Source organism: Aliiroseovarius sp. M344, from assembly GCF_025140835.1.
GTDB lineage: Bacteria > Pseudomonadota > Alphaproteobacteria > Rhodobacterales > Rhodobacteraceae > Aliiroseovarius.
On record NZ_CP081153.1, the window covers coordinates 1,941,848 to 1,999,518 of the forward strand.

Below are 57,671 nucleotides of genomic sequence, written 5' to 3' on the forward strand. Positions count from 1 at the left end.
GCGCAAAGGCTCCAGCAGGTTCGCCAATGCCAGGTTCGAAAAGCGGTCGAACAACAGAAAGCCGACCTTGCGTGTCCTCGTGCTTGATTTTGACCAATTCTGCATAGTTTTGTCTAAAACTGCACATCACGCTGGTCAATCCCGCACATGATAAACGGGTGAAATTGCGCATCTCAGGGAGGAACCGATGCCCCTTACCATGAACAACGAGGTCTTCATCACCTGTGCGGTTACTGGCTCGGGATCGACGCAGGATCGCTCCCCCCATGTGCCGCGCAGCCCAAAACAGATCGCCGACAGCGCGATTGCTGCTGCCAAAGCGGGAGCAGCCGTTGTGCATTGCCATGTGCGCGACCCGGAAACCGGCACCCCGTCGCGCGACCTGAAATATTACCGCGAAGTGACCGAGCGTATTCGCGACGCCGATGTGGACGTGGTTCTGAACCTGACCGCGGGCATGGGTGGCGACATCACCTTCGGCCCGACCGAAGCGCCCTTCCCGGTGAACGCCGCGGGCACGGATATGGTCGGTGCCGCCGAACGCGTGGCTCATATCGCCGACTGTCTGCCCGAAATCTGTACGCTGGATTGCGGCACGATGAACTTCGCCGAAGCCGATTACGTGATGACCAACACCCCAGGCATGTTGCGCGCCATGGGGCAAATGATGACGGATTTGGGCGTGAAGCCCGAGATCGAAGCCTTTGATACCGGCCACCTTTGGTTCGCCAAGGAACTGGTCAAGGAAGGCGTTCTGGAAGGCCCCGCCCTTGTGCAACTGTGCATGGGTGTGCCGTGGGGCGCGCCGGATGACCTGAACACGTTCATGGCGATGGTTAACAATGTGCCGGACGATTGGACCTTCTCGGCATTCGGATTGGGCCGCAATCAGATGGCCTATGTCGCTGCCGCCATTTTGGCGGGCGGCAACGTGCGCGTGGGGCTGGAGGACAACCTGTGGCTTGGCAAAGGTGAGTTGGCCACCAACGAACAACTTGTGACACGGGCCCGTGGCATTATCGAAGCGATGGGCGCGCGGGTCATCGGCCCGGACGCTGTGCGCAAGAAGCTCGGCCTGACCAAACGAGCCCCTGCATGAACAGTCTTGCGGGCAAACGCGTCCTGATCACGGCAGGTGGCAGCGGCATTGGGGCCTGTTTTGCCCGTCGGTTTCACGCCGAAGGCGCGAAGGTCGCAATCTGCGACATCGATTCAGACGCGCTGACCGCCACGGCAAGCACCCTGCCCAGTGTCATCGCCGTCGCCGCCAATGTGACCCAACCTGATGAAATGCAGGTCCTGTTTGACCGGTTGGACCGCGACTGGGGCGGCGTCGACATGCTCTGCGCTAATGCGGGCACAGGCGGCCCGGCTGGCGCGATCGAGGATTTGTCACTTGATGATTGGCGCGCCTGCATCTCGGCCAACTTAGACGGCGCGTTTCTGGCCTGCGGCTGGGCTGCGCGCCACATGAAGGCACAAGGCAGCGGCAGCATGCTGTTGACCTCCTCCACCGCGGGGCTTTGGGGCTATCCGATGCGTTCGCCCTATGCGACCGCGAAATGGGGCGTGATCGGGCTCATGAAAACGCTGGCGTCTGAACTGGGGCCCTACGGTGTCCGCGTGAATGCGCTTTGCCCCGGTGCGGTCGAAGGGCCACGCATGGAGCGCGTGATCGAGCGGGAGGCAAAGGCGCATGGGCTGGATCCCGAAGAGATGCGCCAGCGCTATGTCAAAGGCATCGCGATGAAAACATGGGTCACGGCGGATGATCTGGCCGACACGGCGCTGTTTCTGGCATCTGATGCCAGTCGCAAAATCTCGGGTCAGGCTTTGGCCGTGGATGGACATACTGAAAGCTTGGTTGGGTAGACGAAAATGACGATGAAAGCAGCAATCATTGGCGGTGGCGTAATCGGCGGCGGATGGGCCGCGCGCTTCCTTCTGAACGGATGGGACGTGGCGGTTTTCGACCCCGACCCCGAGGCCGAGCGCAAGATCAGCGAAGTGCTGGCCAATGCTCGCCGCGCGCTTCCCGGGCTTTACGAAACCGCGCTGCCGCCTGAGGGCAAATTGATCTATCACACTGATCTCGCCGAGGCTGTCGCAGGTGCAAATTGGGTGCAGGAAAGCGTGCCTGAGCAGTTGGAGTTAAAACACAAAGTGTTTGCCGACCTCATGGTGTTTGCACCGGAAAACGCCATCATCGGCTCGTCAACATCGGGCTTCAAGCCTTCGGAACTAAACGAAAAAGGTGCAAACGCTATTGTCGCGCATCCGTTCAATCCGGTCTACCTTCTGCCGCTGATCGAACTGGTCGGCGACGCAGATACTTGCGCGCGCGCAGCCGACATCCTCAGCGGCATCGGCATGTTCCCTTTGAAGGTCCGCAAGGAAATCGACGCCCATATCGCTGACCGTTTCCTTGAAGCCGTTTGGCGCGAAGCGCTGTGGTTGGTCAAAGACGGCATCGCTACCACAGAAGAGATCGACGAGGCCATCCGCATGGGCTTCGGCCTTCGCTGGGCGCAAATGGGCCTGTTTGAAACCTACCGCGTGGCTGGCGGCGAAGCGGGTATGAAACACTTCATGGCCCAGTTTGGCCCCTGCTTGTCATGGCCTTGGACCAAGCTCATGGACGTTCCGGAGTTCACCGACGAGCTGGTGGATTTGATTGCTGGACAATCCGATGCGCAATCCGGCCATATGTCGATCCGAGAGCTGGAACGCCTACGCGACGACAACCTCGTGTCAATGCTGCGCGCGCTGAAAGCACGCGGTGACGGGTCTGGCGCAGGTCGGGTGATCCGCGACCATGAAACCGGTCTCTGGCCTGCCATGACGGATCAGACCCCGATGCGCACCGTCGCGCGTGACGTGCCCATCGACTGGACCGACTATAACGGCCACATGAACGAAGGGCGCTATGGGCAAGTCTTCTCGGACGCCGCCGACCGCATCATGATCCATGTGGGCGCTGACCCAGACTATATCGCTTCGGGACTCAGTTATTTCACGGCCGAAACCAACATCAAATACATTGATGAATGCCACGCGGGAGAAGCGGTTTATGTGGAGACGACCGTCACGCTCGGCGAGGGCAAGAAGCTGCGCCTGTGGCACGAGATGAAACGCACATCGGATGATGGGCTTCTGGCTACCTGCGACCAGTTCCTGCTGCACGTGGACTTAAAAACCCGGAAGTCCTGCCCGCCCCGTGCGAACGTGGAAGCGAAAGTCGAGGCGCTGGCCGCCCTGCATGCCAAAGGAGACGCCTGATGCATTTCGGCCTGTCTGAAGAACAAGAAATGATCGTCTCTACGGTGCGCAGCTTTGTCGAGAACGAGATTCACCCCCACGAAGACATGGTCGAGCGGACCGGGCAAGTTCCCCATGAACTGGGACAGCAGATCAAACAAAAATGCGTCGATCTGGGCTTCTACGCCTGTAACTTCCCAGAAGAAGTTGGCGGTGCAGGCCTGTCCCACCTCGATTTTACACTGGTCGAACGTGAACTGGGGCGCGGCTCCATGGCGCTGACGCATTTCTTCGGACGGCCCCAGAACATCCTGATGGCCTGTGACGCAGATCAACGCGAGCGTTACCTTCTGCCCGCGGTTCGCGGTGAGCGGATGGATGCGCTTGCGATGACCGAACCAGATGCCGGCTCGGACGTACGGGGCATGAAATGTTCGGCGGTGCGTGACGGTGGCGATTGGGTCGTTAACGGCTCAAAACACTTCATCTCTGGCGCGGAACACGCTGACTTCTTTATCGTTTTTGTCGCAACAGGTGTCGATGATACGCCCAAGGGGCCAAAAAAGAGGATCACCTGCTTCCTTGTCGATCGCGGCACACCGGGCTTTGAGGTGCGCGAGGGGTATGCCTCGGTCAGCCACAAAGGCTACAAGAACTACGTGCTCGATTTCGACAACTGTCGCCTGCCCGACGCGCAAGTTCTGGGCGAAGTTGATGGCGGTTTTGCCGTGATGAACGAATGGCTCTATGCCACCCGCCTGACCGTCGCCGCCTTTTGCGTTGGCCGTGCACGGCGCTGTTTTGACATGGCGCTGGACTACGCGGCTGAGCGCAAACAATTTGGCCAGCCCATCGCCAAGTTCCAGGGCGTCAGTTTTCAGGTCGCCGACATGATCACCGAAATCGACGCCGCCGACTGGCTCACCCTTTCTGGCGCGTGGCGGCTGGATCAGGATCTGCCCGCAAACCGCGAGATCGCGTCTGCCAAGCTCTACGCCTCTGAAATGCTCGCCCGCGTCACCGACACGACGCTGCAGATCTTTGGTGGCATGGGTTTGATGAACGACTTTCCGATCGAACGGTTCTGGCGCGATGCCCGTGTTGAACGCATCTGGGATGGTACATCAGAGATTCAACGCCACATCATCAGTCGCGATCTGTTCCGCCCCTTGGGAGCATAGAGACTTCATGCCTTCGGCGAGGATATTTTGGGCCAGAAGAAACGCAGGAGGATCGTCTCGACCCTCCTGCGTGTTGAAACACCTGATCGTGCTTCTTCTGGCGCGGCCATCGGCGTCCCCGCCTGTTCCGCCCCTAAGTTCTGATCGAATTTGGTTAACAAATCGTTGCTTCTTCTGGCCAGAAATATCCCGGGGTGAATTGGCCATCGGCCAAGAGGGGCAGCGCCCCTTTTTTCAGACTCCCATTCTTGGCACCTTGTACCCGGGGGTCTGGTCCCATGCCGCGTGACCTCGCCCGCCTGCTCCAGCCACGATCACTCGCTATCATAGGTGGTGGCGCGTGGTGCACAAACGTGATCGATCAGTGCCGCAAAATCGGCTTTCAGGGGGATATCTGGCCCGTTCATCCCACACGGGGCAATGTGAACGGACTGCCCGCGTTTGCGTCGATTGATACCCTGCCCGACGCGCCAGATGCCTGTTTTATTGGCGTAAACCGTCATACGACACTGGAAGTGGTTGCGGCCCTGTCTGCCCGTGGCGCTGGCGGTGCGATCTGTTTTGCATCCGGTTTTGCCGAAGCAACCGCCGAAAGCGCGGACGGCAGCAGCCTGGAGGCGGCGTTGCTTCGAGCGGCCGCTGATATGCCGATCATTGGTCCAAACTGTTATGGGTTTTTAAACTATCTCGACGGTGCGGCTTTGTGGCCTGACCAACACGGTGGCGTGCCGCGTCAGACCGGCGTCGCGCTGATTACCCAAAGTTCCAATATTGCGATCAATCTGACGATGCAAAAGCGCGGGTTGCCAATCGCTTACGTGGTCACAGCGGGCAATCAGGCGCAGACCGGGTTGGCAGAGATCGGAATTGCCCTTTTGGACGACCCTCGGGTAAGCGCGTTGGGGCTTCATATCGAGGGCATCGGCAACATCCGCGCTCTGGAAGCACTGGCCGCGCGAGCACGGGCGCTAGGAAAGCCGATTGTCGCGTTGAAAGTCGGCAAGTCCGACCACGCGCAAACCGCCACGATCTCTCACACAGCGTCGCTCGCAGGCAGCGACGCAGGGGCACGCGCCTTGCTGTCTCGGCTTGGCATCGGACAAGTTGACTCGCTTCCTGCGCTGCTAGAAAGTCTGAAGCTGCTTCATGTTGCCGGCCCGCTGGCCTCGGACCGGATCGCGTCAATGTCTTGTTCCGGTGGGGAGGCAAGCCTTGTTGCCGATACGGCGCATGGGAAGGGCGTAACACTCCCAGCGCTTGACCCCACGCAGCGGACGTCACTACGTAAGGCGCTTGGCCCGATGGTCGCCCTCGCCAACCCATTGGATTATCATACTTATATCTGGGGCGATCGGCAGGCGATGACCGAGACGTTCACAGCGATGATGTGCGCGGATCTGGGGTTTGGATTTGTCGTTCTGGACTTCCCCCGCCCAGATCGCTGCACCGCCGAAGCCTGGGATCTTGTGATCGACGCGGTTGAAAGCGCCCGTGATACCAGCGGCGTTCCGATGGGGATCCTTGCCTCTCTGCCAGAAACCATGCCGGAAGAGGTCGCGGAGCGCCTTGTTGGAATGGGCATTGTGCCGTTTTCCGGTTTAGATCATGCCCTGGACGCGATCGAAGTGGCTGCTTTGCTCGGCCAGAACCAGCCAGTCCCGGAGCCCCTGTTTCAGGCCGAACCGATCGGCGCAGGCACGCTGAGCGAAGCTGAGGCAAAGGAAGCATTGGCCCACCACGGCGTCCGCATTCCACAAGCGCACCGGGCGCAAACCCCGGCGGAGGCAGCGCGCCGGGCATTGGAAATCGGCTTTCCAGTTGTGCTGAAAGGTGAAGGCATCGCCCATAAAAGCGAGGCTGGGGCGGTCAAACTGAATCTCACCAGTGAGGATGCGGTTCTTAAGGCCGCGCAGACCATGGGTAGCGACAGTTTTCTGGTCGAAGAAATGGTGACAGGCGGCATCGCGGAGTTGCTGATTGGCGTGACCCATGACCCGGCACATGGTTATGTGCTGACGGTCGCTGCAGGCGGCATCCTGACGGAACTCATGAGTGACAGCCAATCGCTATTGGTGCCTGCTCAACGCACAGATATTCATGCAGCCCTGATGCGCCTGAAGATCGCGCCGCTTTTGACGGGGTATCGCGGTGCCCCTGCTTGCAACATGGATGCAGTGCTTGACACCGTGATGGCGGTGCAGGCCCATGTGATGGATGCACCCGCTGCAGAGATCGAAATAAACCCCCTTATCGTCACGCCTGACGGTGCCGTGGCCGCAGATGCCCTGATCCGGATTGGAGATATTTAAATGACTGACAGCCCTATCAAAACCCAGCGTGACGGACATGTATTGGAGGTCACTTTGGATCGCCCGAAGGCGAACGCAATTGATTTGGCCACCAGCCGCATCATGGGCGAGGTGTTTACGGGATTTCGCGACGACCCGGATTTACGGGTGGCGATCATCACTGGCGCTGGTGACAAGTTTTTTTGCCCCGGTTGGGATTTGAAGGCCGCAGCAGAGGGGGACGCCGTCGATGGCGACTACGGACTGGGCGGATTCGGTGGGCTGCAGGAACTGCGCGGGCTGAACAAGCCGGTTATCGCCGCCGTGAACGGCATTTGCTGTGGTGGCGGGTTGGAACTGGCCTTGTCCGCCGACATTATCCTTGCAGCGGATCACGCCAGTTTTGCCTTGCCGGAAATCCGGTCTGGCACTGTCGCCGATGCGGCGTCGGTCAAACTGCCCAAGCGCATCCCCTATCACATCGCGATGGAGATGCTGTTTACTGGGCGTTGGCTTGATGTTGACGAAGCCGCGCGCTGGGGCATGGTGAACCAAGTTCATCCAGCTGCAGATCTGATGTCTGAGGCACGCAAGATGGCGGCTTTGCTCGCTTTTGGTCCGCCTCTGGTCTATGCTGCGATCAAAGAGATCGTGCGCGAAGCTGAGGATATGAAGTTTCAGGACGCGATGAACCGGATCACCAAAAGCCAGTTTGAAACGGTTGAAACGCTCTATCGCTCCGATGACCAGCTGGAAGGAGCGCGCGCGTTTGCCGAAAAACGCGACCCGGTTTGGAAGGGCAAATAGCGGGCGCTTAGAAGACGATGTTCAGCATCACAAGCGATACCACAAGGAAGATCACGGTCATGATCCCCCCGCTTTTGACGAAGTCTTTCACTTTGTATCCCGCGGGACCCATGATCAGCGCATTGACCTGATGGGTCGGGATGATAAAGGAATTTGAGGTCGAGATCGCGACGGTCAGCGCAAACAGCGCCGGATCGCCACCTGCGGCCACCGCGATCGACACGGCCAATGGCACAAGCAGCACGGTCGCCCCCACATTTGACATGACCAACGAAAAGGCGGTCGACAGAATGGCAATGCCGGTCTGCAACGCCCAAAGCGGCCAACCATCCAGAAGCGTCAGGATTTGCTGGGCAATCCACTCGGCCGTGCCCGTGTTCTGCACTGCTTGACCCAAGGGGATCAGGCTGGCTAACAGAAAGACCGTGTTCCAGCCCACCGCCTGATACGCCTCGTCGATCGAGATGACGCGGGCCAGAAGCATACCAACAGCGCCAGTTAGCAGGCACAGCGACAGGCGGATGTCTGTAAACAGGATCATCGAGATCGAAATGGCAAAGAACAGAAGCGCCCAGCCCACTTTATGCGGGCGCAGTTCTTCTTGGGGGAAATCCGAAGTGATGATGACGAAATCACGATTGTCTTTCAGCTGGGTCAGGTTGTCCCAGCGGGTGTGTGCGACCAGCATGTCACCAACCTGAAACTCGACCAAACCAATCGCTGTGGGCTTGTGTTCTTCAGTCTCCACATGGCTCAGGGTTTCTTCGCCCCGGTGAATGGCCAGAAGGGACAGGCCATAGTTCTTCCGCAAAACAAGCTCTCGTGGCGTTTTGCCAATCAGGCTGCTTTCCGGCGGGATGACGATTTCGGCGATGCCTGCGTTGGTCGCGGCGAATTCTTCAACGAAGACTTCAAGCTCGGGGAAGATCGACAACCCGTACTTCTTCGCAAATGCCTCGACCACCGTCTTTTTGCCAATGATGGCCAGCCGACACGGCGCCGCAATTTCAGCGGTCAACACCTGCACCATCGACGTCTTGCCGCGATAGAAGGTTGAGATGATGTAAAGGTTGTTCTCAAGGTTCACATCGGCAAGGATTTGCCCCACAAGCGGGCTGTTCGCGGGCACGTCTATCTCGTAGACATTGGCCCTGATGCCATAGACCCGTTTCAGGTAGGCGGACATGCCCTGCCCGACCGAGGCGCTGCTTGCAGAGCCACCTTCGGGAAGCACCCAGCGCCCCAACAACAAGAAGTACAGAATCCCGCTCAGGATCAGAACGGCCCCGATGGGCGTTACTGCGAACAGACCAAACGCCTCCATTCGCTGAGCATCCGGCAAACTGTTATTTGCCGTGTCGATCAGGTCATTCAGCAAAATCAGCGGTGAAGAGCCAACCATTGTCATCGTGCCGCCCAAGATCGCGCAGAACCCCATCGGCATCGCCAAACGGTTCAGCGGAATACCGGACCGTGTTGATATCCGGCTGATCACGGGCAAAAACAGCGCAGCCGCCCCGACGTTTTGCATGAAGCTTGAAATCACGCCGACCGTGCCCGCCACGATCGGTTGGATGCGGGCTTCGGTTGCGCCGCCGCGTTTCATGATCGTTGCGGCCACCTTGTTCATTAGCCCGGTCTTATCCAATCCGGCGCCAACGATCATCACCGCGATGATCGAAATCACCGCGTTCGAGGCAAACCCGTCAAATAGATGGTTCACCTCGGCCAGATTGGACATGGCGGGGATGTAGCTCAGGATACCAAGAATGACGAGGATCAGGATCGCGGCAAGGTCTATTCGGACAATCTCGGATACGAACAGAAACACAGTGAAGGCCAGCATCGCGCAAACGACACCCATCTCCAGTGAAAAGACAATTGGATCCATCCCGTCCCTCCCAGTCTGGCGAGTTGCGATCTTCGTGTCGCACGCTTCGACCATGGCTCAGCTTAGAGTGAACATCTGTAGGAAATCAATTTTTTAAGAGTTTCCACGCGTTGTGACGTTATCAAAACGCCTCGTGCAGGTGTTTAGCGCGCCGGGATCAGGTCATCGGAATTTTTGGGGCGCGCGGAAGTTTTTACGGCTCGATGCGGTTTTGGTCGGCGCGTCTGGACATTAAAAAGAAAAAGCCCGGCAGCTAGGGGTCAGCTGCCGGGCGCCTCTGATAAGCCAATTGGCTTATTTCGGCATGATGACTGCGTCGATCACGTGGATCACACCGTTCGAGGCCTCGATGTCTGCCTGAACGACGTTTGCACCGTCGATTTTCACGCCGTCAGTGGCATCAACCATGGCCATCGCGCCATTGACGGTGCCGACTTCCATGCTCTTGCCTGCAATGTCAGCCGACATCACTTTGCCTGGCATAACATGGTAGGTCAGGATCGCTGTCAGTTGATCCTTGTTTTCGGGCATCAGAAGGGTTTCGACCGTGCCTTCTGGCAGGGCTGCAAACGCTTCATCTGTCGGCGCGAAAACGGTAAACGGACCTTCGCCTTTCAGCGTGTCAACAAGACCAGCGGCCCCAACTGCGGCCACGAGTGTCGAGAAGCTGCCCGCTTCAACAGCGGTGTCGACGATGTCTTTTGAGTGGTTGTCAGCAAACGCTGGCGTTGCCAAAAGTGCGGCTGTGGTGATCGAAATGAAGGTTCTGCGAAGCATGGTGTATCCTTTTCTGAGTACCAACATGATGTTGTAGTAGGGATACGGGGGCGGTCGAAAAGTGGATCACTTTGGTGGAAAAATATTTTCGAAAACGTGCGAAATCTTGCCGATAAGCCGGTATTGTTTCTGTTTTCTTAAGAAAATTACCCTGCGGCCAGCGCGCCGTCAGGTTCGTTAAGAAGCGTGGCAAGGTCTGTGGTCACCAACAGGTCGTGATCCAACAGGATCAGATCCTCGGCCAAACGCCCGTCCAGACGTCCAATGTCAGGATGCCCAATGCACTCAGCGGGGACCGATGTGGCCATCCGCAGCGCTTCGGTCAACGATGTGCCGGTGCGATCAACCAGCCGCTTCACGCCTTCAGCTTGCGTGACATGCGCCCCCGCCAGACTGCCTTCTGCATTGATCAGGCGGCCGTCTTTCAACGTGATGTCTTGACCGTAAAGGTTAAAATGGGCCGGGCCACCGACGGTCGCCATCGCGTCAGAGACCAAAAACATCCGGTCCGGCACGGGGCGCGCGCGAATGGCCAGCCCGACCATCTCGTCCGCCACGTGATGTCCGTCGCAGATAATGCCGCTATAGCAGGTCGAATTGATCACGGCGCCGACAGCGCCGGGTTCGCGCCCCACCATCGGGGACATGGCGTTGAACAGATGGGTGGCACAGTTCGCGCCCGCCTTGAAGGCTGCAACCATCATCTCTGCCGTGGCATCTGTATGACCTAGCGAAACCACAGCGCCCAGTTTTACCAGTTGTTCAATCTGGTCCAGTGACGCGGCCTCTGGGGCCAGTGTCGTCATGACTGATACACCCGCTTCGCGCAGACGCGCCACGGTGTTCATGGTGCGCGCATCCAGTGGACGCACAAGGTCTGGCGAATGCGTGCCACGTCGCGCCATCGCGATATGTGGCCCTTCGATATGCAGCCCGATAATGCCCCGCTGCCCTTTTGCAGCAATTGCGGCATCAGCGGCGCGGTCGGTCACATCCGGCAGGTCGGTGATCACCGTGGGCAGGACCGCCACGGTGCCAAAACGTCGATGCGCATCCGCAATGGTCTGCATCCCGTCCACCGTCGGGGTCGAGTTCAATTGCACCCCGCCCCCGCCATTGACCTGCAAATCAACAAAACCGGGGGTGAGCAGCCCAGAGACCGCAATGGCATCCTTCGGCGCATCCGCCATGTCGACAACGCGGCCGTCGCTGATCCGCAACGCCTTGCCGGTATACAAATCGCGGCCATCAAACAGGCGGTCGGGGGTGATCCATTGGTCCATCATGCCGCCTCATCAAAGAAATAAGGGTCGAGCGCAAGTTGTATTTGCGCGTCTATTAGTCGCTGCACCTGATCGCCAGACAGCACCTCGGCTCGGGCAAGCACGTCTTCGCTGAACACTTTTTGCAGGTCAGCGTCCGGGATCGGGCGGTGAAACCCGTCCCGCACCGCGGCAACTGCGGCCTGCGCTTTCGGGTTGGGCCAGTAATACCGGATCCGATCTGCGAGCCCAAAATGTCGCTGGTGGCGAAGCGCCACGTCGTCGCCGTGATAATGCCCCTTCCAGTTGGCGGGGTTCGCGGTCATCACCTGTTCCATCACCGCCTGCAGCGCACCGGGTGTGGCGCTGATCTGGTCCAGCGCATAGAGCGCCTGTCGATAGGCGAAGGTCAGCGCGGGTCCGATTTTCTGAAAGGCAAACCCCAGTTCCGCCAGACGCGGGAAAACGGCGGGGTGCTGATAGTCTGTCGAATGCGCCTCAAGGCAGACACCGGGCCAGCCGTCCAGCGCGGTCAGCAGCCCGGGGTCCCGGTCCAGCGGCATTTGTTGCACGTCGGTGGGGCTGAACTCCACACCCGGTTGCACGACCAGACCACCGATCATCAGGGACATATCGCCAAAGCTGTCGCCATGCGCAGCCAGCGTAGCCTTGGCCGCAGCCGGGTCGGTTGGTGGGATATCCTCATCCTCGTCCGCGCGTGCGCCACCCGGCGGCGGCACTTCAGTGCCAACGACAAAAAGCAACCCAGCGGTATCCCCCTCGCAGGCGTCAACACAAACGCGTGCCAGATCAGCGGACCGTGCAGCTGTTTGCCCATCATCCAGTTGCGCAGGCTCACCCGCGCACCCTTCTGAGCAATCCAGATGGATCTTGCGAAACCCGGCTTTGACATAGTCGCGCACCAGCACGCGGGCCTTGTCCATCGCGGCGTCTGCGGGCATTGACCGCCATGCCTGCGGACCAAGGTGATCACCGCCAAAGATAATGCGGTCCCGATCCACGCTGGCCGCATCCGCTATGCCATGGACATAGCCGATGAACCCATCCGGCGTGATACCGGTATAGCCGCCATCCTGGTTGACCTGATTGCTGGTCGCCTCGACCACCAAGGGGCGATCAAGGGTCTGCGCCTGCATCAGAGACGCCCGCAACACATCCGGTTGCGCCGAGCACACAGACGGGATCGCGGCCCGAGCGCCTGCCCGGTTGCGGGCGATGATATGGCGAAGCGTATCATCCATGTTGCGCGCCTTGGGTCTGCCACGCGGCATAGGCCGCGCCGCGCGCACCGCTGCTGTCGCCGCCTTCCGCCAAAACCAGTTTCGCGGATCCAAAATCGCCAATCTGAACCCGCAGCGCAGCGGCAGTCAGGTCTTCAACCACGCCGTCAATCTGGCTAAGACCGCCACCCAGAATGATCAGATTGGGATCAACGGTCATAGTGATCGTGTGCAACAGCTCGGCCGTCATCTCGCACCAGACCGACCAGACCTGCGCCATATCGCCGGTGCGACGGGCCGCAATCTGGGGCGGATCGATATCCTCACCGGTCAGTGCTTTGGCCAGACGGCACATCCCCGGCCCCGCAATATAAGTCTCGACACAGCCCTGCCGACCGCAACCGCAAGTGACGACCGGTAGATCGTATTTGGCAACCAGATGCGCAGGGGCGGCGGTGTGGCCGAACTCGCCCCCGGTCATGGTCGGGCCTTGCAGGATAGAGCCATCCACGGCGATCCCGCCACCAATGCCAGTGCCAAGGATCAGGGCAACAACCGTGCGCTGCCCCTGCCCGACGCCAAAGATCGCCTCGGACAAGGCCATGGCGCGACAATCGTTCACATAGGTGATCGGACGCCCGATCGCAGCCTCGATATCGCGCTGAAACGGTTTGCCGGACGCCGGAAGATTTGCCGTCAGAGCAAGCCCCGTCGCCGGGTTCAGAAGCCCGGCGGCACCGACGCCCACGGGAACGGCCCCGCCTGCTAGGTCATCGGCCCAGCGAATTTGGTCGGCTATGGCTCTAACAAGCGGTTCATATTCGGTCGGCGTCGACACGCGATGGCGATGCGCGACGCTCCAGTCGTCGCCAAACAATTGCACCTCGATCTTGGTGCCGCCAAGGTCAATGCCGGTTGCAATCATGACGCCACCGGATAGAGCTTCACCCCGGACACAACGCGGCTGAGCGTGCCCTGCCCCGAAAACGGATCATCCACATTCAGCCCAAGCGCATTGGCCCATTCAACCCCCGTCACCTGCGCCAGCGCGACGCAAAGCGGCGCGGCCCAAGTGGCGCCAAAAGGCATCGGGACGTCAACATCGCCGCCCGGCCCGACCGAGGTGACACGCGCATTCGGAAACTGCGCCCGAAGCTCGGCCACAAGGTCAGCGTCATAGTTTTTTGTTGGCGCATCAGGACTGGTGAACACCGTGATCGCTGTGCCATCGGTGACGAAAGATTTCGGACCATGGCGAAACCCCAATGTGCTGTCCCAAAGGGCCGGGATCTGGCCGGCGGACAATTCCATCACCTTCAGCGCCGCCTCGCGCGCCGCAAAGGCCAAGGGACCCGCGCCAACATAGACCGCGCGTTCGGGACGCGGCATGCCCCGCAACTGAGGCAACAGAGTTGACATCTGACCCGCCAGAACATCCATCCGCGCAGCCACATCGCACGGCGCATCAAACAGCGCCAACGCGGTCAAAAGCATGGTCGAAAAACTGCTGGTCATCGCAAATCCCGCATCATGCGTGGCGTCCGGCAATACAATTACTTTTTGCGGGCCTTGAGACGGCCGCGTCGCCAAAGCCCCATCCTTGTTGCAGGTAATATGCAACCGCGGCGCGTTGGGCGCCAGCGCATCCAGCGCGTCCAATGTGCCGATGCTTTCGGTGCTGTTGCCGGATCGACCGAAGCTGACCACTAACGGCTTTACACCCGTTAAAAACGACTTTGGCGTTGCCACCAGATCCGTGCTGGGCACCGCACGCACCCCCGGCACACCCGCCGCGATGATGTCACCGATATAGGCCGAGGTGCCCGCCCCGCAAAACCAAACCTCGTCATGGTTCAGACTGCCCAACCAACCCCGCAATCCATCGACGTCCAGTGCTTTGCCCCACGCGGTCCAGATCTCGGGCTGACGGTGGATTTCAGCCCAGGTCGCCCAGTTTTCCAGTGCAGTGCTCATGTTGTCTGTGTCACTTTCGTAAGGGTTTCAGGGGCGTCCGGGTCCAGACCCAGCGCAAGGGCTGTGTTCAGGATAATCGGGTACATCACGCCCAGCAAAACCGCTGCCGCGGCCGCCGGGATCAGGTCAGACACGCCAATATCAGCAGGCGAGATACGATGCACGTCGCACCCGACGCTTTTGAACCGGGCTTCGGCCTGATCAAGACTGTCCTGAATATGATCGGATCCGGTGTCGAGGATCAGCACCATCAACGGGTTGGTCGCCAATTGCAACGGGCCATGCAGCACTTCGGAGGCCGAATAGGCCTCGGCATGCAAGGCACAGCATTCCTTCAACTTCAATGCCACCTCGATCGCCGCACCGTGACCGGTATCGCGTCCGATCACATAGACATTGCGCGCCCGCAACAGGGCCGCTTGCAGCGCTTTGGCGCGCGGATGGGTGGTCGATGTGTCTTTCAACCCGGCCACAGATGCTGCAGTTCTGGCGGCATAATCGGGCACGATACCACCCAGCAGCGCCATGCCAGCGGCGACCGACCCAATAACAGTTTTTGTCGCGGGAACCGCCAGTTCTGGCCCTGCCCCGATGGGCACGGTGATTTCCGACACGGCTTCGACCGCGCTGTCGGGCTGGTTGGTGATCGCAACCACGCTGGCCCCATTGGCGCGCGCACCTTTGGCGGCCCGAACCAGGTCATCACTGGCCCCCGACTGGCTGATTACAAGCGCGCCGAAGCCGTCCATACTGACACCCTTACCCAGCGAAAACACCGAAGGCGGAAGCGACGTCACCGGCACCGACAACTCGCGCATCATTTCATAGGACAGGATGTTGGCCGCCGCGTCCGACGATCCGCGCGCAATGGTGAAGATCACCTTGGCCTTGGCCAAGCCGCCGGCGTCAACTTCTTGCGTGGCGGCGCGGCAAAACACATCCAACGCCTCGGCGCTTTCAGATGCCATCAGATGCCCGTGGGTTTTTGTCTCAATGCTCATGTACGTAGTCCAAAACTGTCAAATTCTTCCCAGGTGCTGCGCAGATCGACCACGCCACCGCTCATCCGTGCCTCGTCCAGCGCCATTGCAGCCAGACCGGCTTCAAGCGCATCGACGACACCGACAGGCAGGCTGTCCGTCTCGCCGCGCAGGAAGGCGACGATATCGGCCACCATCATGTGATCTGCCCCGTAATGCGCCGAGGCATGTTTTTGGTCCATCTTGGTATAGTCGTGATCCGCGATGATGGTCCCGTCGCGCGCCGTCGCTTTCAGATAGCCGCGCACAAAATCGCCCTCGGCCATCCCGAGGGCCCCAAACACGCAAAACCGCCGGTGGTCATCGGGCGCGTTCAGGTTGGTGTGGAACGACATCGACGCCCCGCTTTCATAATTCAGGATCGCCGTCTGGAAATCGATGATATCGCCGTCCGAATTGTAGGGGTCGGGCGCGCTTTCCCAAACGCTGGTCTTACGCTGCGAAATTTCGGTTTCCACATTGGAGGTCGGCGCGAACTCTGGGACAAAAGACTTCTTGCCGCCAAAGCTCGCCACCTGCATGGGCCGTGAGTGGGTTACCATGTTATAGATATCCAGATCGTGGCAGCATTTTTCCAACATGAAGCCACCGGACAACACGCTTTTGCGCCGCCAGTCGCGCATGAAAAACGCACCATGATAGGGTGGGATATGTTCGTTTGCTTCCAGTGATGTGATGGGACCAAGCTGGTCCAGCACGGCGCGCAGATCGACCATGTGTTGCGAATAGCGCAACACCAACCCGACCATCACCTGATCGGTGCCGTATTTGGCCAGAAGGCGCGCCAGCTCGAACGTGTCCGCGCGCGTGGTTACCACCGGTTTTTCGGTGAATATCCGCACGCCCGCTTCCAGCCCCAGCTTGATATGCTCAAGGTGAAAGCAATTGGGCGAGCCGACGAAGAACAAGTCAGGCTTGGTGTCGGCGAGCATTCCCGCGACGTCGTCAAACCGGGGGATATCAGCGCCAATCATGTCCAGATGGGACGGTTGCGGGTCAAAATAACCGACAAACTCGACCTCTGGCATGGTCTCTTTCAGAATGGAAAGGACGTGGCCTGCGCGCAGGCCCACGCCAGCGGTGACAACTTTCATGCAACCATCTCCGGTGCGGCCTGACGGCGCAACACGTCGCCATTGGCATCAAAGACATGGCAGTTTTCCGGGGCCACGCTCAGGGTCAGGTTACGGCCTTCCTCAATTGCTGCGTCACCGGGAAGGGCTGCGCAAAACCGCGTGCCATTTCCAATGGTGCCATAGGTGATCGAGGTGCCGCCCAGACGCTCCAGCACGTTGACCGAGATGTCCAGACCGCTGTCGCCCATATTGACATGTTCCGGGCGAATGCCGACTTCGACCTTGTCGCCTTTGCTGACGGTGGACGAGGCCACTGGCAGCGCCATGCGGTGGCCACCATCCAGTTCAACCATGACACCTTTGCCATCCACATCGGCAACGCTGGCCGGGATCAGGTTCATATTGGGCTGGCCGATGAACGAGGCCACAAATTTTGTGGCGGGGTGGTGGTAGAGTTCCATCGGCGTGCCAAACTGTTCCACCCGACCGCCGTTCAGCACGACGATACGGTCGGCCATGGTCATCGCCTCGACCTGATCGTGGGTAACATAGACCATGGTCGCGTCCAGATCGCGGTGCAACTGGCTCAGCTCGACCCGCATGTCACCGCGCAGGGCGGCGTCGAGGTTCGACAAGGGTTCGTCGAACAGGAATACTTTCGGATTGCGCACAATCGAACGACCTATGGCCACGCGCTGGCGCTGTCCGCCTGACAACTGCCCCGGCTTCAACTGCAACTTATCAGTCAGCTGCAGGATCGCGGCGGCTTTTTGAACCCGGCTGTCCAACTCTGCCGCATCCATCTTCTGAACCCGCAGCGGGAAGGCAATGTTTTCATAAACACTAAGGTGCGGATAGAGCGCATAGGACTGGAACACCATCGAGATACCGCGGTCGACCGGATGGGCATCACTTACATCTTGCCCACCAATGATGATCTGGCCGGACGAGGCCTCCTCCAACCCGGCGATGATGCGCAGAAGGGTGGATTTACCGCAGCCCGACGGGCCTACAAACACAACAAATTCCTTGTCCTCGATCGCAAGACTGATGTCGTGCAGCACTTTGGCGGAACCAAAGGATTTGCTGATCGCATTCAGGTCAAGTGTCGCCATGGTCTGGGCATCCTTATGTTGAAACTTATAGGGCGGTCTGGGCAACGACAGGCGCTGCCCAAACCAGGGAGGATTGGCTTAAAGCGCTTCGTCCAGCTCTTCACCTGCGATGGTCACCAGATTGTCCACGGTGTCATCTTTCAGGATGATGCCTTGAACCATGTTGGTGAACACGGATTGCAGCGACTTGAAGTCTTCGACCAGCGGCTCTGGGCCACCGGTCGAGATTGAGGCCGTAAATGTCGGCCAGATACCGCTTTCGTAATACAGATCCGATTTGCCCAGAGCCGCATAATCAAGAATCGGTGTCAGTCCCCAGCTGCTGTCCAGATCATACTGGCTGTCGCCCGAGGTAATCATTTGCGCCAGCTCATGGGCCAGCTCTTCGTGACCTGTGCCTTTGAACACCACAATGCTGTCGGTGATCAGGATCGTGCCGCTTACGCCCGATGGGCCTGCAGGCACCGGGGCCACCAGTTGGTTGATGTCTTCGTTATGCTGGCCATAGCCCCACGGGCCTTGGATATACATGGCGATCTTGGCGTCGTTGAACAGGTCTTTCAGCTGGTCGCGTTCCCATGCCGTCGGGCCTTCTTGTGCGACGTCCACAAGCTTGCCGTAAAACTCCAGCGTTTCGCGGGTCTGCTGGCTATCCAGCTTGTTTTCGCCCGTCGCTGAGTCGATCACGACGCCGCCGTTCGAATACAGATAGTTCAGGAACTGGTGCATCGTGTTGTCGAAGTCTTTACCGGCAAGGCCAACGCCAGCAGCATCGGTATTGTCGACCACACCTTTGGCCAAGGTATACATCTCGTCCCATGTTTTGGGTGCGACGCATTCCTGACCTGACGCTTCGACGAGGTCACAGTTGATATACAGCGCTTTGGTCGAGAACGCGTGCGGATAGCCCCAAGCCTGCCCTTCGATGGTGACGGTGTTCAGAACACCCGTTTGATAGGGCGTATCGGCCGAGATATTGGCCGGAACGATCAGGTCATTGTTGGCCATCTGGCGCAGGGTGCGCGAGCCCATATATGCGATCGAGGGCGGATCACCCGCCGCGGCCAGCGTCAGCGACTTGTCCTGACATGTGCCCCACGGCACAGCTTCCAGATTGACGGTGACGCCTTCGTGCTTGGCGACAAATTCGTCCACGGTATTTTGATCCGCTTCGCGCACTTCGCCGCCGCACATGATAAAGTGCAGTTCAGCCGTATCAGCCGAGGCGCTCATCGCCGAGCCTGACAGCAGCAGTGCTGCCAATGACAGTTTGGTTACATTCATTTTGGACTCTCCCTTGGTTGGATTATTCCTTGACCGCACCGGCCGTCAGGCCTGCGACAAGGTATTTTTGCAAGAACAGGAAGATGACCATGACGGGCAACACGCCCACCAAGGCAGCGGCCATCATCTCGTTCCAGGTCACCGACTGATAGCCGATGAATTCGTAAAGACCTGCGGGCAGCGGTTGCAGCTCGCGAGTCTGGTTGAAGGTGATTGCGAACAGGAATTGCTGTGCGTAAGCACCGATAAACACGGCCACGCCGACCACGATCAGCCCCGGTGTTGCCAGCGGCAACACCACGCGGCGAAGGGTATAAAGGCGCGAGGCACCATCCACGAACGCGGCTTCCTCAAGCTCACGCGGGATCTTTTCCAGATAAGAGCGCAGCAGCCAGATACCGGTCGGGATCAAAAACGCCACGCCCGGTACGATCATCGCCCAATAGGTATTCAAGAGCCCCATCGTCCGCAAAACACGATAAAGCGGGATCAAAAGCACCGCGCCGGTGAACATGTTGACGCCCAGAAAGATGCCCAGCGACAGGTTTTTGAACGGAAACTCCAACCGGGCATAGGCATAGGCAGCCGGCACAACGAAGATCATCGTCAGCCCCGTCACCATGAACGAGATATAGATCGAGTTGAAAATATAGCGGCCCAAAAGCGGCACCGTGACCCACATCTGGCTGTAGGCGTCGAAGCTGAAGTCGTCCGACCAGAACTGATATGGGCTGCGAAACAGATGCTCCAGCGGGCGCAGCGACGCCATGAACATCTCGAAGAACGGCAACAAGATGAAGGTCAGGAAAACAGCGAGGCACGCATAGATCCCGACGATCTGCAATTTGGTGTAGCGGTCCATCATCTTACTTCGCTCCGTATTTCTTGTTCACCTTGTTCAGGAAGAACAGATAGGCGAGTGAGAACAGGCCAAGCAGCAGCACGATGATCACCGCACGGGCGGAGCCTTCACCGAATTTGTAATTGCCGATGGCGGTTTTATAGGTGTCCACAATCAGGGTGGTTGTCGCGCCGCGCGGGCCACCTTCGGTCAGGATCCAGATGATCTCGAAACTGTTGAAGGTGAAAATGGCGGACAGAAGCGACATCGACACGATCACCGGCATGATTTGCGGGATCGTGATGCGGCGGAACCGATACCAGCGCCCTGCCCCGTCGACCCAAGCGGCTTCGTACAGATCGCGGCTGACACCTTGCATCGCGGCCAGAAAGAACAATGTGACCATCGGCACGCCGACCCAGACATCGGTGGCAATCGCGGAATAGAAGGCCGATTGTTTTTGGGCGAGGAATTCAAACGGCGCATCGGTGATGCCAAGACGCATCAACGTGCCAGACAAGACGCCGAAATACCCGTTGTAAAGCCACAGCCACCCGATACAGCCGATCGCGATCGGGATCACCCAAGGCGGCATGACCAGAACGCGAAACAACGCACGACCCGGCACGGCGGCGTTTAGTAGCGTCGCGCCGATCAGACCCAGCACCAATTTCAGCGCGACGGACAGAAACATCCAATAGAAGGTGCGCACGATGGTTTGATGGAACTTTCGGCTGCCCGCAAGGTCTTCGTAGTTGGCCATGCCGACAAATTTCTCGCCGCCAAGCCCGGCCTCCATAAAGGACAGCCGAATGGTTTCAGCCAGCGGCCAGGCCACGATAACAGCGATGAACATCATCGCCGGTCCTACAAGAAGCCACGCGAAAAGGCTTTCGGATATGGCTTTGCGGCCATTGGCTTCGACCGCCCGTCCAACTGCTTGCGTCACGTCTGTCACTGATTTTCCCCCACAGATACCCCGAGCGAATCGAGGCGCATACCAATTGATACCAAAACACAGCAACTTTGCCTACCATTATAATACCACTTTGATCGAGACTCTGGTTTCGATTATTATTTTCTTATTTACCAATTGTTTATTTGGTCTAAAAGTTGATCATGACAAAATGGGCATTGCAATTCAGATCACTTTGGTATTACTTTTGAATACCAAATAAATTGGACATGTTATGCCGACGCACCCAAATTGGTTAAACCCTGCCGCGTGGTTTCACCCCGGCCGTGGACCGCGGTACCTGCAATTGCACCGGCATATCCGGTCGGCCATCCAGTCGGGTGACCTCGCTCCGGATGATCAACTGCCCGCCGAGCGTGACTTGGCCGACGCCGCCGAGGTCAGCCGCGTTACCGTGCGCAAAGCCATCGCAGAGCTGGTCAGCGATGGGTTGATCGACCAAAGGCAGGGCGCCGGGTCTTTCGTCCGCGCCGCTGCGCCGAAACTGGAACAATCGCTGTCGTCGCTGGTGTCCTTTACCGAGAACATGCAGGCGCGCGGTATGACCTCGACCAGCGAGATCTTGTCGCTTGGCCTGTATCGCCCCACCAGTGAAGAGATGATGTCGCTGGGTCTGTCATCCAATGATCGGGTTGCCCGGATCGAGCGTCTGCGCAGCGCCAGCGGCACACCGATGGCGCTGGAGCAGTCTTCACTGCCCGGTGATATTCTGCCTCATCCCGAACAGATCGACGTATCGCTTTATGCCCTGCTGCGCAAAACTGGTCAGGCCCCGACCCGGGCCATCCAACGGGTGACCGCGACCAATCTGTCAGCGTCAGATGCCCAGATGTTTCACCTGCCCGAAGGGGCCGCAGTGCTGAAGATCGAGCGGACAGGATACCTGACCACCGGTCGCCCGATCGAGTTTACAAGTGGCCTCTATCGTTCTGATATTTATGATTTTGTATCCGAACTGAGATTGGACTGACATGGACTATAGCTGTCGGCTGGATGGTGCAAAAATGATGTGCTCCATCACTTCGGATCGGGACCTGTCGGCCCCGGTCTTTTGCTTTTCAGGCATGGCTCCGATGACGGCCACTTTGGGCGGCACGCGGCTCGGCGGTATGGGAAGCTTCACCGAAGTTGCGCTGCCAGACCTCATCGCCGGACAACCGCACGAGGTGGTCGTAGAATACACCCATGGCCACAAAGCGGCGAACCGGGCGTGGTTGCCGCAGGGACCTTACCTGCGGACACGGGACGATGTGTTTGCCTTGCCATACCAACCCAAGGGCTGCATTCCGCCCGCCCTGCCCGACCTTGGCCCCTTTGACGGGTTGCCGCTGGTGCCGCAGCCTGTTGCATGGACGCCGAGCGGCGGCACTGTCAACGTGAGCGGCGTACAATGCAGCGACGATGCGTTAGGTGCAGTCGCCGACCTGGCGAAACGGCGGGGGTGGTCCTTCGGCGGGTCATTCCCGGTTACGATCACGTCCGCTGACATGCAAGCGGATGCCTATCGGCTGGAAATCACACCGACCGGCATTCAGATCACAGTGGGCGATTATGGGGGACGGTTTTACGCTGGCATCACCCTGCTGACCCTAATGCAAGCCGGGCCTTTGCCTTGCGGTGTCCTGATCGACGCGCCCCGGTTTAGCTGGCGCGGGCAGCATCTGGACACAGCACGCCACTTTTACCAACCGCAGACCATTCTGGACCTTCTGGACCTGATGGCGCTGTTGAAATTGAACCGCTTTCATTGGCATTTTGCCGATGACGAGGCGTTCCGGCTGCAAATCGACAGCTATCCCGAGCTGTGGCGCAAGACCGAGTTCTGCGGTGAAGGGCATCTTCTGCCTGCCCTGTTCTCCGGCGCGATTGAGGCTGGCGGCAGCTACTCCAAGGATACGGCGCGGGCGATCATTGCACATGCTGCCGCCCTGAATATCGAGGTTCTGCCCGAAATCGAGGCCCCGGCCCATGCCATCGCCATCACGCAAGTGTTTCCCGAAACACGGGATCCGGCCGACAATGGACCTGAGGTCTCGGTCCAAGGGTATCGGGGCAACAGCCTGAACCCTGCCATGTCTAAGACCTGGGACGTGCTGGAGGCCGTGGCCCGCGAAGTCGGCGACCTTTTCCCGTTTGGCCATCTGCATCTGGGATGCGATGAGTTGCCAGAGGACACATGGATGGGATCCCCCAAAGCGCGCGCGCTGATGGCAGAGGAAGGGTTGGAGACAACACAAGACCTGCAAGGCTGGACCATTGCAAAGCTGGCGCAAACCGTCGTGCAGAACGGCCAGCGCCCGGCAGCGTGGGAAGAAGCCGCGCAAGGGTCAAACGGCGGCATCGGCCACAACGCCATTCTGTTCAGTTGGACCGGACAGGGACCCGGTCTGCAGGCCGCCCGCGCGGGCTATGACGTGGTGATGTCGCCCGCACAGCATGTCTATCTGGACATGGCCCATAGCGCCGATCCCGACGATTGGGGGGCCAGCTGGGCCGCCTTCATCTCGCTGGCTGACACGATCAACTGGAACCCGGTGCCGGACCCGGCACTGGCGGACAGGATCATCGGTGTGCAGGGCACATTCTGGTCCGAGTTCACAACAAAAGATGAACAGCTTTGGCCGATGCTAATGCCACGGCTGCTGGGGGTTGCTGTGAAAGCCTGGCAAACGTCGGATATCACCGCAGATGATCTGACCCGCCTTGCGGTCAGCTATCAGGACATCTGGCCGGTTGAAACGCCCGCCTGACCCCTAACTATCGATCCTAAGCTGCGTGTTTGGGTCAAACAAATGCGCGTGTCCGGGCTGAACGGACAGGCGCAACTCGTGACCTTTGTTTTGCGACACATGCACGCCGGGCAAACTGGCCGTGAAATCTGCGTTCGAACCCTCGAGCCTGCCGTGCAGCAAAGTATTGGCACCCAGCGGTTCGGACAAGTGAACCTTCAGGGTCAGTGGACCGTTGTCATCCGGGGTGACATGTTCCGGGCGAATGCCCAGTTTGACAGGTCCATCCTGATGGTTGGACGTTGTGATATCCCCGCCATCGATCCGCACCATGCCGCCCGCCACGTCAGCATCCAGTATATTCATCGCGGGACTGCCGATGAACTGCGCGGCAAATAGCGTGCGCGGCGTTTCATAGACCTCAAGCGGGGTGCCAATCTGTTCGGCCACGCCCCCGTTCATCACAATCATCCGGTCCGCCATGGTCATCGCTTCGACCTGATCATGGGTCACGTAAAGCGCGGTGATGCCGAGTTTGGATTGTAACTCTTTGATTTCCAACCGCATCTGAACACGCAGCTTCGCATCGAGGTTGGACAGCGGCTCGTCAAACAAGAACACCGCCGGTTCGCGCACAATGGCGCGGCCCATGGCAACCCGCTGACGTTGCCCACCAGACAGCTGCTTGGGCCTGCGATCCAACAATGCTTCCAGCTGCAAAAGCTCGGCTGCCTCGTGCACTTTTCGGGCAATCTCGTCCTTCGGAAGACCTGCAATCTTCAGCCCATAGCCCATGTTCTGCGCCACAGACATATGCGGATAAAGCGCGTAATTCTGGAACACCATCGCAATGTCGCGGTCCATCGGCTCTTTGTCGTTGGCACGTTCGCCGCCGATCAGAACCTCACCCGAGGTGACGGTCTCCAACCCAGCGACCATACGCAACAGTGTGGACTTCCCGCAGCCAGACGGGCCGACAATCACAATGAACTCGCCATCAGCGATTTCCGCGCTGATCCCGTGGATCACATCCGTTGGGCCAAAACTTTTCTTGATGTCTTTCAGCGTTACAGTCGCCATGAGTTATTTCTCGCTGTCTACTAAGCCACGGATAAAGAGCTTCTGCATCGACACCACGACGATCACCGGCGGGATCATCGCAAGGATCGAGGTCGCCATGATGACCGGCCAATCTGCCACGTCGTCGCCAGATGGGAACATCTGCTTGATGCCCATCACAATGGTGTTCATTTCCGGGTCTGTGGTGATCAGAAGCGGCCAGAGGTATTGGTTCCAGCCATAGATGAACAGGATCACAAACAGGGCGGCGACATTCGTGCGGCTCATGGGGACCACGATGTCCCAGAAAAACCGCATCGGGCGGGCGCCGTCGACGCGCGCGGCCTCGGCCAGTTCATCGGGGATGGTCAGGAAAAACTGACGAAACAGGAAAGTCGCAGTGGCCGAAGCAATGAGCGGGAAAATCAGCCCGGAATAGCTGTTCAGCATCCCGAACCCTGCCACAACCTCATAGGTCGGCACGATCCGCACCTCGACCGGCAGCATCAACGTCAGGAAGATCAGCCAGAAGAACATGTTACGGCCCGGAAATCGGAAATAGACGATAGCGAAAGCGGACAGAAGCGAGATGACGATCTTGCCCACTGCAATCCCGATGGCCATCACCAGCGAATTGAACAGCATTGTCGCCACAGGGACATTGACGCCCGAAAACAGCGCAGCCTTGTAGTTTTCAAAGAACTGATCGCCGGGCCAAAGCGGCATTGGCGGGCGTACAATTTCGGGTTGGGTGACAGTGGACGCGACAAAAGCGAGCCAGATCGGGAAGAAGATCACCAACACGCCAAGGATCATCAAAACATGGGTCAGCCACAGGCCAGCGCCGCGTTTTTCCACCATGCCATGTATTTCGCGGGCCATCAGTAATGCACCCTTTTCTCAACGAATTTAAACTGAAGCACGGTCAGCAACCCGACCACGATCAACAAGATCACCGATTGCGCCGAGCTCGAGCCCAGATCCTGCCCCACGAAGCCGTCAGAGAACACTTTATAGACCAGGATGGTCGTCGATTGCTGCGGCCCGCCCGAGGTTATGGTGTGGATCACACCAAAGGTTTCAAAGAACGAATAGACCACGTTGACCACCAGCAAAAAGAAGGTGGTGGGCGACAAGAGCGGCAGCACGATGGTGAAGAACCGCCGCCAGAAGCGTGCGCCGTCAATCGCAGCCGCCTCGATCACCGACCGGGGCACGGCTTGCAGGGCGGCGAAGAAAAACAGGAAATTGTAACTGATCCGCCCCCAAGCGGAGGCGACCACGACCAGCCCCATCGCCTCGCCGCCGTTCAACACGTGGTTCCAGTCATAACCGAGCTGGCCAAGATACCACGACACAACGCCGACACGGGTGTTGAACATGAAAAGCCACAGCACGCCTGCGACGGCGGGCGCCACGGCATAAGGCCAGATCAAAAGCGTGCGATAAGCCCCCGAACCTTTGATCAGACGGTCCGCCAGCACGGCCAAAAACAGCGCCGGGATCATCGAGGCCAGTGTGACCAAAAGCGAGAAGACCCCAGTCGTCACAAAGGACGCGCGATAGAATTTATCAGACAGAAGGTATTCGAAGTTGCCCAGCCCGACGAACTGCTTGGACAGACCAAACGGGTCGGGAATGAACAGCGATTGCCAGACCGCCTGCCCGGCAGGATAGAAGAAAAAGACTGCAGAAATAATGACTTGTGGCGCGATCAGGCACAAAGGCAACAACCAGCCACGGAAGGTCACGCGTTTTTCCATCACTTCCCCCGGAACGAAAAAAGGCGGGCCATGACAGCCCGCCTTCTGGTTGGTCTTTACATGTTGGCTTGCTCGAACCGGCGCAGCAGCGCGTCGCCACGCTCTTTCGCGCTGTCCATGGCTTCTTGTGCGGTTTTGTCACCCGACCAGATGCCTTCCAGCTCTTCGTCGATGATGCCGCGGATCTGGTCAAACGACCCCAGACGCAAGCCCTTTGAGTTGGCAGTGGGCGCCTTGGCTGTCATCTGGATTACCGCCACGTCAGTGCCTGGGTTTTCGTCATAGAACCCGGCTTCCTTGGTCGCCTCGCCTGCCGCGATGGTGATCGGCAAGTATCCAGTGTCCTGATGCCATTGCGCCTGAACCGGGGTCGAGGACAGGAAGGCCAGGAATTCGCCTACGCCCTTATATTCCTCGGCCTCGTGACCCTGCAACACCCACAGAGACGCACCACCGATGATGGTGTTTTGCGGGGCGTTGCCCACGCCGTCCCAATACGGCAGCGGACGCACGTCAAAAGCAAACTGCGCTTCGTCCTTGATACCCGCATATCCTGCCGAGCTTTCGGTAAACAACGCACAGTCGCCAGCACGGAAGTTTGCACCGCCTTCGTTGCGGCGGCCGGTATAGATGAATTTGCCGTCCTTAGCCCATTCGCCCATCTTACTCAGGTGCGCCACCTGCGCTTCGCCGTTCAGCGCAAGCTCAGTGTCCAGACCCGCAAACCCGTTGTCTTTCGTGGCAAACGGCACGTCATGATAGGCCGACATGTTCTCCAGATGGATCCAGCTTTGCCAAGCGGTGACCAGCGGGCATTCTTCGCCGCCGGCCTTCAGTTGTTCCAGCACAGCATCCACATTCTGCCATGTCGACAGGTCGGTGTCCGGGTCGACGCCCGCTGCGGTCATCGCATCACGGTTGACCCACAGAACGGGCGTAGAGGAGTTGAACGGCAGTGACAGCATCTGGCCGTCGGTGGTGGTGTAATACCCTTTCACCGACCCGATATAGGCGTCGGGATCAAACTCGGCACCGCTTTCGGCCATCACTTCATAGACAGGTTTGATCGCCCCGCCTGCCGCCATCATGGTCGCCGTTCCGACTTCAAACACCATCAAGACATGCGGCTGCTCATTCGCGCGGAACGCCGCAATCCCGGCGTTCAGCGTTTCGGAATAATTACCTTTGTAGCTGGCCACCACGGTATAGTCGCTTTGGCTGCCGTTGAACTGGTCAACCTGTGCGGCCACAAGCTCGCCCAGACGGCCGGTAAAAGCGTGCCAGAATTGGATTTCGGTTTGCGCATAGGCCCCAATCGGAGACATCGCGGTTGTTGCGGCAGCAATTGCGCCAAGCACGAGCTTTTTCACATTATCCTCCTTGCACCAGCAGCGGTGCGTTTCCCAAGTCAACAACGCGGGCTGATTGGCCCAATTGCGTGTCTTGCAAAAAGGTTACATCCCACCTGACATAATGCAAGAGTATTTACTGTAACGGTTTTATAACATCATATTATGCTGTTAGGGATAACGTGACAAACAAGGGGACTTTGCATGACACACCCGTTGCGGTTGCGCCAGCTAGAGGCGCTTATGGCCGTTACCCATCACGGTTCCATGACACGGGGTGCACAAGAATTGGGCATCAGCCAACCCGCCGTGAGTCGCCTTTTGTCCGACCTGCGCGACGTGCTGGGGTTCAACCTGTTCAACCGGCGCGACGGACGGTTGGTGCCGACACAGGAAATTCGCTTCCTGCTGCCAGACATCCGGCGGGTCTTGGACATGATGCATCAGATTTCCGAGGCCAGCCAGAACATCACCGACAAGAAGGCGGGACATCTTAGAATTGCCTGCCTTCCGGGCTTCGCGACCAGCCACCTGCCCGGCGTGGTCGCGGCCTTCCTGCGCGACCGGCCGGGCGTCAGCATCACGCTGGAACCCGACCGGCCCGAGCGAATTCTGGAATGGATGGTGGGCGAACAGTACGATTTCGGAATCACTGACGGGTTCGAAGGCCACCCTGCCGTCGAAAGCGAACATATCGACATTCGGACTGTCTGCGTCTTTCCAACCGGTCATCACCTGGCATCGCTTGAGGTCATCCGCCCACGTGACCTGGCCGACGAAAACCTTATCCACACCCGCCGCGACAGCTCCTTTTTCCGCGATCTGAATGAAGCGTTTCAAAAAGAGAATACCGGTATAAATTCATTGGTGGAATCGCGTCAATTCACCGCCGCATGTGAAATGGTCTGCAGCGGCATCGGCGCTTCAGTCGTCAGCGCACTGGACGCCGCGAAATATGTTGGCCATGGCCTTGACCACCGGCCATTCGCCCCCACCATTCCACACCGGCTTTCCTTGGTCCGCCCCACGCTGAAGCAACCCTCCATGCTCTCGCTAGAGTTTATGGAGATGTTTGCGGCCAGTCTTGCGCCTTACCGAATAAGCTGACAGTCGGGCGCCCTAGACGCCGACGCCACCCGGTCCAAGCAATGGCCCCTTTTCAAACCTGCTGAGTTACATGTCGCGAATTTTTTCTTCCAGCCAACGGGCGCGTTTTCGCTGTTCTTCGACCAGCTCTAGCTTGCGCTCCAGCCGCTCCCGTTTGGTTTCTTTTGTGGTTTCTTCAAGCTCCGTTTCCAGCAGCTGCGCCTTAGCTTCGAGCTTACGAAGAACTTTCTCCACATGCGCGGGTTTAATCTTCTGAGCTTTGCCCTTTTCGAGCCGACCATAATACTTGTCGAGTTTCTCGATCGCGCTTTCAAGTCCCATGGCACACACTCCTGTTTCGGGGCGGATAATACTGCCCTAATGTAATGGCAATATGACAACTTCTGTGGGTCATCGCGCTTCGTCCCCTTGTTTCTCGCCTATGGCCCCCATGACAATCGAGGCAAGCTCTTCGTCATCAAGCGCCAAAATTCGCTCCACCTCGGCCATGGCGTCCTCGGCTTCGATGTAATAGGTGCGCGCCGCACCAAGCAGGTCCCGCATTGCTTCGTAGGCGTAGTTGGAATCATTCAGAAATGATGTCGCCACCGAGGCATCAAGTTTACGGTTTCGGATCATGGCTTCGATGCGGTTGTTGGTTTCATGCGCATCGCTTTCCACCTGAACCCGTTCCTGATCCAGCCAAAGGCTCGACCGGTCCTCGGGATCTGCCAGATCAAGCTGCCTGATTTCGACAAGGATGCGAACGATCTCGATCCGAAGCTGATTATAAAGTTCCGTAATGGCCCCCTGCGGCCGCTCGGTGTATCGGGTCGCATTGCGCCTGAGGTGCTTGACGGCCTTCACCGCCCTGACAATCCGACCCGCCACATCGCGCAGCGAATAAATATCGTCCATGACATTCTCGGGCACATCCGTTGAACCAATGCGCGTGGCAAACTCGACAATCGCCGAATAAAGCGTCTTGATCCGCGCTTCGTATCGTTCGTCAATGTCGAACTCGAACGGCCTGCGACTGGCCCGAACCGTCGCGGCGATGTCCTTCGTATCAAAGATTTCATGCCGGTGAAGGTTCAACCCGTGCACGATCACTTCTACCGCGTTGTCATACAGGTGTTTGACCTCTTGGCGCATCGCAAACTCAATGGTTTGCGGAAATTCATCCACGGCTTGCGACAGATATTTCGGCTTGCTGAGATCTTCTTCGGGCTGCTTGATCGCCCGTTCCAAAAAGGCGATCAGGCGCTTAAGCAAGGGCAACATAATCACCACGCCCAGCGTGTTGAACACTGTGTGGAACACCGCGAGTTTCAGGGTGAAATCATTGTCCGGAATGCCGATCCCCGCCGAGATGAAGTCGACGGACATCCGGATTGGCCCAATAAACACCAAGGCCACCCCGGCGGTCACGACGTTGAAGATCAGATGCGCCAGTGCCAACCGCTTGCCCTGATAGTTGGCCGTGAACGAGCCAATGATTGCGGTGATCGTCGTGCCGATATTGGCCCCAATGGCCAGCGCCAGGGCGTTCTCATAAGATATTTGTCCCGCCGCAAGCGCGGTGATGATCAGGGTCATCGTGGCGTGACTGGACTGCATGACCACCGTCGCCGCACCGCCGATCAACGTATAGACCACCAGACCCAAAAGCCCTGTCAAAGCAAAACGGGTGAGATCGAACTGGTCCTTGAAGGATTCAAAGCCCTCTTTCATGTGGTGGATGCCAAGGAACAAGAACCCCAGACCAGCAAGCACAAAACCCGCACCGCGCAGATACTTGTTTTTCTGGAACACGAGCACGATGGCTATCGCCAGCATTGGCAAGGCATAGGCCGAGATTTTCACCTTGAGACCAAACCCCGCCACCAGCCATGCGCCGGTGGTCGTGCCGATATTGGCCCCAAAAATGATCCCTACGCCTGCGATAAGCGAGATCAGCCCGGCAGACAGGAAAGAAATGGTGATCACCGACACCAGCGAACTGGATTGCATGATCGTCGTCGACAGGATGCCAAACCCCATGGATTTGGCGACCGAACCGGTTGCTTTTTCCAATGCGACTTCAAGAAAACCACCGCTGAACAGCTTAAAGCCATCTTCGAGCATCAACATGCCAAAGAGAAAAATGGCAACTCCCGCGGCAATTTCCTGAAAATCGCTGCTGGCCCAGAACCCAAAGCTCAGGACCAGCAGGATGACCGGAAGTAAAAATTTCTTCATCAACAAACCGGTAAACTCCTATGGCAGCATCATGCCGCGCAGCACGAAATAGAACATCGCAGCCAAAAGGGCGGACACCGGAACGGTGATGATCCATGCCGACACGATCTTCAGAAGCGAGGAACGATGCACCAATTGGCGTTTCAATGCCTTTTGAAGCATCTTGCGCTCGGCCGCGTCAATAACCGCCTCCGGGCCCATCTTCTTCAACTGGTCCAACATACGCTGTTTGTCTTCAGGTGGCGCGTTCTGGAACGACATCAACACTTGCTCAGCCACGCCGAAGTCCTTTTCGCCTTCGTGCTTGTTAAGCACATCCTCGACCACCTTGCCCAAACGGGTTTCAAGGAACTCTCGCAGGAACCCGACACCAAAGACAGCGCCCAATGCGACGTGGGTCGAACTGATCGGCATGCCCAATTGGCTTGCGATGATGACGGTGATGGCCGCCGCCAGCGCGATGCAGAACGCCCGCGAGCGATCCAGTTCGGTGATCTCGGACCCGACAGTGCGGATCAGTTTCGGCCCAAACAGGGCTAGCCCGACAGAAATACCCAAAGCACCGATCACCATGACCCAAATCGGGATCGCAACCTTGGATGACCCCCCTTGCGTATGGGTCAGCGCGTCGACCACGCCAGCCAGCGGACCGACCGCATTGGCCACATCATTGGCACCATGCGCGAAACTGAGCAGCGCCGCCGAAATGATCAGCGGGATGGTAAACAGCTTGTTCACGCCGTCCCTATTATTTTCAAGTTTTGGCGCGGCTTTGTTGATCATCGGACGAACCAGAACAATCGCAACCAAACCGACGACAAGGCCGATCAAGAGCGCGTTGACAAAATCAATCTTGATCAAAGATTTGATGCCCTTTAGCGCGATATAGGTGGTAAACGCCCACGCCATCACCCCGATCATAAACGGCACGACCTTGCGCGCGGCTTCCACGGGTTCAGTTTTGAAAAAGATTGTCTTTTTCAAAAGATACAAGAACAGCGCGGCAATGATGCCCCCGGTCAGCGGTGAGATTACCCAACTCAGCGCGATCTTCCCCATCGCATCCCAGTTGACGACATCCCAGCCAGCCGCAGCGATCCCTGCGCCCATGACCCCGCCGACGATCGAATGCGTCGTCGATACTGGCGCGCCAAACCACGTGGCCGCGTTCAGCCATAAGGCTGCGCCAATCAACGCCCCCATCATCACCCAGATAAAGACATTCGGATCCGCCACATTGGCCGGATCAATGATGCCTTTCTTCACGGTGGAAACCACATCCCCACCCGCAATGATCGCACCGGCCGCTTCGAAAAAGGCAGCGATAACGATCGCGCCGGTTAACGTGAGTGCAAATGAACCAACCGCCGGGCCTACATTGTTGGCGACGTCATTCGCGCCGATGTTCATCGCCATGTAAGCGCCGATCACAGCGGCTGCGATCAGAAGGTATAATTGGTCCACATGTGCAAACCGCGAGCCCGTGTAGATCATCACGCCGACGATAAACAGGATCGCCGTGCCCAACCGCCCGACCTCCGAGCGACTAAGGTCCGTCGCGTTTTCGATCTTCAGATATTCTTTCACTTTCATAGGTCCCCCCATCCGGTTTTTGCACAGCAAAACCAAACCGCCGACGGTTTCCCATCGGGGGTTATGCTGCATGTGGGGAAATTGGCACGCACTATTGCGGCGGAAACTGAGGTGGATCAACGACAGCAGTTATCTGCGCGCTCTGTTCTATTTTTGTAACGCTCTGTGTGGCGCTAGCCCTTGCCGTTGGGTTCGGCGCTGCGTCTGCGTGTCGCAGTTGGCGTTCATAATATGCACACATTCGTTTCCTTTTATGTTTTCTTGAGTGACGCGCAAAACACAAGGAGAACAAACGAAATGTTTAAAGCAGGTGTATTGAGTGCAGCCATTTTCACTGCATGTCTGGTGGCCCCTCTTGAAGCGGGAACCGCAACGTTGACCGCGGAAGCCGAGGCCGCGGTCATGGAGGCTCTGAACGACGAATACCACGCACAGGCCTTCTATAGCGCCTTGGTCGACAAATACGGGGCCAATACGCCTTTCACCAACATTTTGGCTGCCGAGGAAACGCACGCAGATCGGCTGATCGACCTGCTAACAAAATATGGCGTCGAAGTCCCTGAAAACGGCTATCTGGACGGCACGCTTCCCTTGGCATCTATGCCAGTGACTTTGGATCAGGCTTATGAAGACGGCGTTGCCGCTGAGATCGCCAATATCGCGCTTTACGAGCAGACACTTTTACCAGCCGTCGCAGGCTACAACGATGTGACCCGCGTTTTCACCTCGCTTAAAAACGCATCTGAACGCAATCATCTGCCCACATTTGAAAAATGTAGCAGCGGTGGCTGTCAGACGGCGGCAGCAACCGGCGGCCAAGCTGACAAGCGCAAGTTATCGCAAAGGAAGGCTCTGGGAACGGGCGCTGAGAAAGCCTCTGACACCCGAAATGGCATGCCCAAGGGTCAGGCCAAGCGAGTGGGTCAGGGCAAGCGAACCGGAAAAGCTAAAGGCCGCAGTTAACCTGGCCAAAGCCCGCTGAGGTTGTGCAATGAACGCGCGGCTCCAAGCGACCTGCCTAGCCCCCAAGATTTGGGGGCTGGGTCACATAAAGGTCAGGTAAGTGGCCCCAGCAAAGCGTGTCATTGTGAAAGCGTGAAAGAATACACGCTCAAATTGTGTGAAAATGGCAACAAATTTTCCTTTTTCAACGAATTCCCGTTTCGGTTCACCCCGATTGACCGATATCAAATCATATTATTCGCATGTGAATATGCTGGCCACGACACCCTGCGTATGTGTCAGTTGTTTTTGTTTTCAGGGTGAGGGGAATAATTTTTTTTGAAGAGGCAAAAATGCGCAAAAATTTAACCAGATACGCGACAGTCGCGCCGACTGCACTTTTGGTGATGCTGAACGGACCGCTGAACGCAGGGACGTTTGAGGACATCGCACTACAACAAGTCATCGGTGATGGGTACGTGTATGTCGATGCAGAAGAAGGTGTGGTAGAGCCGGGCTTGCAGGCCATAACCGGCGCGGTGAACGCTGACTATCCGAATACAGACAGCCCGAAAAACATGGAAAACTGTCTGATGGCGAGCAATCCAGACGTCATCTGTACGTCAGAGCGCGGATCGGGCAAGCGCATCAAAACCAGACTGACCGGACAAAACGGCATGGACATGCTTTTGCAAACCCGGCCGAGCAACGGTATCACCGAGTATTTCCTGTACGGCAAAACCTCCAATCTTACCGGTGCACGCATAACGGGGATGGATATCCAATTGGGAACGGGCAGTGGTGCGGACTTTGTTCCGATGGATCCAAGCGATCCAACGATTGCGGCCCTGTTTGACCCCGACTTCAATTCGAAATTCAACCTGCCGGATGGCTTGTTCGGAAATGGCGGCAACGAAGGTGCTGGCACCGGTTTCTTTGACGACACCAAGGCGATCATGACCGCTGTGCTGACAAACCCAACCCTTGCGGTCAGCAACCTGACCAACGCGACCCACAGCCTGTACTTTGGCGATGCACTTCTGGACAACAGCATGGTGCCCGATGGGTATTTCTGGGATGCCGCTGGCACACCGCTTGAATCAGACGAGGCTGTCTTGATTGCGTGGTACCATACCGGTCAAGGAAAGTGGCTTTATGGCACATTGGGTACGGATACACCGGATCCCGGTGTTCTGTCGCAGGACGAAAGGGTGGCCGAGCTTGCCAAAAGCCTTGGCGTAACCGTTGCGCAACTTGGTTATACAAGTGGCGGCGAAATCCCCCCTGCCATTCTGGCAAAGATGGAAGCGGATAGTATTTTCTCGGTCGATGTGATCGAGGATCTCCGCAACTTGAACCTCAACTTCATCATCGATCTTGGTGATGTTGCAGGCAATCAGGTGACGTTGCGCTTGCTGCCAACATTCGCCCCGATCGTGCAACAGGCCAATACGCCTTATCAATTTACCGTCGCCGGACACTTGGATGGCGCTGCAAACGTTCCTTATCTAGATCTCGGGAATGCCGCGACCTATGGCGCTGCGATCAATAGCCTGCTTGCGATGGACGCCGTCCAGCGCGCTGAGCAGCTGGAACGGATCGGCTTTAGCTTCATGCCCGCCTTTTCGAGCCTTGGGTTCGAATTCTCGCGCAGCCAGGTTAGTGCCTTCAACAGTTCGTCTGGCCCGGCCTCCGGCGCTGGTGAGACTGTAAGCTCTCGTGGGGCCCCCAGTAAGTGGCAGATGGGCAGTGACCTGAATGCAATCATGTCGATCTCAGGGACGCGCACGCAATATGCGACTTCTCTGAACAACATTGGCTACGACCTCGATTTTGCCAATGTCAGCGTCGGCGCTGAGAAAACTGTGAACAACGACAGCTCGGTTGGAGTGATGCTGGGGTGGTCCAAGGGTACTGCCGATGCCTTCAACGATCGTGGTTCAGTCGAGGCCACTGGCCTGTCGGTCGCTGCATTCGGGCGCACCACCTTCGGTAAGTCTGGCAATCTGCAAGGCATCATCGGCTACCAAGGTCTGTCGTACGACTCGACACGTAACGTGATGGGGCAAACGGCCACCGGAAGCACCGACGGATCACAATTCTTTGCAGCTGTTCGCGGGGATTACATGATCGAAAAAGGAGCACTTTCCTTTGGCCCGACCATGGCGCTTGAGTATTATGGGCTCAATGTGGATGCCTTCGACGAAACAGGGGCTGGACCATGGAACCTGACCGTGGGCGATCAGTCCAGCGATGTGTTTCTGGCCTCAGTCGGGATGCGGGGCGCATATGATCTGCCCAGCAAGCGTGGCAACACGAAGCTGACAGGCAGTGTCGCTTTCACCAAGGCCTCTGGCGGTGATTATATTGTCGAAAACGGTTTCGTTGGCTTGTCTGGCAACCCAATCCCCGTCGACGGGTTTGATGACAGCTGGGTGGACGTGAGCGTCGGCATCTCGACCGAGCTGGCGCGCTCAAACGGGTCCCAGACCATCCTTCACGGTGGATATTCCGGCTCGTTCAGTGACAATTATGAAAGCCACGGCTTGCAAGTTGGCGTGCAGATGGTGTTCTGAACCAACACCCATCCGAGAATGAAAGCGGCGCCCTATCGGGCGCCGCTCTTCATTCATCACACGCAGGTCGACATCTGGCAGAGGTCATACACGCAGTGTTCAGCAGGCCTGATGTGCTTCGGATCGACAGGCTTTGCACCTCTGAACGAGCCGCCACCAAACAGGCCGCAATGGAGCCTGAACCTCGAAAAGGCTCCCCGTCTCAAGATCCGCCGCCGACTTCGGCAACGGTCAAGGACAAACTCGCCGCGCTGCAATAAGTTGACCATTGAACCGCGGCAACGTGAAGTGATCAACAGTCCGCTCCCCTTGACCCAGTCAGTCGTTCAGCACGGCCATGTTTTCTGCTTCCCAGCCGATCCAAACCGGATCGCTGCCGACCGATTGGCCGGTTTCTGCATCCACATAGGCTTTCAAAAGCGCGTCGCCGGCCTCACCCACCGCGATTTCCATCGCCATGCGTGACCCTAGAAAGGTTCTGCCAACCACACGTCCCTGCACCGCGTTGCCGGATTTCGGACGCTCTGCATGGAAGTCCAGCTTTTCCAAACGCACCGAGGCGGTGATCTGTTGCCCCTCGCCGGGCAAGGTGTCGGGTGCTGTGCCCCTGAGGGTCGTCCCTTCCCAATCCATCACCACTTTGCCGCCTTCTGTGCCTCGCATCCGACCCGAGAGCAAGTTGGTTTCCCCAATGAATTCGGCCACGAAACGGCTGGTGGGGTGGAAATACAATTCTTCCGGTGTGCCATCCTGTTCCACCCGGCCTTGGTTCATCACGACGATCCGGTCAGACATGGTCAGCGCTTCTTCCTGGTCGTGGGTGACGAAGAAGAATGTCTTGTGAGTGCGACGCTGGATTGACTTCAGCTCTTGCTGGACCTGTCCGCGCAGTTTGGCGTCCAACGCCCCTAGCGGTTCGTCCAACAGCAAAAGTGCTGGGTCGGGCGCCAGCGCACGGGCCAACGCAACACGCTGCCGCTGTCCACCGGACAATTGCACCGGATACCGATCGCCGTAGGTATCAAGCTCAAGAAACGACATGATCTCGTCCGAGCGGCGCTTGATCTCTGTCTTGCCCATGCCCTTCAGCTCCAACCCGAACGAGATGTTCTGCGCCACAGTCATGTGCGGGAACAGGGCATAATCCTGAAACACCATATTCACGTGCCGCTTTTCGGGCGGCTGGTTCGTCACATCTTCACCGTCGAGGATCACACGGCCGGTGGTCGGACGTTCGAACCCGCCAAGGATGCGCAGCGTTGTGGACTTGCCGCAGCCCGACGGACCAAGGAAGGTCACAAACTCGCCCTGTGCTATGTCCAAGGTCAGGTTCTCCAGCGCGACGGTCTTGCCGAAATGCTTGGACAGGCCCTCAATTCGGACGAGTGGAGTTTGATCGGTCATGGATTAGCTTTCCTTGTTCATGCGGCGGGTGAAGCGTTCGGCCCATATGCCGATCGCGGCCGTCAGGACCAGCGCAACAGTTGCAATGGCGTTAATCTCCGGGCTCATGCCTGAACGAAGTTTTGCAAAGATCAGCACCGGCAGCGTCGGTTCGTAACCGCCTAGAAAGAACGAGCGCACAAAATCGTCGAACGACAGCAATAGGCAGAAAATCGACGCGCCAAGAACGGCGGGCACCAGATACGGCAAGGTGATCCGAACAAACGTGACCAGCGGGTCAGCGCCAAGGTCGCGAGCGGCTTCAATCTGGCTTCTCGGCAGAGTCGACAGTCGTGCCATCACCACAAGCACCACGAAGGGAACGTTGTGTACCGCGTGGGCCCAAACAATCGCGCCCATACCGGGTTCGATCCCGAGATAGCGCGCGTAGATACGAAAGGCGATGGCCGAGATGATGCCCGGCACCAACGCCGGCAAAACCGTCATCCCGAACACCGCTGCCCGACCGAAGAACTTCCGCCCCTCCAGCAGCACGGCAATCCATGTGCCGACAAGGACCGAGATCAGTGTCGACATAACCGCGATGGCCAGAGAGTACCCGAAGGTCGATAATACCTGAGCGTCTGCAAAAACACCGGTGTACCAATCCAGCGTCCAGGACCGGATCGGGAAGCCGATGAACTTCGAATCCTTGAAGCCCATCATCACCATCAGGAACAACGGCACAAAGACATACAGGACAAATGCCCAATAAATGCAGCTTAGGAAAATGCGGTTGCCGCGGAAAACTTCTTCGCGATCATTCATTTCCGCTCTCCTTTTCGCAGCGCGTTCATCAACTTCTGGAACGTCGCCGTGATGATAAGTGCCGCCATGAACATGATCGTGGCAAAGGCCGCGCCCGTAGGCCATTCGTCACCCGCCACGTGGAAGAAACCCGCGATGGTTTCGGCAAACACCGTGGTCGACGGCCCCCCCAGCAGAACCGGCGTCGCGTAAAACCCGGTTGAGATCAGGAACACCAGCGTGCAACCCGACGAGATGCCTTCGATGGTCAGCGGTAGAGACACGCGGCGAAACCGGGTCCACGCGCCTGCGCCCAGATCGGCCGCAGCCTCGTTCATGCTTTGCGGCAGTTTCTCAAGCGCGGAATATAGTGGAAGCAACATGTAAAGCGCCGTCAGGTAGACGATACCAACCCCCATGGAAAAGCTCGTGTACATAAACGGAATGGGACGGTCGATTAGGCCCAGCCACTTCAAGACCAAATTGACAGCCCCCGTATTGCCCAACAGGATCATGATCGCATAGGTGCGCACGATCTCGCCCACCCAGAATGGGATCAACAGAAGCAGCAGAAACAGCATCTGGTTTTTGCGGCTGACATGACGGGCAAGAAAATAAGCCACCGGATAGGTTATAATCAGAGTGCAGAAAGTAAACACCCCGGCAAACGCCAATGTTCGAAAGAACGGCATCCAGAAAATGCTGTCGCCAAAGAAGCGGGCGTAATTATCCAACGTAAAATGTTGCTCGACCCCTGGCGCGACCGGATAGGCATCCGTCAGCGAAACACGAAACATCTGCAACATCGGACCAAGATGCTGTGTCAGCACCCACAAGATCGGAAAGGCGGCAAGAATAAGGAACTGGCGGCGGGGCGATGCGGTCGCCAAACGCATCAACGTATGATACGGCCCCCATCCCATCAGGCGGCCCCAAAATGTGCGGCCCGAGCTGTCATTCATCATGGCGCGCTCGTCTTGCTGTGCGTCAATGGTCATGCGGATTTCTTTCAAGGGTGAGTGCGCCCCTGCCCCGCAGGTGGCGGGACAGGGACAAGGCTCAGAAGCAAAAGATCAGGCGGCTTTGATCGCCTCGACAGCGGGATCAACAAGGCCATACTTCATATCGTTCGCTTCCGCGCGGAAGAACTGCAGGTTCGCCAGCTGCTCTTCCGGGAACGATGTCGACTTTTTCTCAAGGTCGCTCAGATGCTGCGAGGCATCCTTGTAGGTCGAGATGAAGCCTGACGCCTTCGTCATAGCCGCACCGATCTCGGACGACGCAAGGATGGCATCAAGGAAGGTATAGGCGTTATCCACATTCGGTGCATTATTGGCGATGTTGTAGGTGTAAACAAAGCCATAAGACCCTTCGCGTGGGATGGTCATTGCGAGCGGGAAACCATCATTGATCAAGGCTGCCGCCGGACCGTTCCAGGAATGGCCCAACGCGATATCCTGATTGACCATCATTTGCTGGAACTCGGCGCCACCATCATAGTATTTCCGCACCAGCGGTTTCTTGTCGATCAGGAACTGCTTGGCTTCTTCGACGATCTGGGCGGCCTTCTCGGGGTCGTCCATATACTCAACCATATTGCCGTCATATCCCTTCATCAGCATCACGATCGACATCATGTCCTGAATGATATAGGCAGTCTGGCCGCTGTATTTCTCGCTAAACAGCGTGTCCCAGGTCATCGCTTCTTCTTCGCTCACCAGCTCGGTGTTGTAAGACAGAACTTCCATCCCCGACAGGATCGGCGCGCCCCATTTGTTGTCATTGATCGTCGACCAGTCGCTTTCCGAGAAGGTCGGGTTAATGTTGCCCCAATTGCTAAGACGGCCTGTATCAAGCGGCGCCAGAAGGTCGCTGTCGATGAACTGCAGGAACCGGTGGCCAGCGACGGTCATGATGTCCACGGTCGGGTTTGGTTGCTCGGCCGCCAGCAGATTAAACTGTTTGCCCTGATCATCCACGAGGCGGACATTGACCTTGATGCCGGTTTCGGATTCGAACTGTTCTTTGAACGCTTCTGGTACGAAATCGTTGTAGGTCCAGATATTAACCTCGCCGCCCGACTGGGCTGCGGCCCGTCGCAAATAAAAGGGCGAAGCAAGCGCTGCGCCAGTGGCAGCGGCGGTGCCAAGAAAGCGGCGACGGTTATAAATCAATTTTGACATCTTAAGTCTCCTTGTTGGTTCAGTGGTCTTCTTCTTGGTTAATATCTTGTCACAGGTCAGGCGGTCGCGGGGTGCTGAAGCAGCCCGGTCTTTGCGGCCCGCTTCAAATCATCAAGGCTGAAGCGACCTAGGTCCAGCGCTTTCAAAATTTCGTTTTCTTCCCCGAAGTCTCGTCCATACATGGCTGAGAAGATGCGTATGCCAGCCTCGTGCAGAGGCGCGGGGTGGCCAGTAAGTCGGCCAAGCTCTGCTGTCAGAACCAGCCCATAGGGCACATCTTCGGTCACATACCGGCTGTCCGCTGTGGCAGGCCCAATGCCGCCATTTCCCTGTGCGTGCATCTGCTGGTTCATTTCCGAAATCGAGGCGACCGGCACGTGGAAAGACAGGTGAAAATGTTCGAAAATCGTCTTCACATCCAGCCCTAACGCCCGTGCAATCTCCAGACGCTCCCGATCCAGCTCTTCCAACAGCTTGCCCACTTTGGGCGTCACGTTCTGACCTTGCGACCACGTTTCGCCCTGCTCCATCCGGGTGATGTTACCCAAGGCAATACCCATATGGTTTTGCGGGTTCAGGTTGGACAGCGAGATCGCAAGAAGGCCATCGCGCGGTTGAAACCGGTCGCCGAACAGGGTTTGGCACAGGCTCAAAGCTTCTTCGGACCGTATATCCGGCACAGTGCACAGATCTACCCGGCTGCGCACGGTGTTCACTTTTACCTCGGTGCCCGATTGCCGCCGCCCGGTGCAAATCGTGGTGCCCCAAGCGGTGATCGGAACGATCACGCCACGTGCGGACAGAAGCTGCATCAGATAGACAGCCCCAAGCGAGGCATGGGATGACATAATCACCTGATGGTGCGGCTTGATATGCGGGGCCAAGGCGTCCAGTACGGCCTTATGGCCGTAACCGGGCAGCGCGATGATCAGCACTTCATTGTCCCGCGCCAGCATTGCCGCGCTGTCAGCAATGCGCGGCGCCAGCTTGACCTCGACCGCGCCCACGGCGGTCAGGGCTGCGCCCCCCGCAAGCTCTGACGTGCCTTTGCCCGACGGCGACCACAGCATCGGATCATGGCCTGCCTTGTGCAACAGCGCCGCAGTTGCGAATGCGATGGATCCCGCGCCTGCCAGTCCGACCATTTTGCCCACGTGCTCTCCCATTATCTTGCTACATTAACCTTATCTTCGTCGCGCCTATGTGCCGCCCTCAGACACGCGCACCGGATCACCCAGAACGTGCATCAACCGATTGGCCCAACCAAAAAGCGCAGCCGACAGGATCAGATCCAGCACCTCCGCCTCTGCCAAACCGGCGGCCTTTAGCGCGTCCATATGCTTTGGCGCCGCCTGTGACGGCGTTTCGGACAAGGCCACCGCGAAATCGAAAATCGCCCTGTCGCGTGTACTGAGATCCGCCTTTGCCCCATCGCGAAACAACCTGTCCGTCACCTCGGTCGATTTCTCAAGCTGCGCATGGCGCGCGGCATGAACGGCGGCACAGTAAATGCAATGGTTGACCATCGAGGCCCCAAGCGCGCCCAACTCCCGTTCGGCCCTACTCATCCCACCCTTGTCATACATAATGGCATTAAACAGCGGCGAACGCACCTTCAGGCTTTCCACATCATGCGCCAGCGTCAGAACATATTCCGACACTTTGGTGTTTGACGGGGTGACCTGTAACGCGTCCAACTGCGCCTCGGTCGCTTCGGACAGGTCGACCGGCGTCACCCGCGGCTGCCAATACGGGACATTGCGGGTGAATTTCGTGATCACCTTGGTCATGCAAACGCTCCCTTCATCAACCGCAGCCCAGCAATCACCCGGATCTGATAGGCCAGAAAAGCGTTCAACTCGGCCAGCCTCACGATGTCTGCATCTGCCACACCAACCGCTTGAAGACCCGCGATGTCGGCGGCGGCGACATTGCGCGTGTCGGCGGCAACTTTGTCCATGAACCCCACGACCTCGGCCATACCTTGCGCGGCCCCGTCACTACTTGGGTCAACCAAATCGCCAAACGCGCCAGCGTCTTGCGCATAAAGGTCTGCAAGGTCCGTTTCGCCGTTTTTCTTTGCGATCCGTGCCGCCAGCGCCGCCCGCAATTCATGCGACCACGGGCCTTCATCCTTCGGACGAAGCACGGCCTCTTCTGCAGCCTGGGTCATTTCAAAGATGTTGGCGCGCCCAACGACAGCCGCCCCCAAGTCGCCATCGGGCGAGATGCCCGAAAATCTCATCGCTGTCGTATCAAGCGCCATCAGGCGACCTCCCCCTTCTCACTTTCCGTGATCAGGTCGGTGGGCACCCATTCGCTGCCATCCAGCTCTGGTTTGTCGTAATCCAGCATGGCTTGCCAATGCTCGGAGACATCCTCGACATACAGCTTCGCGGCAATCTCGCGCGCCATCCAGTTTGCCCCGTCCGATATCCCCGGAATATCCCCCGAAACCTTACCCAGACTGGCCGAAGCGCCGTAATTGAAGCAATAAACATTGGAGAGCCACGGCGCGGTGCCCGACACTTTTTCGCGGAAAGTGAAATCGTCATTCAGATAAGGGAACCGCCCCAGATCGCGCGACGGCTCATCCGCGGGCGGCGTGTAGACATCCTGCCAAAGCAGAATATTGGTGGCCGCGTCCCCAAATTCGGTCCGCGACAAGGGGTCAATGGTGAAGCCGGTGCCAAGGATCACGAAATCAGCCTCATAGGCCGTGCCATCGGCAAAGCCCACTTTCACTGCGCCATTCTGCTCGACCGTCGTTTGCACCGCCTTGCCGAAATGGAAATGCGCGTTCGGATGGCGGCTGACCCGGTTGGTCGAGCCATGCGGCGGCGGCGTCTGAGTGGCAAAGGAATACTGCATGAAGCGCCAGCGCCATTCATCTGGCAGACTGGCATAGCCAGCGGTGAACCCGAACGAACCGATCCCCATCATCTTATTGATGGTCGGCATTTCGGTGCGCCGGATCAGGTGGCGCACTTCAGTCGCGCGATGCTCCAGCGCTTCGGCCGCATTATCGACGGCTGACGCCCCCACGCCCACAACGGCCACCCGCTTGTTCTTCAGCGCGGCAAAGTCGATCTCGTCCGCACTATGCGCCCAGAACTTGCGATCCAGACCCTGCACAAAACCGGGAATGTTGGGTTGCCCGGTGCCATCACGACCGGTTGCAAAAACCAGCTTGCGACACAGGATTGATTTTTCCTCGGCACCAGACAGATGTAGGCGGAGCAATTCCCCCTCGGGCTCAACCAAATCGACGGCCACGCCGTTTTCGGTCGGGATGTCCAACACCTGCCGATACCATTGTAGGTATTCCATCCACATCGGACGCGGGATCTTGTCCAGTGCGTCCCAACCCTCGGTGCCAAACTGCGCGCGATACCACGCCTGAAAGCTCAACGCGCCATGACCAAAGGCCGGACCGGTCAACTCCTTGGGCGAACGCAAAGTCTCCATCCGCGCATAGGTCAACCACGGCCCTTCCAACCCCTCAGGGCTGCGATCCAGCACCCGCATGTTGTGAATGCCACCGGTCTTCAAAGCCAGCCACGCCACCATACCGCACATACCGCCGCCGATGATCACAACATCGCTGATCCCGGCACGCGCGGGCACCCAGTCCTTACCCGGCCAGCACAGGAAGCTCATATCTTCACGCAACCGCGTCTCCAAAGCAGGCAGCCCTTGGCCGTCAATCGGGGAAGCAGTATCGTGTGTCATCTCGGTTTTCCTTTAAGTCTTAAACTGGTCCCATCGCGGTTATGCAGGTGGGAAGAAGGCTGATCCTATCTGGTGGTGACTACAAGTATCATGAAGCAAGCGTGTCCTTGGGCAAGGCTTGGGCTTTGAACCGGGCGGTACTGGTATCGACGTTATACTGTGCCGCATAATCTTGAGCGATCCGCGCCAGATCGTCCACCGCCTGAATGACAATATCTGCCTTCTCGTCTGTCATCAGGGCGGAAAAGTTCAGCCGCACCCAGCCGGGTTTCGCCGTTTCTTCACCCAGTTCCAACGCAGCCATGGTGGCATCGGAATCGGCCTTGCCCAGACCCAGCAAACGGTGGCCGTAAGGCCCGGCACAGGCACAACCACCACGCGCCTGCACCCCGGTCAGATCACTGAGCAACCGGGTAAAGAACTGGTGATGTATCTGCGCGCCCTGCCCGTCCCGCACGCGAAAGGAAAAGATCGGCAGCGCGTCAGCTTCGGGATTACCCAAAACCTGAATGCGGTCATTCGCCGCCCAGACCTTCAACGCCCGCGCCCTCAGCGCGGCTTGCCGCCTGTCCAGCCATTCCTGTCCCAGCGCCTCTTTCACCAGCATCGCCAAGGCTGCGCGAATATCGCCCGTCACATTGGGTGTGCCACCCTCCTCCCGTTCCGCAAGGCTGTCGGAATAGACATGCCCCCAAGGCGACACGAAACTGACCGTACCACCGCCGGGAAGGGTCGGCGTGGCACGCCGGGCGATCTCATCTCGGATCACCGCGACGCCGCTGGACCCTGGACCGCCGGGAAATTTGTGGACCGAGAACACGATGGCATCTTTCTGGGCATCGCTGCCCTGTTTCATGTCCATCTCGCAGTAAGGACCAGCGCAGCCGTAATCCCAGATCGCCAGCGCACCATGAGCGCGCAACATCCGCGTCACCGCGTCCACATCGGTCAGAATACCGGTCACGTTGGACGCCGCCGAAAACGTGCCGACAATCCGCGCCGCACCTTTGGCCGCCCACAATGCAAGGGCCAAATCGTTCATGTCGACACCGCCGCCCTGTGCCTCGGCAACCTCAATCACTTCGGCCCCGGTTTCGCGCCACGGCAGGATATTTGAATGATGCTCATACGGACCGGTCAGAACCACCACCCGCTGCCCGTCCAGCACCATTTTGGCGAGATCCAGCAACCCTACGATCCGGTTGATCCCGGCGGTGGAACCGGCACCCGTGAATACCACGCTCATCCCCTGCCCCGCACCGGTCAGGCGGGCAATCTCGCCCCGCGCGGCCTCGCGAAGTTTGGTCATATATTCACCGCAGAACGACGCCTGCGTGTGAGTGTTGGCATAATAGGGCAGCACATGATCGCGAATGAAGTCCTCGACCTGTATAAGCGCCCGCCCGGACGCCACATAGTCGGCATAAATCAGCGGTTTGGGCCCGAACGGCCCGTCGATCTGTACATTCTCACCGATCAGCCCCTTGCGGATCTGATCACGAACGTCTGCACCAGTCAGCGCAGCCTTGAAATTGTCGAGAGCCGTCATTCTATCCTCTGATTTGTCAAACTATTATGACGCAATATTTTCAAATTTCTTCACAGTTCTTTGCCGTTGTATTTTAATTAGTGGGTCATATAATCGGTTTATGACCCCTAAATTCGATCAATTCGATTATCGTATTCTCGAAGAGCTTCAGCGTGACGCCGCACAGTCCCAGCGGGCGCTGGCCGACAAGGTTGGCTTGTCACAAAATGCCTGCTGGCGGCGGCTCAAAGCGTTGGAGGCCAAAGGCGCGATCCGAAATCGCACCGTGGTAATTGACCGTGAAAAACTGGGTGGCGGCTTCGTCGTCTTTTCACTGATCAAGACGCGGCACCATTCGTCCGAATGGCTGCGCCAGTTCCGCAACCATGTGTCAGCCATCCCCGAGGTGATCGACTTTTTCCGCATCGGCGGCGAATACGATTACCTACTGAAAATCGTCGTGAGCAACATGGCCGGGTATGACGATGTCTATAAGCGCCTGATCGGGAATATCGAACTTGAGACCGTCACATCCTATTTCGCCATGGAGGCGATCGAAGAACAGCGCCCCATCCCGCTTAGATAGCGCCCGGCCCTAGCGCCAGTTCAGCACCACTTTACCCGACAGACCAGATTTCATCGCGGCAAACCCTTCCTTGAACTCATCCACGTTCATCCGGTGAGTGATAACCCGGCTGACGTCCAGCCCGTTTTGTAACATGGCAATCATCTTGTACCAGGTCTCGAACATCTCGCGGCCATAGACGCCCTTGATGGTGATCGCCTTGAACACGATGCGCGACCAGTCGACCGGAGACTTGCCGGGTGGAATGCCCAGAAGCGCGATTTTACCGCCCATGATCAGGCTCTCCACCATCTGGTCCAGCGCCTGTTGGCTGCCAGACATTTCCAACCCCACGTCGAACCCCTGCTTCATCCCGAGCTCGCCAATGACATCGCGCAGGTCTTCTTTTGTTACGTCTACGGTGCGGATATTGCGGCAAACATGTTCGGCCAACTTCAAGCGATCCGGGTTGATATCGGTGATCACCACATGGCGCGCACCTGCATGCCGCGCCACTGCCGCCGCCATAATGCCAATCGGCCCGGCACCCGTGATCAACACGTCCTCGCCCAACAAATCAAAGCTCAGCGCCGTGTGCACCGCGTTTCCCAACGGATCAAGGATAGCCCCAATCTCATCCGGAATATCATCAGGCAGAGGCACCACATTGAACGCCGGTAATCGCAGATACTCGGCAAACGCCCCCTGCACATTCACGCCAATACCCCGTGTGCCGGGGTCCAGATGGAACTTGCCCGACCGGCTCTGGCGGCTTTCCGTGCCGACCACGTGCCCTTCACCCGAACAGCGCTGCCCGATCTCAAGCCCGGTGACATTGCGGCCAAGTTCGACAATCTCACCGGCAAATTCGTGACCCGTGATCATTGGAACGGGCACCGTGGCCGCAGCCCAGTCATCCCAGTTCCAGATGTGGATGTCGGTGCCGCAAATGCCAGTGGCGTTCACGCGGATCAGAACCTCGTCGGGTCCAATCTCAGGCACCGGCGCCTGAACCATCCACAGCCCTTCTTCTGGCTTTGATTTCTCCAGCGCCTTCATTGTGTTGGGCAAGGTCATGCGATCACCCCCAGATCACGACCCACTTTTCCGAACGCGGCCAGCGCACGGTCAAGCTGTTGCTTGGTCAACGCGGCATTCATCTGCGTGCGAATGCGCGCCTGTCCATGCGGCACGACTGGAAAGAAAAAGCCCGAGACATAGACGCCTTCGTCAAACAGCCCGGCGGCCATTTTTTGCGCCAAGGGCGCTGCGCCCAGCATCACCGGGATGATCGGCTGCTCACCATCCAACAAGTTGAAGCCCAACTTGCTCAGACCTTCGCGCCAATAGCGTGCGTTCTCAAACAGCTTCGTGCGAAGGTCCGCGCCTTCCTCAACCAATCGGATGGCCTCTAGCCCAGCCGCGACGATAGAGGGCGGGAGCGCGTTCGAGAACAGATAAGGTCGCGCCCGTTGGCGCAACAGGTCAATCACCGGCTGCGGCCCGGCGATATAACCGCCCAACGCGCCGCCAAGCGCTTTGCCCAACGTGCCGGTCAGGATATCCACACCGACGCCGAAGTGATCCGGCGTGCCTGCCCCGTGCGGCCCCATAAACCCGGTCGCGTGGCAGTCATCCACCATCACTACGGCGTCATATTGCTGCGCCAGCCGGGTGATCTCGGGCAGGTTGGCCAGATAGCCATCCATCGAAAAGACACCATCCGTGGCGATCATCACATGCCGCGCCCCGCCGTCGCGCGCCTCTTTCAGCTTCGCCTCAAGATCGCCCATATCGTTGTTGGCGTAGCGAAAGCGCCGCGCCTTACACAACCGGATCCCGTCGATGATCGACGCATGGTTCAGCGCGTCCGAGACGATCGCATCTTCCGGCCCCAGCAGCGGTTCAAACAACCCGCCATTCGCATCGAAGCAGGCCGCAAACAGGATCGAGTCATCCTTCCCCAGAAACGCCGCCAGCTTCTGTTCCAGTTCGCGATGCAAATCCTGCGTGCCGCAGATGAACCGGACTGAGGCCATGCCAAACCCTTTGTCGTCCATCACCTCGCGCGCCGCGCGGATCAGGTCAGGGTGATTGGCCAACCCCAGATAGTTGTTGGCGCAGAGATTGATCACCTCGTGGCCACCAACCGCGATCTCCGCCCCCTGCGGAGAGGTGATCAAACGCTCACGTTTCATCAGGCCGTCGGCCTCGATCCCGGCAAGCGTAGTTTGTAAATCGGCAATGAAACGGTCGGACATAGCGTGCTCCTGCTTTCAGACACCGACAAATACCATATCGGAAAATCATCCGTAACACAGGATAGCAGCCTAGCGGATACATGCTCAAAAATTTTACCCGACTTTGACGCCGACCCCAATGCAATATCACGCTGAATACCAAACGGAGTGTTGCATCGCTTTGGGAGGGTTATTCGCTCGGAAACTCAGGCCTCCATAAGAGAACATGGCTAACCATTCGCAAAGACCGCGCCACAATATGCCGTCCGAAAAGTCAGGTGCAATATGGTAAGTGGCTGGCGGAGCGGAAGGGATTCGAACCCTCGAGACGGTTCCCCGCCTACACACTTTCCAGGCGTGCGCCTTCGACCACTCGGCCACCGCTCCGAGGGCGTTGCTACAGCAAAAACCCAAGCGGGTTCAAGCGGTCATTGTGATTTTCCGCTGGATAACATTGGCGGTGGTAACCCGGCTGACCCAGCATTCATTCGTCAGGCTCATCGCCCTGCAAACGGCGTGCGGCCAACCTTGGCGGTGCTTCGACGCAATTGTGGGAAATACACTGCGTTTTTGAAAGGTTACGGCGAAGCCAAGTGTATATTAAACCGTCGGTTCAGGCGACTTTTCTTCTCGACCTTGCCCAGCAACACTGATCCGATTTCAGACGTGCGCCGGACATGAGTGCCGCCGCAGGGTTGCAGGTCAACCTGTTCGTCTGCCGTCCCAATGCGCACCAGACGCACATGACCCGCGCCTTTTGGGGGCTGCACGGACATGGTTTTGACCAAACCGGGGTTCGCCTCTAACTCGGCATCGGTGATCCACCGCTCAGTGACCTCAAAATCACGGGCGATCAGTGCGTTCAACGCGTCTTCGAGCGATTGTTTATCCTCGGGCGGGTCTTCCATAGCGAAATCAAGGCGCGACTTCTCGGCCCCGATTTGGCCGCCAGTGACAGGCAAGGGAATGATCACAGACAGAAGATGCAGCGCCGTGTGCATTCGCATATGGCGCAGGCGCAGATCCCAGTCGAGGGTCTGTTTCACCTCTGCGCCGATTGGGGGCAGTGTGGCGCCGTCGGCAGGCACAAGCGCGATATCGTCCCCATCAGATTTAAGGGTATTCACAACATCCATTGTCCCGCCATCCCAGGACAGGCGACCGCGGTCGCCCGGCTGGCCGCCCCCGGTCGGATAGAAAAGTGCCTGATCTAGAACCACGCCCCGCTCCGCATGGGACACAACTTTGCCCCGTGCGTCGCACAGATAAGCGTTCTGGCGGAACAGTGCTTCAGTCATCTCCGCCGTCCCCTTCTGCGTCAGACCCGTTCATGTCGTCGACTGTCAGCGTTTCGGCGGTCAAACGATTTGACGTCGTTGCTGTGGCCGGAACCTCTGGATCCACGGGCGCGGGCGCTGACCCGGTCAGCGCCTCGGGATTGCGTATCCAGATGTCACGTTGCGCATAAGGAATCTCGATCCCTTCTTCAACGAAACGGCGCGCGATCTCGTGATTAATCTCGCTTCTGACAGCCATCATGTAGTTTACATCGCTCAGGATCGCACGGATCTCAAAATCCAGGCTGTCCGCGCCGAATCCCTGAAACACGACGTTGGGCGGAGGATTGACTGTGACCATTGGATGGTTCTCGGCGATTTCCAACAAGATTGCTTCGACCCGGCGTGTATCTGTGCCATAGGCCACGCCAACGGGAATGATCACCCGCCCGATGGAATTGCCACGGGTGTAGTTTGTCACAACGCCGGACACGAGGTCGCTGTTGGGCAAGATCACATCGCTGCGGTCGAAGGTTTCGATGCGGGTAGAGCGCACAGAAATGTCGCGCACGTATCCCATCTGACCGCCCACCTCGATCCAATCCCCTTCGGAAATCGGACGCTCGATCAACAAGATGATGCCGGACACAAAGTTGGACACAATGGTCTGAAGGCCAAAGCCGATACCGACAGATAAGGCACCGGCGATGATCGCGATGGAACTCAGGTCAATGCCAGCAGACGTGATGGCAATCACCGCCGCAAGAAACAATCCGACATAGCCAACGCCCACCGAAATGGCGTTCTGCCCGCCCTTATCCAGCTTTGTTTTGGGCAGGATAGACGTGCGCAGGGCGGACTGCGTGGTGCGCGTCACGGCATAACCAACACCAAAAATAAGTGCAAATATCAGGAAAGAGCGTGGTGTCACCCGCGCCTCACCCAATGTGAACCCGTCCTGGAAGGTGCCCCAAAGTTCCACCAACTCGGTCGCCCGAACGCCCCAGATCAACGCGAGGACTGGCAGTGAAAGAAGAACTAGGATCGACGTCATAAGCACTGGCAACAGGGCTTGCTCGGCCTCATCTTCGTTCAGCTTGCGCAGGACACCGTAAAGGTTGATCAGGAAAACATGGACCAGCGCGAGAACGGCCATGACGCCTATAGTCATGATGGTTGGAATCAAAATTGACGCAGCCAGCGTCGTATATCCGATCGCGGCCAGAACCGGGGATGCGTAGCCCACCAGCTCGCAGCTTCGTCCGATCAACGCGACAAAGCGTTCACGAAACGTCCTGGTTTCACCATCCGAATGGCTTTGGACATATTTTCGCAGCGTCCGGCCGATCCGGGCAAGAAGGTAGCCACCGGCCAAAATAGCGGGGAATGCAAGGACGGCGAACGTGCCGCTCGAGTATTCCTCGTGCGCCGAAAGATTGACCAGAATTGGCCAAAGTCCCAAAAGCATACCCAAAAAGGCCACGTTTATGCGCGCTTCGGTGCGATGCGTAAGCCGTGACATGTCAAACAGGGGCGTGCTGCTGCCTTCTGCTGTGAACAATCGGGTGCCAAGCCAAAGACTGCCGAACAGGCTGAAGCCAAACCATGGAAGCAGGTCGGCAATCACCTGCCCCCGCAACCCCAGCACACCCGCGAGATTCAGCGCTGTCATCAGCACGAATATCCCGATCATTGGGGCAAGAACCTGACCGATGGACACAAGAAAACCGACCACACCGCGTGCCGATCCATCCCGTTTTTCGCGCACCATGTTGCCAAGCCGCATGATCCACACGCGGCTGCGCGTCAGCAGAAAAACCGCGACCAGCAAGAACAACACCGTCAGCGGCAGGTCATCTCGCAAATCCTGCCGTTGTGCAGAACTGCCCCAGTTTTTACGCACCTCGGCGACCGCTAGGTCCAGTGTGGTTCTGATATCAGTAAAGGCTTTCGGCCAAAGTGCCGGGTTAACGGGGCTGGGCCCCAGTTCCAGCATTTGATCGGTTTGTCGCGATCTCAGCAGGGTGTCGACTTCGCGGATCAGAACCTCAGCGCGGGAATAAGCTTCCTCGGCCTCTTGCACCGGCAGTCGCGCGGCGTTCAGCTTTTCTGTTAATTCGCTGCGCCGTTGCGTCAGAACAGCAGGTTCTGCGCCGGGGTTTTCGGGCTCTGGTCCAAGGGTGGACAACTGCATCTTCAATGTATCGATGCGGACCGAGTTTTCTTTCTGCGCAGCATCAAACAATTCGCGCCACTCGGTCATTTCAGCCCGAAGCTCATCCAATACCGCGTCAGACGCGCGGCCAGCTTCAATGGCGCGCTCGACCCGGGTCGCGGCCTGCTCCCACGCACGATAATCCGGCAACCCGTCTTTCGTGACGGCGTAGACCAGTTCAACCGGATCCTTGGCACTCTCCGTGTCCTGCGCCGCAGCGCCAAATACGGTCAACAAGACCAACAGAGCCGCAATGCTGGCCGTCAGAAAGCGGGTCATTCAACCTCCTCAAACACCTCGGGCAGCATCACCGGGCCACGGTCCAACCATTCCGGCACCGGCAATTCCTTTTCCCGCAGGAAAGTAGGGTTAAACAGTTTGGATTGATACCGCGTGCCATAGTCGCACAAGATCGTCACGATGGTATGGCCCGGTCCCATTTCGTTGGCCATGCGGATAGCACCGGCGACATTGATGCCCGATGACCCGCCAAGGCACAGCCCTTCGTCCTGTAGCAGGTCAAAGACTATCGGCAAGGCCTCCTCATCTGGCACTTGCCACGCCATATCTGGCGTGAAGCCTTCAAGGTTCTTGGTGATCCGCACCTGCCCGATCCCTTCTGCGATCGAGCTGCCCTTCATCGCGATCTCGCCGGTGGTATAATAGCTGTAAAGCCCGGCACCCATCGGATCAGCAATTCCGATTTTCACGCCCTTGGGCTGCAGCGCCATACCGACGCCGGCCAGAGTGCCGCCCGACCCAACCGCGCAGACAAACCCATCGACCTTGCCTCCGGTCTGTTCCCAGATCTCAGGGCCAGTGGTTTCAATATGCGCGACGCGGTTGGCGACGTTGTCGAACTGGTTGGCCCAGATCACACCATTTGATTCGGTCTTGGCCAGTTTCTCGGCCAGACGGCGCGAATAATGCACAAAGTTGTTGGGATTGCGATAAGGGGCGGCTGGCACCTGCACCAATTCGGCGCCGGCCAGACGCAGCATATCCTTTTTTTCCTCAGACTGGGTTTCCGGGATCACGATCACGGTCTTGAACCCCATCGAAGCACCGACCAGCGCCAGACCGATGCCGGTATTCCCCGCCGTGCCTTCCACAATGGTGCCGCCCGGCTTCAATTCACCACGCGCCACTGCATCCTTGATAATATACAGCGCCGCCCGATCCTTGACCGACTGGCCGGGGTTCATGAACTCTGCTTTGCCAAGAATTTCACAACCGGTCAGTTCCGACGCTTTTTTCAGTCGGATCAATGGCGTGTTGCCAACGGTTGCTTCCAGATCCTGCTTGATATCCATCTTCTGCCCCATATGTCGCGGTTTCCCTACAATCTGTAGGGGTTGGCAATGAGGGGTTCAAGGGGCGGTGGTCAGCTTCCCGCACGAAGGGCATCACGGTTCAGCGAGAGCCACAATGCGCACAAGACCAGCGGGCCGCAGGCCACCTCGCCGCTGGCCACCAATTCCATCAACTTTTCAAAGGGGAGGATATGGCTGCGAATGTCTTCTGCCTCGTCTGCGACACCCCCTATCCCGGCCGCGTGATCTGGCAGATCGCACGGCGCAACGAAAGTATAGAAATACTCAGTGCTCGATCCGGGGCTGGGATAGTGATGCGGCAGCGCCAACAGGCCGTCGAGCGTCAGCCCGGCTTCCTCTCGCGCTTCGCGGAGCGCGCAGTCTTGAGGCGTTTCGCCCGCATCAATGCGGCCTGCGATTGCTTCCAGAAGCCAAGGATGGGGATCACCGCGCATATGCGGCCCCATGCGGAACTGCTCGATCAGCATCACCCGATCCCGGACCGGATCATAGGGCAACACGATCACCGCATCGCCACCCACAAAGGCCGCGCGGTTCACCACCTCGCTCATCTCGCCAGAATAACGCCGGAAGGACAGGTCTTGTTCCTCCATCGTGAAGAACCGGGCGTAAGGGCGATGGCTGGCCCGGACATCGATATCCCCTGCCCCGAAACCAGCGCGCAACGTGGTGGGTGTGGTGCTCGCACGAGCGCGAATTCGGCTTGCTGCACGGGTGCGGATCATCGGAAACCGCTGGGCGATAACCTCGGCGGGAAGATCACCAAAACTGGACATAACCTCGCGCGCCGCTTCCAACGTCATCTCGCCCCACTGCGCGACCCAATCCTCCAAAGACCATGGCGCGCCGGGCGACCACACACCGGGTGTTGGAAAATAAACCTTCGCGGCAACAGGATCATCACCATCGTCAGGGCGGACCTGCACGTCTTTCAGCGCATAGTCGAACCCGCCTTCATAGAAATCCAGCCGCGCCGTGGCCGTCTGGGAAAGGTCTTCCACCAAAAGCCCCTGCACAACCGTATCAGGGGCTGTTTCGATGGTTGGAAAAGGCTGATCCTTGACCCAGCTGACCCTGTGCCCCGCCAGCGTGGCAGGTCGCGCGCGATAGCGTTCGCCCGCCAGCACAAGCTCTAGCAACGGTAAATGGCACAGCGTGCCATAGAAAAACATGGTGGTCACACCATCAACCCCATTTACGCGCGGCTCTCGTCGCGCACCAGGACGCAAGCCCGGTCCCCAACAGCACCGCAGCAATCAGCTCGCCGGTGAAATATTTCTGAATGAAATCGACGCTGATCAGAAAAATGTCCTGCAGAGCCTCAATCGGGCCGTCATAGGCTTTACGCAGGCTCTGTTTCAGCATCAACGAAAATGCAAAGACAAACAGGGTGATACCCACTTGCACCAACGCTGCGGTGAACGCATTGGCTCCAACCCCGCCAAGTTGGCGGTCGACCCGCGGCCCAAGAAATTTCCACCCGACAAACAGCCCGACGGCTGCGCAAACCGGCCCAAATTTAGAAAGATCGCGCCCTTCCTCCATCAACGGCTTGATCAGCTCGGCACAGAACCAACCCGTAACAGCCAGAATGGCAGCGGCGACAAGTTTTGCGGCTGTAGGCATTTGATACTCCTGCGCGTTCGGCCTTTTGAGGCTGTTCTCACAGGGGGTTATGGCCATTTTATGGCGCGTTTACCACGAATTATGCGCTGTGGTGTCGGAAACACGGTCTTGATGACAGGCTCACTCGGGATTTTTCAACGTGACCTGCACAACATCGCAATTGCCGGAATGAAATGCCGCCGCGCAAGATGTCAGATAGAAATTCCACATGCGCTTGAACCGATCATCAAACCCAAGCGCGGAAACCTGCGCCCATTTCGCATTAAAGACATCGTGCCAGCGCCTTAGCGTCGCCGAGTAACTTTCCCCAAAAGCGATCTGATTGCGGAATGCCAGGCCGGCTTTTTCCACCTCTGCCTTTAGAGCAGTTTTGGATGGTAACATCCCACCCGGAAAGATGTATTTCTGTATAAAATCAACGCCTTTTCGATAGACGTCAAAGCGCTTTTCGGTGATGGTGATGATCTGCAAAACCGCTTGTGCGCCGGGACGCAAGCATTTGCGGACAGTGTTGAAATAGACCGGCCAGTATTTCTCGCCGACCGCCTCGAACATCTCGATCGACGCGACACCGTCATAAAGCCCGGTCTCATCGCGATAGTCTTGCATCTTGATGGTGACCAGATCAGACAACCCCGCCTTTCGAATGCGTTCTACCGCGAAATCATGCTGTTCCTGACTGATGGTCAGCCCGGTCACACGGATGCCCCGACGTGCCGCGTGTTCGGCAAAGCCGCCCCAGCCACAGCCGATCTCCAGCACATGGTCACCCGGCCCCACGCCCATTTGCGCGATCATCGAGGCGTATTTTTGTTCCTGCGCCTTCTCAAGGCTGTCCTGACCACTGTGAAACAACGCTGACGAATAGGTCATCGAGTCGTCCAGCCACAGGGCGTAGAAATCATTGCCCAAATCATAGTGATGGCTGATGTTCTTTTTCGCCCGGCTTTTGGTGTTGGAATTCATCAGGTGACGCAACCGCTCATAGGCGCGCAGGAAAATCTGGGCGGGAAACCCGTCATAAAGCACGTCATTGTCGTCTTGCAGCAGGTCCAGAAACGCCTGCAGGTCCGGCGTCGACCACCCGCCATCAATATAGGCGTCGCAAAAGCCCAGATCGCCTTCGCGGATCAGGCGGGCAAATACGTCGTTGTCGTGAATTTGCAACTCGGCAACATATCCGGGATGCGCGCCGTCTGCGCGAAACCTGCGCCCGTCCGGCAATAGGAAATCCAGACGGCCGCGGTTCATTTGTTTTGCGGCCGCAAACACATTGCTGAAATAGCGCGGCAGGTCTTGCTGCCCCGCGGTGCTGGTCAGGATCATATTGCCCCCCAAAAGTCGTGACCACTGGAACAAGGCTAAAACGGAGGCACCCAAACTGACAAGATGGTCGCTGTGCAGATGCAAAAAGCCCCGCTGCACCTGCACGGCCGGACTGGTTCAGGTTTTCAACCCACCAAGCGAGTGGACTGAGGACTGATGTGCTCACCTCAGTTGCCTGGACGCTGCGATCAGCAGCGCGGTCAGGCCTGCGCCTGACCCTGCCGCACCGGACAGTTTTCTGGCGATCCAGAAAGCCGCTGGCTTTGATCGGCAAATTTGGATAAGCTTATGGGCGTAATAGTTTGACTATAAATGCTTTACCTAAAGAACTTGCTCAAGAGATCTGATCAATTTTGTGATCTCTTCTTCCGCCGTATAGTGGGTGAAGCTGACCCGCAAGACACCCATCTCCGGATCGACACCCTGTGCTTTCAGCGCTCGCACAGCATAGAAGTCACCACCCCCGGCCATGATGCCAAGCGGCGCAAGCTGTTGGGCAAGCATTTCCCCTTTCGCCTGCGCAGCAATCGCGACCGTCGGCGCGCGGTTTTTCGCCAGTGTTGGTCCCAAAAGCCGAACCGAGTTCTTAGAGGTCAGATAATCCAGCAGCGGTTGCAACAGTCGCGTTTCATGGTCTCGCATCAGGTTATGCGCGCCCACAGCCATCGTCGCCGGATCGCCTGAGATGCCGTGATGGATGGCCAATGCCTCAAAATAATCAGCCATACCGGCCGAGGCGGCGACTTGTGCATGATCAGGTCCCGCCGGTGTAAACCGCTTATACAGCGTTCCCGCATTGAAATAGTGCCCCTGATTGGGCAATGCGTCACCCAGCGCGCGGCGGATCACCATGATCCCCTGATGTGGGCCATAGGTTTTATAGGCGGAAAACAGATAGATATCCGCGCCCAGCGCGCCGACATCCACAAACCCATGCGGTGCATAGCTGACGCCATCGACGCAGGTGAAAGCACCCGCCGCCTTAGCCTTCGCACAAATCACGGCCACATCGTTGACTTCGCCCACCACGTTTGAGCAATGGGGAAAACACACAAGTTTCACCCGTCCGTCGGCAAGCAGCACGTCAAGATTGGCAGGGTCCAGAT

Annotated in this window: 50 protein-coding genes and 1 tRNA gene (2 of these 51 running past the window's edge); 12 read left to right on the plus strand and 39 right to left on the minus strand. The window is 58.0% G+C overall.

Going from position 1 to position 57,671, the window contains the following annotated elements; translation table 11 throughout:
* A protein-coding gene (locus K3556_RS09455) for a GlxA family transcriptional regulator (RefSeq protein ID WP_260516550.1) crosses the window boundary here: on the minus strand, positions 1-105 show its 5' end (the start). It extends 870 nt beyond the left edge of the window; 105 of the gene's 975 nt are visible here — the first part of the coding sequence; its start codon is at positions 103-105; the stop codon falls past the left edge of the window.
* Positions 106-187: 82 nt separating this feature from the next.
* Between K3556_RS09455 and K3556_RS09460 the strand changes: the two genes are divergently transcribed.
* The 6 genes from K3556_RS09460 to K3556_RS09485 all read left to right on the plus strand — a co-directional run bounded on the left by K3556_RS09460 (position 188) and on the right by K3556_RS09485 (position 7,534).
* Complete coding sequence (locus K3556_RS09460; RefSeq protein ID WP_260516551.1) at positions 188-1,099, plus strand: 3-keto-5-aminohexanoate cleavage protein; 912 nt, start codon at positions 188-190, stop codon at positions 1,097-1,099.
* Positions 1,096-1,872 carry an SDR family oxidoreductase gene (locus K3556_RS09465; RefSeq protein WP_260516552.1) on the plus strand — a complete coding sequence of 259 codons (777 nt, stop codon included), beginning with the start codon at positions 1,096-1,098 and terminating at the stop codon, positions 1,870-1,872. Before K3556_RS09460 ends, K3556_RS09465 begins: the two co-directional genes overlap by 4 nt.
* Before the next feature lie 6 nt (positions 1,873-1,878).
* Positions 1,879-3,279, plus strand: a complete 1,401-nt coding sequence (locus K3556_RS09470; protein WP_260516553.1) for a carnitine 3-dehydrogenase — start codon at positions 1,879-1,881, stop codon at positions 3,277-3,279.
* Positions 3,279-4,439, plus strand: a complete 1,161-nt coding sequence (locus tag K3556_RS09475) for an acyl-CoA dehydrogenase family protein (RefSeq protein WP_260516554.1) — start codon at positions 3,279-3,281, stop codon at positions 4,437-4,439. The genes K3556_RS09470 and K3556_RS09475 overlap by 1 nt, the downstream gene beginning before the upstream one ends.
* A 278-nt stretch (positions 4,440-4,717) precedes the next feature.
* Complete coding sequence (locus tag K3556_RS09480) at positions 4,718-6,748, plus strand: acetate--CoA ligase family protein (protein ID WP_260516555.1); 2,031 nt, start codon at positions 4,718-4,720, stop codon at positions 6,746-6,748.
* A complete protein-coding gene (locus K3556_RS09485) occupies positions 6,749-7,534 on the plus strand; it encodes a carnitinyl-CoA dehydratase (protein ID WP_260516556.1) in 786 nt (261 codons plus the stop codon). It abuts the gene before it with no gap.
* Positions 7,535-7,541: 7 nt separating this feature from the next.
* Here the strand turns inward: K3556_RS09485 and K3556_RS09490 are convergent, their stop codons facing one another.
* From K3556_RS09490 to K3556_RS09545, 12 genes are all read right to left on the minus strand, one after another.
* A complete protein-coding gene (locus K3556_RS09490) occupies positions 7,542-9,425 on the minus strand; it encodes an SLC13 family permease (protein WP_260516557.1) in 1,884 nt (627 codons plus the stop codon).
* 294 nt (positions 9,426-9,719) lie between these two features.
* A complete protein-coding gene (locus K3556_RS09495) occupies positions 9,720-10,202 on the minus strand; it encodes a fasciclin domain-containing protein (RefSeq protein WP_260516558.1) in 483 nt (160 codons plus the stop codon).
* A gap of 146 nt (positions 10,203-10,348) precedes the next feature.
* A complete protein-coding gene (gene nagA, locus K3556_RS09500) occupies positions 10,349-11,488 on the minus strand; it encodes an N-acetylglucosamine-6-phosphate deacetylase (RefSeq protein ID WP_260516559.1) in 1,140 nt (379 codons plus the stop codon).
* The gene (locus K3556_RS09505) at positions 11,485-12,726 is read right to left on the minus strand and encodes a class II D-tagatose-bisphosphate aldolase, non-catalytic subunit (RefSeq protein ID WP_260516560.1); all 1,242 of its coding nucleotides are present in this window, start codon (positions 12,724-12,726) and stop codon (positions 11,485-11,487) included. Before K3556_RS09505 ends, nagA begins: the two co-directional genes overlap by 4 nt.
* A complete protein-coding gene (locus K3556_RS09510; protein ID WP_260516561.1) occupies positions 12,719-13,630 on the minus strand; it encodes an ROK family protein in 912 nt (303 codons plus the stop codon). The genes K3556_RS09505 and K3556_RS09510 overlap by 8 nt, the downstream gene beginning before the upstream one ends.
* The gene (locus tag K3556_RS09515) at positions 13,627-14,679 is read right to left on the minus strand and encodes an SIS domain-containing protein (RefSeq protein WP_260516562.1); all 1,053 of its coding nucleotides are present in this window, start codon (positions 14,677-14,679) and stop codon (positions 13,627-13,629) included. The genes K3556_RS09510 and K3556_RS09515 overlap by 4 nt, the downstream gene beginning before the upstream one ends.
* On the minus strand, positions 14,676-15,680 hold the full coding sequence (locus K3556_RS09520; RefSeq protein WP_260516563.1) for an SIS domain-containing protein: 1,005 nt from the start codon (positions 15,678-15,680) through the stop codon (positions 14,676-14,678). The genes K3556_RS09515 and K3556_RS09520 overlap by 4 nt, the downstream gene beginning before the upstream one ends.
* Positions 15,677-16,813: a Gfo/Idh/MocA family protein gene (locus K3556_RS09525; RefSeq protein WP_260516564.1), complete on the minus strand. Its 1,137-nt coding sequence runs from the start codon at positions 16,811-16,813 to the stop codon at positions 15,677-15,679. Before K3556_RS09525 ends, K3556_RS09520 begins: the two co-directional genes overlap by 4 nt.
* Positions 16,810-17,910, minus strand: coding sequence for an ABC transporter ATP-binding protein (locus K3556_RS09530; protein WP_260516565.1), 1,101 nt, complete (start codon positions 17,908-17,910; stop codon positions 16,810-16,812). The genes K3556_RS09525 and K3556_RS09530 overlap by 4 nt, the downstream gene beginning before the upstream one ends.
* 78 nt (positions 17,911-17,988) lie before the next feature.
* The gene (locus K3556_RS09535; protein ID WP_260516566.1) at positions 17,989-19,194 is read right to left on the minus strand and encodes an ABC transporter substrate-binding protein; all 1,206 of its coding nucleotides are present in this window, start codon (positions 19,192-19,194) and stop codon (positions 17,989-17,991) included.
* A gap of 22 nt (positions 19,195-19,216) precedes the next feature.
* Entirely contained in the window at positions 19,217-20,059 is an 843-nt protein-coding gene (locus K3556_RS09540; protein WP_260516567.1) for a carbohydrate ABC transporter permease, read from the minus strand.
* A 1-nt stretch (position 20,060) separates the two neighbouring features.
* Positions 20,061-20,993 (minus strand): carbohydrate ABC transporter permease, encoded by a 933-nt coding sequence (locus K3556_RS09545; protein WP_260516568.1) that lies wholly within the window; start codon positions 20,991-20,993, stop codon positions 20,061-20,063.
* Between the two features lie 232 nt (positions 20,994-21,225).
* On the opposite strand from K3556_RS09545, the gene K3556_RS09550 reads away from it, so the two are divergent.
* Together K3556_RS09550 and K3556_RS09555 are read left to right on the plus strand one after the other, a co-directional pair.
* A complete protein-coding gene (locus tag K3556_RS09550; protein ID WP_260516569.1) occupies positions 21,226-21,981 on the plus strand; it encodes a GntR family transcriptional regulator in 756 nt (251 codons plus the stop codon).
* Position 21,982: 1 nt separating this feature from the next.
* Entirely contained in the window at positions 21,983-23,761 is a 1,779-nt protein-coding gene (locus tag K3556_RS09555; RefSeq protein WP_260516570.1) for a beta-N-acetylhexosaminidase, read from the plus strand.
* Positions 23,762-23,764: 3 nt separating this feature from the next.
* Here K3556_RS09555 and ugpC read toward each other — a convergent pair whose 3' ends face one another.
* From ugpC to ugpB, 4 genes are read right to left on the minus strand one after another with little or no spacing between them, the layout of a single operon-like run.
* Positions 23,765-24,820 carry a sn-glycerol-3-phosphate ABC transporter ATP-binding protein UgpC gene (ugpC, locus tag K3556_RS09560; RefSeq protein ID WP_260516571.1) on the minus strand — a complete coding sequence of 352 codons (1,056 nt, stop codon included), beginning with the start codon at positions 24,818-24,820 and terminating at the stop codon, positions 23,765-23,767.
* Positions 24,821-24,823: 3 nt separating this feature from the next.
* Entirely contained in the window at positions 24,824-25,660 is an 837-nt protein-coding gene (gene ugpE / locus K3556_RS09565; protein ID WP_260519216.1) for a sn-glycerol-3-phosphate ABC transporter permease UgpE, read from the minus strand.
* A gap of 20 nt (positions 25,661-25,680) precedes the next feature.
* A complete protein-coding gene (ugpA, locus tag K3556_RS09570; protein ID WP_260516572.1) occupies positions 25,681-26,562 on the minus strand; it encodes a sn-glycerol-3-phosphate ABC transporter permease UgpA in 882 nt (293 codons plus the stop codon).
* Positions 26,563-26,618: 56 nt separating this feature from the next.
* Positions 26,619-27,932: a sn-glycerol-3-phosphate ABC transporter substrate-binding protein UgpB gene (gene ugpB / locus K3556_RS09575; RefSeq protein WP_260516573.1), complete on the minus strand. Its 1,314-nt coding sequence runs from the start codon at positions 27,930-27,932 to the stop codon at positions 26,619-26,621.
* A gap of 183 nt (positions 27,933-28,115) precedes the next feature.
* Between ugpB and K3556_RS09580 the strand changes: the two genes are divergently transcribed.
* The gene (locus K3556_RS09580; RefSeq protein ID WP_260516574.1) at positions 28,116-29,018 is read left to right on the plus strand and encodes a LysR substrate-binding domain-containing protein; all 903 of its coding nucleotides are present in this window, start codon (positions 28,116-28,118) and stop codon (positions 29,016-29,018) included.
* 66 nt (positions 29,019-29,084) lie between these two features.
* Here K3556_RS09580 and K3556_RS09585 read toward each other — a convergent pair whose 3' ends face one another.
* The 3 genes from K3556_RS09585 to K3556_RS09595 form a co-directional block, all read right to left on the minus strand.
* Entirely contained in the window at positions 29,085-29,339 is a 255-nt protein-coding gene (locus K3556_RS09585; protein ID WP_260516575.1) for a hypothetical protein, read from the minus strand.
* Positions 29,340-29,408: 69 nt separating this feature from the next.
* Positions 29,409-31,238: a Na/Pi cotransporter family protein gene (locus K3556_RS09590; protein ID WP_260516576.1), complete on the minus strand. Its 1,830-nt coding sequence runs from the start codon at positions 31,236-31,238 to the stop codon at positions 29,409-29,411.
* Between the two features lie 18 nt (positions 31,239-31,256).
* The gene (locus tag K3556_RS09595) at positions 31,257-32,831 is read right to left on the minus strand and encodes an inorganic phosphate transporter (RefSeq protein WP_260516577.1); all 1,575 of its coding nucleotides are present in this window, start codon (positions 32,829-32,831) and stop codon (positions 31,257-31,259) included.
* Positions 32,832-33,128: 297 nt separating this feature from the next.
* Here K3556_RS09595 and K3556_RS09600 point away from each other — a divergent pair, with 297 nt between their 5' ends.
* Together K3556_RS09600 and K3556_RS09605 are read left to right on the plus strand one after the other, a co-directional pair.
* Positions 33,129-33,794 (plus strand): ferritin-like domain-containing protein, encoded by a 666-nt coding sequence (locus K3556_RS09600; RefSeq protein WP_260516578.1) that lies wholly within the window; start codon positions 33,129-33,131, stop codon positions 33,792-33,794.
* A 332-nt stretch (positions 33,795-34,126) separates the two neighbouring features.
* A complete protein-coding gene (locus tag K3556_RS09605) occupies positions 34,127-36,349 on the plus strand; it encodes a choice-of-anchor F family protein (RefSeq protein WP_260516579.1) in 2,223 nt (740 codons plus the stop codon).
* Positions 36,350-36,667: 318 nt separating this feature from the next.
* Here K3556_RS09605 and K3556_RS09610 read toward each other — a convergent pair whose 3' ends face one another.
* The 9 genes from K3556_RS09610 to K3556_RS09650 form a co-directional block, all read right to left on the minus strand.
* Entirely contained in the window at positions 36,668-37,753 is a 1,086-nt protein-coding gene (locus tag K3556_RS09610) for an ABC transporter ATP-binding protein (RefSeq protein ID WP_260516580.1), read from the minus strand.
* A gap of 3 nt (positions 37,754-37,756) precedes the next feature.
* On the minus strand, positions 37,757-38,560 hold the full coding sequence (locus K3556_RS09615; RefSeq protein WP_260516581.1) for an ABC transporter permease: 804 nt from the start codon (positions 38,558-38,560) through the stop codon (positions 37,757-37,759).
* Positions 38,557-39,537 (minus strand): ABC transporter permease, encoded by a 981-nt coding sequence (locus K3556_RS09620; protein WP_260516582.1) that lies wholly within the window; start codon positions 39,535-39,537, stop codon positions 38,557-38,559. Before K3556_RS09620 ends, K3556_RS09615 begins: the two co-directional genes overlap by 4 nt.
* A 75-nt stretch (positions 39,538-39,612) precedes the next feature.
* Positions 39,613-40,722 (minus strand): PotD/PotF family extracellular solute-binding protein, encoded by a 1,110-nt coding sequence (locus K3556_RS09625; RefSeq protein ID WP_260516583.1) that lies wholly within the window; start codon positions 40,720-40,722, stop codon positions 39,613-39,615.
* 56 nt (positions 40,723-40,778) lie between these two features.
* A complete protein-coding gene (locus K3556_RS09630; protein WP_260519217.1) occupies positions 40,779-41,867 on the minus strand; it encodes an NAD/NADP octopine/nopaline dehydrogenase family protein in 1,089 nt (362 codons plus the stop codon).
* 54 nt (positions 41,868-41,921) lie between these two features.
* Complete coding sequence (locus K3556_RS09635; protein WP_260516584.1) at positions 41,922-42,512, minus strand: peroxidase-related enzyme; 591 nt, start codon at positions 42,510-42,512, stop codon at positions 41,922-41,924.
* Positions 42,509-42,988 (minus strand): hypothetical protein, encoded by a 480-nt coding sequence (locus K3556_RS09640; protein WP_312847255.1) that lies wholly within the window; start codon positions 42,986-42,988, stop codon positions 42,509-42,511. Before K3556_RS09640 ends, K3556_RS09635 begins: the two co-directional genes overlap by 4 nt.
* A complete protein-coding gene (locus K3556_RS09645; RefSeq protein WP_260516585.1) occupies positions 42,988-44,454 on the minus strand; it encodes an FAD-dependent oxidoreductase in 1,467 nt (488 codons plus the stop codon). Before K3556_RS09645 ends, K3556_RS09640 begins: the two co-directional genes overlap by 1 nt.
* 88 nt (positions 44,455-44,542) lie before the next feature.
* Positions 44,543-46,003: an aminotransferase class V-fold PLP-dependent enzyme gene (locus tag K3556_RS09650; RefSeq protein WP_260516586.1), complete on the minus strand. Its 1,461-nt coding sequence runs from the start codon at positions 46,001-46,003 to the stop codon at positions 44,543-44,545.
* Between the two features lie 100 nt (positions 46,004-46,103).
* Here K3556_RS09650 and K3556_RS09655 point away from each other — a divergent pair, with 100 nt between their 5' ends.
* Positions 46,104-46,568 (plus strand): Lrp/AsnC family transcriptional regulator, encoded by a 465-nt coding sequence (locus K3556_RS09655; protein WP_260516587.1) that lies wholly within the window; start codon positions 46,104-46,106, stop codon positions 46,566-46,568.
* 9 nt (positions 46,569-46,577) lie between these two features.
* Here the strand turns inward: K3556_RS09655 and tdh are convergent, their stop codons facing one another.
* From tdh to K3556_RS09705, 10 genes are all read right to left on the minus strand, one after another.
* The gene (gene tdh, locus K3556_RS09660) at positions 46,578-47,606 is read right to left on the minus strand and encodes an L-threonine 3-dehydrogenase (RefSeq protein ID WP_260519219.1); all 1,029 of its coding nucleotides are present in this window, start codon (positions 47,604-47,606) and stop codon (positions 46,578-46,580) included.
* 14 nt (positions 47,607-47,620) lie between these two features.
* On the minus strand, positions 47,621-48,808 hold the full coding sequence (locus K3556_RS09665; protein ID WP_260516588.1) for a glycine C-acetyltransferase: 1,188 nt from the start codon (positions 48,806-48,808) through the stop codon (positions 47,621-47,623).
* A 276-nt stretch (positions 48,809-49,084) separates the two neighbouring features.
* Positions 49,085-49,174: transfer RNA gene (locus tag K3556_RS09670), tRNA-Ser, on the minus strand.
* Positions 49,175-49,365: 191 nt separating this feature from the next.
* Entirely contained in the window at positions 49,366-50,085 is a 720-nt protein-coding gene (locus K3556_RS09675) for an alanyl-tRNA editing protein (protein WP_260516589.1), read from the minus strand.
* Positions 50,078-52,558, minus strand: coding sequence for a DUF3772 domain-containing protein (locus K3556_RS09680; RefSeq protein ID WP_260516590.1), 2,481 nt, complete (start codon positions 52,556-52,558; stop codon positions 50,078-50,080). Before K3556_RS09680 ends, K3556_RS09675 begins: the two co-directional genes overlap by 8 nt.
* Positions 52,555-53,592, minus strand: coding sequence for a cysteine synthase A (locus K3556_RS09685; RefSeq protein WP_260516591.1), 1,038 nt, complete (start codon positions 53,590-53,592; stop codon positions 52,555-52,557). Before K3556_RS09685 ends, K3556_RS09680 begins: the two co-directional genes overlap by 4 nt.
* Positions 53,593-53,663: 71 nt before the next feature.
* Positions 53,664-54,785 (minus strand): NUDIX domain-containing protein, encoded by a 1,122-nt coding sequence (locus K3556_RS09690; RefSeq protein ID WP_260519220.1) that lies wholly within the window; start codon positions 54,783-54,785, stop codon positions 53,664-53,666.
* 13 nt (positions 54,786-54,798) lie between these two features.
* On the minus strand, positions 54,799-55,239 hold the full coding sequence (locus K3556_RS09695; protein WP_260516592.1) for a TrgA family protein: 441 nt from the start codon (positions 55,237-55,239) through the stop codon (positions 54,799-54,801).
* A gap of 120 nt (positions 55,240-55,359) precedes the next feature.
* Positions 55,360-56,565, minus strand: a complete 1,206-nt coding sequence (locus K3556_RS09700) for an SAM-dependent methyltransferase (RefSeq protein WP_260516593.1) — start codon at positions 56,563-56,565, stop codon at positions 55,360-55,362.
* Positions 56,566-56,886: 321 nt separating this feature from the next.
* On the minus strand, positions 56,887-57,671 hold the 3' portion of the coding sequence (locus K3556_RS09705; RefSeq protein WP_260516594.1) for an aminotransferase class V-fold PLP-dependent enzyme. It continues 442 nt past the right edge of the window; only the last 785 of its 1,227 coding nucleotides appear in the window; its start codon lies off the right edge, out of view — the gene reads right to left on this strand; its stop codon occupies positions 56,887-56,889.

What these genes read in the sequence shown, in the direction of transcription:
- K3556_RS09600 (WP_260516578.1), top strand. Translation starts at nt 33,129, where the DNA reads ATGTTTAAAGCAGGTGTATTGAGTGCAGCCATTTTCACTGCATGTCTG.
- ugpE (WP_260519216.1), bottom strand. Translation starts at nt 25,660, where the DNA reads ATGGTGGAAAAACGCGGCGCTGGCCTGTGGCTGACCCATGTTTTGATG.
- tdh (WP_260519219.1), bottom strand. Translation starts at nt 47,606, where the DNA reads ATGAAGGCGCTGGAGAAATCAAAGCCAGAAGAAGGGCTGTGGATGGTT.
- K3556_RS09585 (WP_260516575.1), bottom strand. Translation starts at nt 29,339, where the DNA reads ATGGGACTTGAAAGCGCGATCGAGAAACTCGACAAGTATTATGGTCGG.
- K3556_RS09525 (WP_260516564.1), bottom strand. Translation starts at nt 16,813, where the DNA reads ATGAAAGTTGTCACCGCTGGCGTGGGCCTGCGCGCAGGCCACGTCCTT.
- K3556_RS09595 (WP_260516577.1), bottom strand. Translation starts at nt 32,831, where the DNA reads ATGAAAGTGAAAGAATATCTGAAGATCGAAAACGCGACGGACCTTAGT.
- K3556_RS09675 (WP_260516589.1), bottom strand. Translation starts at nt 50,085, where the DNA reads ATGACTGAAGCACTGTTCCGCCAGAACGCTTATCTGTGCGACGCACGG.
- ugpA (WP_260516572.1), bottom strand. Translation starts at nt 26,562, where the DNA reads ATGGAAAAACGCGTGACCTTCCGTGGCTGGTTGTTGCCTTTGTGCCTG.
- K3556_RS09665 (WP_260516588.1), bottom strand. Translation starts at nt 48,808, where the DNA reads ATGTCCGACCGTTTCATTGCCGATTTACAAACTACGCTTGCCGGGATC.
- K3556_RS09475 (WP_260516554.1), top strand. Translation starts at nt 3,279, where the DNA reads ATGCATTTCGGCCTGTCTGAAGAACAAGAAATGATCGTCTCTACGGTG.
- K3556_RS09640 (WP_312847255.1), bottom strand. Translation starts at nt 42,988, where the DNA reads ATGGCGCTTGATACGACAGCGATGAGATTTTCGGGCATCTCGCCCGAT.
- K3556_RS09615 (WP_260516581.1), bottom strand. Translation starts at nt 38,560, where the DNA reads ATGAATGATCGCGAAGAAGTTTTCCGCGGCAACCGCATTTTCCTAAGC.
- K3556_RS09680 (WP_260516590.1), bottom strand. Translation starts at nt 52,558, where the DNA reads ATGACCCGCTTTCTGACGGCCAGCATTGCGGCTCTGTTGGTCTTGTTG.
- K3556_RS09620 (WP_260516582.1), bottom strand. Translation starts at nt 39,537, where the DNA reads ATGACCATTGACGCACAGCAAGACGAGCGCGCCATGATGAATGACAGC.
- K3556_RS09515 (WP_260516562.1), bottom strand. Translation starts at nt 14,679, where the DNA reads ATGAGCACTGCACTGGAAAACTGGGCGACCTGGGCTGAAATCCACCGT.
- K3556_RS09465 (WP_260516552.1), top strand. Translation starts at nt 1,096, where the DNA reads ATGAACAGTCTTGCGGGCAAACGCGTCCTGATCACGGCAGGTGGCAGC.
- K3556_RS09485 (WP_260516556.1), top strand. Translation starts at nt 6,749, where the DNA reads ATGACTGACAGCCCTATCAAAACCCAGCGTGACGGACATGTATTGGAG.
- K3556_RS09555 (WP_260516570.1), top strand. Translation starts at nt 21,983, where the DNA reads ATGGACTATAGCTGTCGGCTGGATGGTGCAAAAATGATGTGCTCCATC.
- K3556_RS09690 (WP_260519220.1), bottom strand. Translation starts at nt 54,785, where the DNA reads ATGTTTTTCTATGGCACGCTGTGCCATTTACCGTTGCTAGAGCTTGTG.
- K3556_RS09480 (WP_260516555.1), top strand. Translation starts at nt 4,718, where the DNA reads ATGCCGCGTGACCTCGCCCGCCTGCTCCAGCCACGATCACTCGCTATC.
- K3556_RS09520 (WP_260516563.1), bottom strand. Translation starts at nt 15,680, where the DNA reads ATGAGCATTGAGACAAAAACCCACGGGCATCTGATGGCATCTGAAAGC.
- K3556_RS09530 (WP_260516565.1), bottom strand. Translation starts at nt 17,910, where the DNA reads ATGGCGACACTTGACCTGAATGCGATCAGCAAATCCTTTGGTTCCGCC.
- K3556_RS09645 (WP_260516585.1), bottom strand. Translation starts at nt 44,454, where the DNA reads ATGACACACGATACTGCTTCCCCGATTGACGGCCAAGGGCTGCCTGCT.
- K3556_RS09505 (WP_260516560.1), bottom strand. Translation starts at nt 12,726, where the DNA reads ATGGATGATACGCTTCGCCATATCATCGCCCGCAACCGGGCAGGCGCT.
- K3556_RS09700 (WP_260516593.1), bottom strand. Translation starts at nt 56,565, where the DNA reads ATGATCCTGACCAGCACCGCGGGGCAGCAAGACCTGCCGCGCTATTTC.
- K3556_RS09470 (WP_260516553.1), top strand. Translation starts at nt 1,879, where the DNA reads ATGACGATGAAAGCAGCAATCATTGGCGGTGGCGTAATCGGCGGCGGA.
- K3556_RS09610 (WP_260516580.1), bottom strand. Translation starts at nt 37,753, where the DNA reads ATGACCGATCAAACTCCACTCGTCCGAATTGAGGGCCTGTCCAAGCAT.
- K3556_RS09650 (WP_260516586.1), bottom strand. Translation starts at nt 46,003, where the DNA reads ATGACGGCTCTCGACAATTTCAAGGCTGCGCTGACTGGTGCAGACGTT.
- K3556_RS09635 (WP_260516584.1), bottom strand. Translation starts at nt 42,512, where the DNA reads ATGACCAAGGTGATCACGAAATTCACCCGCAATGTCCCGTATTGGCAG.
- K3556_RS09630 (WP_260519217.1), bottom strand. Translation starts at nt 41,867, where the DNA reads ATGGTCGGACTGGCAGGCGCGGGATCCATCGCATTCGCAACTGCGGCG.
- K3556_RS09580 (WP_260516574.1), top strand. Translation starts at nt 28,116, where the DNA reads ATGACACACCCGTTGCGGTTGCGCCAGCTAGAGGCGCTTATGGCCGTT.
- K3556_RS09590 (WP_260516576.1), bottom strand. Translation starts at nt 31,238, where the DNA reads ATGAAGAAATTTTTACTTCCGGTCATCCTGCTGGTCCTGAGCTTTGGG.
- nagA (WP_260516559.1), bottom strand. Translation starts at nt 11,488, where the DNA reads ATGATGGACCAATGGATCACCCCCGACCGCCTGTTTGATGGCCGCGAT.
- K3556_RS09460 (WP_260516551.1), top strand. Translation starts at nt 188, where the DNA reads ATGCCCCTTACCATGAACAACGAGGTCTTCATCACCTGTGCGGTTACT.
- K3556_RS09495 (WP_260516558.1), bottom strand. Translation starts at nt 10,202, where the DNA reads ATGCTTCGCAGAACCTTCATTTCGATCACCACAGCCGCACTTTTGGCA.
- K3556_RS09685 (WP_260516591.1), bottom strand. Translation starts at nt 53,592, where the DNA reads ATGGATATCAAGCAGGATCTGGAAGCAACCGTTGGCAACACGCCATTG.
- K3556_RS09535 (WP_260516566.1), bottom strand. Translation starts at nt 19,194, where the DNA reads ATGAATGTAACCAAACTGTCATTGGCAGCACTGCTGCTGTCAGGCTCG.
- ugpC (WP_260516571.1), bottom strand. Translation starts at nt 24,820, where the DNA reads ATGGCGACTGTAACGCTGAAAGACATCAAGAAAAGTTTTGGCCCAACG.
- K3556_RS09655 (WP_260516587.1), top strand. Translation starts at nt 46,104, where the DNA reads ATGACCCCTAAATTCGATCAATTCGATTATCGTATTCTCGAAGAGCTT.
- K3556_RS09510 (WP_260516561.1), bottom strand. Translation starts at nt 13,630, where the DNA reads ATGATTGCAACCGGCATTGACCTTGGCGGCACCAAGATCGAGGTGCAA.
- K3556_RS09540 (WP_260516567.1), bottom strand. Translation starts at nt 20,059, where the DNA reads ATGATGGACCGCTACACCAAATTGCAGATCGTCGGGATCTATGCGTGC.
- K3556_RS09695 (WP_260516592.1), bottom strand. Translation starts at nt 55,239, where the DNA reads ATGCCTACAGCCGCAAAACTTGTCGCCGCTGCCATTCTGGCTGTTACG.
- K3556_RS09625 (WP_260516583.1), bottom strand. Translation starts at nt 40,722, where the DNA reads ATGTCAAAATTGATTTATAACCGTCGCCGCTTTCTTGGCACCGCCGCT.
- K3556_RS09490 (WP_260516557.1), bottom strand. Translation starts at nt 9,425, where the DNA reads ATGGATCCAATTGTCTTTTCACTGGAGATGGGTGTCGTTTGCGCGATG.
- K3556_RS09550 (WP_260516569.1), top strand. Translation starts at nt 21,226, where the DNA reads ATGCCGACGCACCCAAATTGGTTAAACCCTGCCGCGTGGTTTCACCCC.
- K3556_RS09605 (WP_260516579.1), top strand. Translation starts at nt 34,127, where the DNA reads ATGCGCAAAAATTTAACCAGATACGCGACAGTCGCGCCGACTGCACTT.